General features: G+C 62.2%; 54 protein-coding genes and 1 pseudogene (2 of these 55 running past the window's edge). 29 read left to right on the forward strand and 26 right to left on the reverse strand.

Annotated features, from left to right (window positions below):
* From J7302_RS00215 to J7302_RS00235, 5 genes are all read left to right on the forward strand, one after another.
* On the forward strand, positions 1-745 hold the final stretch of the coding sequence (locus J7302_RS00215) for an aldehyde dehydrogenase family protein (protein WP_215368513.1). Its footprint begins 764 nt before the window's first position; only the last 745 of its 1,509 coding nucleotides appear in the window; its start codon lies off the left edge, out of view; the stop codon is at positions 743-745.
* Positions 746-844: 99 nt separating this feature from the next.
* Positions 845-1,018 carry a hypothetical protein gene (locus J7302_RS00220; protein ID WP_215368516.1) on the forward strand — a complete coding sequence of 58 codons (174 nt, stop codon included), beginning with the start codon at positions 845-847 and terminating at the stop codon, positions 1,016-1,018.
* Positions 1,019-1,021: 3 nt separating this feature from the next.
* Entirely contained in the window at positions 1,022-2,503 is a 1,482-nt protein-coding gene (locus J7302_RS00225) for a purine-cytosine permease family protein (RefSeq protein ID WP_215368517.1), read from the forward strand.
* Positions 2,496-4,181 carry a choline dehydrogenase gene (gene betA, locus J7302_RS00230; RefSeq protein ID WP_215368518.1) on the forward strand — a complete coding sequence of 562 codons (1,686 nt, stop codon included), beginning with the start codon at positions 2,496-2,498 and terminating at the stop codon, positions 4,179-4,181. The genes J7302_RS00225 and betA overlap by 8 nt, the downstream gene beginning before the upstream one ends.
* A gap of 164 nt (positions 4,182-4,345) precedes the next feature.
* Entirely contained in the window at positions 4,346-5,338 is a 993-nt protein-coding gene (locus J7302_RS00235; RefSeq protein WP_215368527.1) for an alpha/beta fold hydrolase, read from the forward strand.
* A 226-nt stretch (positions 5,339-5,564) separates the two neighbouring features.
* On the opposite strand, the gene glpD is transcribed toward J7302_RS00235, so the two are convergent.
* Both glpD and J7302_RS00245 read right to left on the reverse strand, forming a co-directional pair.
* A complete protein-coding gene (glpD, locus tag J7302_RS00240) occupies positions 5,565-7,100 on the reverse strand; it encodes a glycerol-3-phosphate dehydrogenase (protein ID WP_215368529.1) in 1,536 nt (511 codons plus the stop codon).
* Between the two features lie 137 nt (positions 7,101-7,237).
* Positions 7,238-7,996 carry a DeoR/GlpR family DNA-binding transcription regulator gene (locus J7302_RS00245; protein ID WP_215368531.1) on the reverse strand — a complete coding sequence of 253 codons (759 nt, stop codon included), beginning with the start codon at positions 7,994-7,996 and terminating at the stop codon, positions 7,238-7,240.
* Between the two features lie 115 nt (positions 7,997-8,111).
* Here J7302_RS00245 and ybaK point away from each other — a divergent pair, with 115 nt between their 5' ends.
* From ybaK to J7302_RS00260, 3 genes are all read left to right on the forward strand, one after another.
* On the forward strand, positions 8,112-8,582 hold the full coding sequence (ybaK, locus tag J7302_RS00250) for a Cys-tRNA(Pro) deacylase (RefSeq protein WP_215368538.1): 471 nt from the start codon (positions 8,112-8,114) through the stop codon (positions 8,580-8,582).
* Between the two features lie 28 nt (positions 8,583-8,610).
* Positions 8,611-10,098 (forward strand): glycerol kinase GlpK, encoded by a 1,488-nt coding sequence (glpK, locus tag J7302_RS00255; RefSeq protein ID WP_215368539.1) that lies wholly within the window; start codon positions 8,611-8,613, stop codon positions 10,096-10,098.
* A 254-nt stretch (positions 10,099-10,352) separates the two neighbouring features.
* A complete protein-coding gene (locus tag J7302_RS00260) occupies positions 10,353-11,135 on the forward strand; it encodes a PhzF family phenazine biosynthesis protein (protein WP_215368540.1) in 783 nt (260 codons plus the stop codon).
* 49 nt (positions 11,136-11,184) lie between these two features.
* Here J7302_RS00260 and J7302_RS00265 read toward each other — a convergent pair whose 3' ends face one another.
* On the reverse strand, positions 11,185-12,294 hold the full coding sequence (locus tag J7302_RS00265; RefSeq protein ID WP_215368541.1) for an ABC transporter ATP-binding protein: 1,110 nt from the start codon (positions 12,292-12,294) through the stop codon (positions 11,185-11,187).
* Positions 12,291-13,208, reverse strand: a complete 918-nt coding sequence (gene argF, locus J7302_RS00270) for an ornithine carbamoyltransferase (protein ID WP_215368544.1) — start codon at positions 13,206-13,208, stop codon at positions 12,291-12,293. The genes J7302_RS00265 and argF overlap by 4 nt, the downstream gene beginning before the upstream one ends.
* A gap of 587 nt (positions 13,209-13,795) precedes the next feature.
* Here argF and J7302_RS00275 point away from each other — a divergent pair.
* The 3 genes from J7302_RS00275 to grxD all read left to right on the forward strand — a co-directional run bounded on the left by J7302_RS00275 (position 13,796) and on the right by grxD (position 16,897).
* Positions 13,796-14,233 carry a hypothetical protein gene (locus J7302_RS00275; RefSeq protein ID WP_215368545.1) on the forward strand — a complete coding sequence of 146 codons (438 nt, stop codon included), beginning with the start codon at positions 13,796-13,798 and terminating at the stop codon, positions 14,231-14,233.
* 136 nt (positions 14,234-14,369) lie between these two features.
* Positions 14,370-16,478, forward strand: a complete 2,109-nt coding sequence (locus J7302_RS00280) for a molybdopterin oxidoreductase family protein (RefSeq protein ID WP_215368548.1) — start codon at positions 14,370-14,372, stop codon at positions 16,476-16,478.
* A gap of 92 nt (positions 16,479-16,570) precedes the next feature.
* Complete coding sequence (gene grxD / locus J7302_RS00285; protein ID WP_215368550.1) at positions 16,571-16,897, forward strand: Grx4 family monothiol glutaredoxin; 327 nt, start codon at positions 16,571-16,573, stop codon at positions 16,895-16,897.
* Positions 16,898-17,026: 129 nt separating this feature from the next.
* Here the strand turns inward: grxD and bfr are convergent, their stop codons facing one another.
* Positions 17,027-17,497 carry a bacterioferritin gene (gene bfr / locus J7302_RS00290; RefSeq protein WP_215368552.1) on the reverse strand — a complete coding sequence of 157 codons (471 nt, stop codon included), beginning with the start codon at positions 17,495-17,497 and terminating at the stop codon, positions 17,027-17,029.
* 201 nt (positions 17,498-17,698) lie between these two features.
* A complete protein-coding gene (locus J7302_RS00295) occupies positions 17,699-17,917 on the reverse strand; it encodes a bacterioferritin-associated ferredoxin (RefSeq protein ID WP_215368554.1) in 219 nt (72 codons plus the stop codon).
* Between the two features lie 282 nt (positions 17,918-18,199).
* Here J7302_RS00295 and J7302_RS00300 point away from each other — a divergent pair, with 282 nt between their 5' ends.
* A complete protein-coding gene (locus J7302_RS00300; RefSeq protein ID WP_215368556.1) occupies positions 18,200-18,802 on the forward strand; it encodes a peroxiredoxin in 603 nt (200 codons plus the stop codon).
* A gap of 130 nt (positions 18,803-18,932) precedes the next feature.
* Here the strand turns inward: J7302_RS00300 and rnt are convergent, their stop codons facing one another.
* Both rnt and pyrC read right to left on the reverse strand, forming a co-directional pair.
* Positions 18,933-19,607: a ribonuclease T gene (rnt, locus tag J7302_RS00305; protein ID WP_215368558.1), complete on the reverse strand. Its 675-nt coding sequence runs from the start codon at positions 19,605-19,607 to the stop codon at positions 18,933-18,935.
* Entirely contained in the window at positions 19,604-20,650 is a 1,047-nt protein-coding gene (gene pyrC / locus J7302_RS00310; protein ID WP_215368561.1) for a dihydroorotase, read from the reverse strand. Before pyrC ends, rnt begins: the two co-directional genes overlap by 4 nt.
* A gap of 155 nt (positions 20,651-20,805) precedes the next feature.
* Between pyrC and J7302_RS00315 the strand changes: the two genes are divergently transcribed.
* The 3 genes from J7302_RS00315 (at position 20,806) to gloA (ending at position 23,656) form a co-directional block, all read left to right on the forward strand.
* Complete coding sequence (locus J7302_RS00315; protein ID WP_215368563.1) at positions 20,806-21,789, forward strand: flagellar protein MotY; 984 nt, start codon at positions 20,806-20,808, stop codon at positions 21,787-21,789.
* 123 nt (positions 21,790-21,912) lie between these two features.
* Positions 21,913-23,130, forward strand: a complete 1,218-nt coding sequence (locus J7302_RS00320; RefSeq protein WP_215368565.1) for an argininosuccinate synthase — start codon at positions 21,913-21,915, stop codon at positions 23,128-23,130.
* A 133-nt stretch (positions 23,131-23,263) separates the two neighbouring features.
* The gene (gene gloA / locus J7302_RS00325) at positions 23,264-23,656 is read left to right on the forward strand and encodes a lactoylglutathione lyase (protein WP_215368566.1); all 393 of its coding nucleotides are present in this window, start codon (positions 23,264-23,266) and stop codon (positions 23,654-23,656) included.
* 62 nt (positions 23,657-23,718) lie between these two features.
* Here gloA and J7302_RS00330 read toward each other — a convergent pair whose 3' ends face one another.
* The 8 genes from J7302_RS00330 to metG form a co-directional block, all read right to left on the reverse strand.
* Positions 23,719-23,898, reverse strand: coding sequence for a PA3496 family putative envelope integrity protein (locus J7302_RS00330; RefSeq protein ID WP_215368567.1), 180 nt, complete (start codon positions 23,896-23,898; stop codon positions 23,719-23,721).
* A 108-nt stretch (positions 23,899-24,006) separates the two neighbouring features.
* Positions 24,007-24,645 carry an endonuclease III gene (nth, locus tag J7302_RS00335; RefSeq protein ID WP_215368569.1) on the reverse strand — a complete coding sequence of 213 codons (639 nt, stop codon included), beginning with the start codon at positions 24,643-24,645 and terminating at the stop codon, positions 24,007-24,009.
* Positions 24,642-25,208, reverse strand: a complete 567-nt coding sequence (locus J7302_RS00340; RefSeq protein WP_215368570.1) for an Rnf-Nqr domain containing protein — start codon at positions 25,206-25,208, stop codon at positions 24,642-24,644. Before J7302_RS00340 ends, nth begins: the two co-directional genes overlap by 4 nt.
* Positions 25,205-25,822 (reverse strand): RnfABCDGE type electron transport complex subunit G, encoded by a 618-nt coding sequence (locus J7302_RS00345; RefSeq protein ID WP_215368571.1) that lies wholly within the window; start codon positions 25,820-25,822, stop codon positions 25,205-25,207. The genes J7302_RS00340 and J7302_RS00345 overlap by 4 nt, the downstream gene beginning before the upstream one ends.
* Complete coding sequence (locus J7302_RS00350; RefSeq protein WP_394359061.1) at positions 25,819-26,829, reverse strand: RnfABCDGE type electron transport complex subunit D; 1,011 nt, start codon at positions 26,827-26,829, stop codon at positions 25,819-25,821. Before J7302_RS00350 ends, J7302_RS00345 begins: the two co-directional genes overlap by 4 nt.
* Before the next feature lie 32 nt (positions 26,830-26,861).
* Positions 26,862-28,220, reverse strand: a complete 1,359-nt coding sequence (gene rsxB / locus J7302_RS00355; RefSeq protein ID WP_251701798.1) for an electron transport complex subunit RsxB — start codon at positions 28,218-28,220, stop codon at positions 26,862-26,864.
* Entirely contained in the window at positions 28,217-28,771 is a 555-nt protein-coding gene (locus J7302_RS00360; RefSeq protein WP_215368572.1) for an Rnf-Nqr domain containing protein, read from the reverse strand. Before J7302_RS00360 ends, rsxB begins: the two co-directional genes overlap by 4 nt.
* 96 nt (positions 28,772-28,867) lie before the next feature.
* On the reverse strand, positions 28,868-30,910 hold the full coding sequence (metG, locus tag J7302_RS00365; protein ID WP_215368575.1) for a methionine--tRNA ligase: 2,043 nt from the start codon (positions 30,908-30,910) through the stop codon (positions 28,868-28,870).
* Between the two features lie 288 nt (positions 30,911-31,198).
* Here metG and apbC point away from each other — a divergent pair, with 288 nt between their 5' ends.
* Positions 31,199-32,293: an iron-sulfur cluster carrier protein ApbC gene (apbC, locus tag J7302_RS00370; protein ID WP_215368577.1), complete on the forward strand. Its 1,095-nt coding sequence runs from the start codon at positions 31,199-31,201 to the stop codon at positions 32,291-32,293.
* A gap of 90 nt (positions 32,294-32,383) precedes the next feature.
* Complete coding sequence (dcd, locus tag J7302_RS00375) at positions 32,384-32,950, forward strand: dCTP deaminase (protein WP_215368579.1); 567 nt, start codon at positions 32,384-32,386, stop codon at positions 32,948-32,950.
* A gap of 13 nt (positions 32,951-32,963) precedes the next feature.
* Here the strand turns inward: dcd and J7302_RS00380 are convergent, their stop codons facing one another.
* The 6 genes from J7302_RS00380 to J7302_RS00405 form a co-directional block, all read right to left on the reverse strand.
* The gene (locus J7302_RS00380; RefSeq protein ID WP_215368580.1) at positions 32,964-33,410 is read right to left on the reverse strand and encodes a hypothetical protein; all 447 of its coding nucleotides are present in this window, start codon (positions 33,408-33,410) and stop codon (positions 32,964-32,966) included.
* 250 nt (positions 33,411-33,660) lie between these two features.
* On the reverse strand, positions 33,661-34,491 hold the full coding sequence (gene nadE, locus J7302_RS00385; RefSeq protein ID WP_215368584.1) for an ammonia-dependent NAD(+) synthetase: 831 nt from the start codon (positions 34,489-34,491) through the stop codon (positions 33,661-33,663).
* 419 nt (positions 34,492-34,910) lie between these two features.
* Positions 34,911-37,451 carry a penicillin acylase family protein gene (locus tag J7302_RS00390; RefSeq protein WP_215368587.1) on the reverse strand — a complete coding sequence of 847 codons (2,541 nt, stop codon included), beginning with the start codon at positions 37,449-37,451 and terminating at the stop codon, positions 34,911-34,913.
* An 83-nt stretch (positions 37,452-37,534) separates the two neighbouring features.
* Entirely contained in the window at positions 37,535-38,185 is a 651-nt protein-coding gene (locus tag J7302_RS00395; RefSeq protein WP_215368588.1) for a glutathione binding-like protein, read from the reverse strand.
* Positions 38,186-38,260: 75 nt separating this feature from the next.
* Positions 38,261-38,449, reverse strand: a complete 189-nt coding sequence (locus J7302_RS00400) for an SEC-C metal-binding domain-containing protein (protein WP_215368589.1) — start codon at positions 38,447-38,449, stop codon at positions 38,261-38,263.
* A 7-nt stretch (positions 38,450-38,456) separates the two neighbouring features.
* Entirely contained in the window at positions 38,457-38,957 is a 501-nt protein-coding gene (locus J7302_RS00405) for an LEA type 2 family protein (RefSeq protein ID WP_215368590.1), read from the reverse strand.
* 113 nt (positions 38,958-39,070) lie between these two features.
* Between J7302_RS00405 and J7302_RS00410 the strand changes: the two genes are divergently transcribed.
* A complete protein-coding gene (locus J7302_RS00410) occupies positions 39,071-39,625 on the forward strand; it encodes a hypothetical protein (protein ID WP_215368592.1) in 555 nt (184 codons plus the stop codon).
* A 93-nt stretch (positions 39,626-39,718) separates the two neighbouring features.
* Here J7302_RS00410 and J7302_RS00415 read toward each other — a convergent pair whose 3' ends face one another.
* Both J7302_RS00415 and J7302_RS00420 read right to left on the reverse strand, forming a co-directional pair.
* Positions 39,719-40,189: a YchJ family protein gene (locus J7302_RS00415; protein WP_215368594.1), complete on the reverse strand. Its 471-nt coding sequence runs from the start codon at positions 40,187-40,189 to the stop codon at positions 39,719-39,721.
* Between the two features lie 4 nt (positions 40,190-40,193).
* Positions 40,194-40,691: a DUF6231 family protein gene (locus J7302_RS00420; RefSeq protein ID WP_215368596.1), complete on the reverse strand. Its 498-nt coding sequence runs from the start codon at positions 40,689-40,691 to the stop codon at positions 40,194-40,196.
* Between the two features lie 130 nt (positions 40,692-40,821).
* Between J7302_RS00420 and J7302_RS00425 the strand changes: the two genes are divergently transcribed.
* From J7302_RS00425 to J7302_RS00440, 4 genes are all read left to right on the forward strand, one after another.
* The gene (locus tag J7302_RS00425) at positions 40,822-41,514 is read left to right on the forward strand and encodes an OmpA family protein (protein ID WP_215368598.1); all 693 of its coding nucleotides are present in this window, start codon (positions 40,822-40,824) and stop codon (positions 41,512-41,514) included.
* Between the two features lie 98 nt (positions 41,515-41,612).
* Positions 41,613-42,341 carry an OmpA family protein gene (locus J7302_RS00430; protein ID WP_215368600.1) on the forward strand — a complete coding sequence of 243 codons (729 nt, stop codon included), beginning with the start codon at positions 41,613-41,615 and terminating at the stop codon, positions 42,339-42,341.
* A gap of 121 nt (positions 42,342-42,462) precedes the next feature.
* The gene (locus J7302_RS00435; protein ID WP_215368602.1) at positions 42,463-42,744 is read left to right on the forward strand and encodes a DUF1145 domain-containing protein; all 282 of its coding nucleotides are present in this window, start codon (positions 42,463-42,465) and stop codon (positions 42,742-42,744) included.
* On the forward strand, positions 42,737-43,498 hold the full coding sequence (locus J7302_RS00440) for a collagen-like protein (RefSeq protein ID WP_215368604.1): 762 nt from the start codon (positions 42,737-42,739) through the stop codon (positions 43,496-43,498). Before J7302_RS00435 ends, J7302_RS00440 begins: the two co-directional genes overlap by 8 nt.
* A 27-nt stretch (positions 43,499-43,525) precedes the next feature.
* On the opposite strand, the gene J7302_RS00445 is transcribed toward J7302_RS00440, so the two are convergent.
* Entirely contained in the window at positions 43,526-43,990 is a 465-nt protein-coding gene (locus J7302_RS00445; RefSeq protein ID WP_215368607.1) for a CopD family protein, read from the reverse strand.
* Positions 43,991-44,089: 99 nt separating this feature from the next.
* Here J7302_RS00445 and dinG point away from each other — a divergent pair, with 99 nt between their 5' ends.
* The 5 genes and pseudogenes from dinG to pdxH all read left to right on the forward strand — a co-directional run bounded on the left by dinG (position 44,090) and on the right by pdxH (position 51,336).
* Positions 44,090-46,234 carry an ATP-dependent DNA helicase DinG gene (dinG, locus tag J7302_RS00450; protein ID WP_215368609.1) on the forward strand — a complete coding sequence of 715 codons (2,145 nt, stop codon included), beginning with the start codon at positions 44,090-44,092 and terminating at the stop codon, positions 46,232-46,234.
* 138 nt (positions 46,235-46,372) lie between these two features.
* Positions 46,373-48,583 (forward strand): beta-galactosidase, encoded by a 2,211-nt coding sequence (locus tag J7302_RS00455; protein WP_215370686.1) that lies wholly within the window; start codon positions 46,373-46,375, stop codon positions 48,581-48,583.
* Positions 48,584-48,659: 76 nt separating this feature from the next.
* Positions 48,660-49,808, forward strand: coding sequence for a serine hydrolase domain-containing protein (locus J7302_RS00460; RefSeq protein WP_215368611.1), 1,149 nt, complete (start codon positions 48,660-48,662; stop codon positions 49,806-49,808).
* Between the two features lie 133 nt (positions 49,809-49,941).
* Positions 49,942-50,637 (forward strand): annotated as a pseudogene (locus J7302_RS00465) (OmpA family protein); the annotation flags it as partial.
* A 51-nt stretch (positions 50,638-50,688) separates the two neighbouring features.
* The gene (gene pdxH, locus J7302_RS00470; RefSeq protein WP_215368616.1) at positions 50,689-51,336 is read left to right on the forward strand and encodes a pyridoxamine 5'-phosphate oxidase; all 648 of its coding nucleotides are present in this window, start codon (positions 50,689-50,691) and stop codon (positions 51,334-51,336) included.
* A 55-nt stretch (positions 51,337-51,391) separates the two neighbouring features.
* Here the strand turns inward: pdxH and J7302_RS00475 are convergent, their stop codons facing one another.
* Entirely contained in the window at positions 51,392-51,634 is a 243-nt protein-coding gene (locus tag J7302_RS00475; protein ID WP_215368617.1) for a hypothetical protein, read from the reverse strand.
* A gap of 163 nt (positions 51,635-51,797) precedes the next feature.
* Between J7302_RS00475 and J7302_RS00480 the strand changes: the two genes are divergently transcribed.
* Both J7302_RS00480 and J7302_RS00485 read left to right on the forward strand, forming a co-directional pair.
* On the forward strand, positions 51,798-52,262 hold the full coding sequence (locus J7302_RS00480) for an outer membrane lipoprotein (RefSeq protein WP_215368619.1): 465 nt from the start codon (positions 51,798-51,800) through the stop codon (positions 52,260-52,262).
* Between the two features lie 244 nt (positions 52,263-52,506).
* Positions 52,507-55,206 carry the 5' portion of a monovalent cation/H+ antiporter subunit A gene (locus J7302_RS00485; protein ID WP_215368621.1) on the forward strand. The gene runs 96 nt beyond the window's last position, so 2,700 of the gene's 2,796 nt are visible here — the first part of the coding sequence; the start codon lies at positions 52,507-52,509; its stop codon lies off the right edge, out of view.

Here is a 55,206-nt window from a genome sequence, read left to right on the forward strand (position 1 = left end):
GGTCGGTTGCACCGTGGGCAAGGCCGCCCTGGACCAGATGAAGCGCCTGACTCTGGAACTGGGCGGCAAGTCGCCGGTCATTGTGTTTGCCGATGCTGACCTCAAAGCGGCTGCCCAGGCTGTGGCCAACGGGGTGTTCTTCAACTCCGGGCAGGTTTGCGATGCTGGCACCCGCGCCTATATCCACCGCAGCGTCTATGCCGAGTTCCTGCGTGAGCTGGCCGACTACACCGCCAGCCTGAAGATGGCGCCGGGCCTTGATGAGGACTGCTTCATCAGCCCACTGGTGTCGCGCCAGCAGCAGGAACGGGTGCAGGCCTACATCGAAACCGGCAAGTCCGAAGGTGCGGAGGTCTACTTCGGCGGAGAGGCTGTCGAGGGCCCGGGCTTCTTCGTCCAGCCGACCATCTTCGCCAACTGTCGCAATGACATGCGCATCGTCCAGGAAGAGATCTTCGGCCCGGTACTGGTGACGGCGCCGTTCGATGACGAAGAGGAAGTGGTGACGCTGGCCAACGATTCACCGTTCGGCCTCGCCGCGGCGATCTATTCCAACGATCTCGGTCGCGTACACAACCTGATTCCGCGCCTGCGCGCAGGCTCCGTGTATGTCAACGCGCACAGCACGATCGACCCGTCGATGCCCTTCGGCGGCTACAAGCAGTCGGGCTACGGCAAGGACCTCGGGTCGGAGCAGCTCGAATACCTGCTGGAAACCAAAGCGGTCTGGATCACACTGCCCTGAGGAGCAGGGCGGAAACCTGCACCGGCGCCCCGGCGTCGGTGCTCATTGGTCGGGATGCATCGAATTTCAATAACAAGAACCCTCTGAGGTGATGCCCAGATGAACAGCGAGCCCCACATTCAACGCGCGCAGGACTTGGAAAGACGCATACGTGTCTACGAGCAGATGGAGGAAAGCCATGACTGGCCGGGGGCGTTGAACGCCGTCGACTACACCGCAATGACCCTGATGACGCTGGTACTGGTCATCGGCTTCTATGTCTGGGGGTACTGAGCCATGGCCAATCACGAACCCGTCAACCACGCGCTGGAAGCGGAGCGGGGCGATACGCCTCTGCTGCCCTCGGAGCGGATGTGGGGCTTCTGGGAGTTCACCTACGCCAACTCGGCCCTGGCCATCGCCACCTGGGCGTTCCTCATCGGTGGCGCGACGGCTCTGTTCGTCGGACCCAAGGAGGGGATCGCTGCGATCGTCATCGGCAACATCCTCGGCGTGCTGCTGGCGACTTTCTCCACCTGCGTGCCGTGCGGCAAGTACGGGACGGAACAGTTCACTTTCCTGCGCAGCATGTTCGGTGGCAACGGCAGCCGCCTGGTCTATGTGCTGGCGGTGGTGTTCCTGACGATGGGCTGGCTGGCGGTGCTGGGGCTGATGTTCGGCCGTTCCATCGATGGGCTCACCGGGCTGCTTTCAGAACACAAGACCGATCCCAATGGCTGGATCGTGCTGGCTTCGGGCTTCTTCGCGATCCTGCTGACCGGCATAGTCGTGGCCAAAGGGCCGACTTCCATCAAGGTGTTCAACACCATCGTCGCGCCGGCGCTGATCGTGATCATGGGTGTGATGCTCTACATGATCCTCAGCAAGCATTCCTTCGCCGAGCTGATGGCGCTGCCTGCCCTGGATGCGCCCTTCGATGACAAGCGCGTCAACTTCATGATCGCCGTCGAGGTGAACATGGCGGCGGGTTTCTCCTGGTGGCCCTACATCGGCAACCTGGCGCGTCTGTCGAAGAACCAGCGTACGGCGTTCTGGCCGAACATCATTGGCATCTTCGCTGCGGCTTCCCTGGGTGAAGTAGTGGGCCTGCTGGCGGCATCCGCACTCGGCGATAGCGACCCAACGGTGTGGATGACGCACATCGGTGGCCTGACTTTCGGGGTGATCGCCCTGGGCTTCGTGGCCTTCGCCAACGTCACCAGCATGATCAACATCCTCTACACCTCCATCGTCGGCCTGCGCCAACTCGCCGGTCGGAAGCTGCGGGAGATGAGCTGGGAACTGCTGGTGGTGCTGTTCTGCATTACGCCGATGGCGATCGTGCTGTTCGCGCCGGGCATCTATGACGGGTTCTTCATCTTCCTGGTCTGGACCTCCGCGCTGAATAGCGCCCTGGCCGGCATCGGCATCGCGGACTACTTCTTCCTGCGTCGCCAGCGCCTGAACCTGCGCCACCTGTATGCGTCGGAAGGGGTTTCCCCGTTCCGCTTCTGGAAGGGTTTCAACCCCATCGCCCTGGTGGCGCTGGTGGCGGGCTTCGCCATCTACGTGGTGGTGTTCAACCCGCAGACCCTGGCCAATACCACCTTCTTCACCTTCGCCACTGCTTCACTGCCTTCTTGCCTGCTGGCGGGCCTGATCCACTACGGCCTGACCCGTGCCCTGGCAAGACAACTGGGCTGGGGAGCGTACCCAAAGCGTGATGACAGCAAGACCGAGGCACTGGGCCTCAATGCAAAGGGCTACAGCAATGAATAAGCGCTACGACTACATCATCATCGGTGCCGGTTCGGCCGGCTGTGTACTGGCCAGCCGTCTGACCGAGGATGCCGGCACCTCCGTTCTGGTCCTGGAGTTCGGCGGCAGCGACCGCAGCGTGCTGATCCAGATGCCCAGTGCCTTTTCGATCCCCATGAACACCAAGAAGTACAACTGGCGCTACGAAACCACGGCTGAACCCCATCTCGATGGCCGCCGCCTGCATTGCCCTCGTGGCAAGGTGCTCGGCGGTTCCTCGTCGATCAACGGTCTGGTCTACATCCGCGGCCACGCCTACGACTTCGATGAGTGGGAGTCGCTGGGGGCCAAGGGCTGGGGCTACCGGAACTGTTTGCCGTATTTCAAACGTGCCGAGAACTACAAGTTCGGCGGCGATGACTACCGCGGCGCGGACGGCCCGCTCAGCACCAATAACGGCAACAACATGCAGAACCCGCTATACGGCGCCTGGGTGGAAGCCGGCGCACAGGCTGGCTACATCAAGACCGACGATTGCAACGGTCATATGCAGGAAGGCTTCGGTGCCATGCACATGACGGTGAAGGACGGCGTGCGCTGGTCCACCGCTAATGCCTACCTGCGCCCGGCCATGCAGCGGCCGAACCTGACTGTGGTGACCCACGCCATGACCCGGCGCATCCTCCTCGACGGCAAACGGACCGTTGGTGTCGAGTATGACTGCGGTGGCCAGACTCACACCGTGTACTGCAACCGCGAGGTCCTGGTGTCGTCCGGGCCGATCGGCTCGCCGCACTTGCTGCAACGCTCCGGCATCGGCCCGGCGGCGGTCCTGAAAAAGGCCGGGATCGAGGTCAAGCACGACCTGCCGGGCGTGGGCGAGAATCTGCAGGATCACTCGGAAATCTACATCCAGTACGAATGCAAGGAGCCGGTGACCCTGAACAGCAAGATGGGTCTGTTCGCCAAGGCACTGATCGGCCTGCGCTGGCTGCTGTTCAAGGACGGCCTGGGCGCCAGCAACCATTTCGAGGCGGGTGGGTTCATCCGTTCAGAGAAGGGCCTGCGTTGGCCGGACATCCAGTTCCACTTCCTCCCTGCGGCGATGCGCTACGACGGTGACAAGCCGTTCAAGGGACATGGCTTCATGGTGCTGACCGGCCCGAACAAGCCGAAGAGTCGCGGTCATGTGCATGCGTTGTCGGCCGATCCCTACGAGCATCCGGAGATCCGCTTCAACTACCTGGAGAGCGAGGAAGATCGCGAGGGCTTCCGCCGCTGCGTGCGTCTGACCCGGGAGATCATCGGCCAGCCGGCCATGGACCGTTACCGTGGCGTAGAGCTGGCGCCCGGGCCGCAGGTGCAGACAGACGAGGAAATTGACGCCTTTGTCCGCGCCAACATGGAAAGCACCATGCATCCATGCGGCTCCTGCCGCATGGGGGAGGACGATATGGCGGTGGTCGACTCGGAGCTGCGTGTTCGGGGGCTGCAAGGCCTGCGGGTCATCGATTCGTCGGTGTTCCCCACCGAGCCCAACGGCAACCTCAACGCACCCACCATCATGCTGGCGGAGCGCGCCTCGGACCTGGTCCGTGGACGCCGCACGCTGCAGCCGGAGGATGTGCCCGTCGGTCTTGCGGCCAACTGGGAACACTCGCAGCGGACCAGCGCACCCAAGCGCCAGGTCGGAGTCTGAACCGTACCGGAAGGGCGCCGGCCAATCCTGGTACGGCCCCTTCCGTTGACCTCTGATGACCGTTCGGCACCCTTCATCAAACTGTCACGGAACTGTGTCAGTGCGAGCGCAAGGAATTCATCAGAATCGCACTCTACTGGGGTTTTGCGTTCTGGATTTCCGACATGCGTGTGCTGATCCTGCTCGTCGCGCTCATTTGCGGCCTGCCTTCCTTTGCGTCTGCTCGATGCGACGTGACCACTCCGACCGAGATCGTCGTCCTGGGCGAAGTGCGCCTGGCCTACCAGAGTGTGGGTAGCGCCCGGGACCCCGCGCTGCTGATGATCATGGGGCTGGGTGGCCAGCTGATCCATTGGCCCGATGAGGTGCTGGAGCGGCTCTGCGAGAGCGGCTTCCGGGTGATCCGTTTCGACAATCGCGACGTGGGGCTGTCGGCCTGGACCGGTTCGCCACCAGCGGCGAACCTGGCCTACGAAGTGCTGCGCTATCGCCTAGGCCTGCCAGTTGCTGCGCCTTACGGGCTGCGCGACATGGCCCGTGACTCCTTGCGCCTGCTGGATGCGCTGGGTATCGAGCAGGCGCATGTGCTGGGTGCCAGCATGGGCGGCATGATTGCCCAGCACGTGGCTGACCTTGCGCCGGAGCGCGTGCTCAGCCTGACCTTGGTGATGACCAGTTCCGGCGCCCAGGGCCTGCCGGCGCCAAGCCCGGCATTGTTGGAGCTACTGGCACGGCGCGAAGCACCGAACCGCGAGGTGGCCATCGAACAGCAGGCCGACCTGCTCGCCGCCCTTGGCAGCCCCGACGTGAGCGACGACCGTGTTTCACTGCGAGAGCAGGCCGCGCGTTCCTACGACCGGGCCTTCAACCCGGAAGGGGTGCAGCGGCAGTTGTTGGCCATCCTCGCCGAACCCAGCCGGGTAGAGTTGCTCAACCGCCTCAAGGTGCCGACCCTGGTCGTGCACGGAACTTCCGACCCGCTGCTGCCGGTGATGCATGGCGTGCATGTGGCGGCGCATATCAAGGGCTCGGAGCTGAAGCTGATTCCGGGCCTGGCGCACCGCTTTCAGGATGCGTTCAAGGAGCCTTTGCTGTCAGCTGTGCTGCCCCACCTGATGGCTCATCGTCAGCTTGATGGGCACTGGGCGCGGCTTTGAAAGGGCCGGATCAACGGCGCTGACCTTTATGAATGAATTCGCACCCACAACAAGCGGATTCCCAATTTGCTCGGATTGCTCTCTCTCCCTCTGGGAGAGGGCTGGGGCGAGGGAAGGCGGATTGACCTACGGTTCGTCAGTCCGATGGATCACGCTTCACCGATCCACCATCGTGGTTCGACTCAGCGCTTGCGGTTGATGTGAAAAGCGATGGCGACCGGTGCTCTCAGGCCGCATCCGCCCGCGGTCGACGCGGGTACTCATCGTTCAGGTACTGCGCCAGCCGCGCCTTCTGCCCGGCAGTCATGACCAGGCCGAGTTTGGTACGCCGCCAAAGGATGTCGTCGGCGCTGACGGCCCATTCTTCCTGACACAGGTAATCCACTTCGCGGGCATAAAGACCTGCTCCCAGATGCTCGCCGAGGTCCGCCTGTTCGTGAGCCCCGAGGAGCAGTTGCCAGGATCGGCTGCCATAGAGGCTGGCCCAGCGACGGAGGAGGCTGGTGGGTAGCCAGCCGAAGCGGGTGCCGAGGGCTTCGACCAGGGCGGCTCGGCTCTCCATGTTTTCCCCGCCAGGCAGGGGCGCCGTTTCCGTCCAGGGGGGCGTGGCATCTGGGAAGTAGGGCGCAAGCTGCAGTAACACGGCCTCGGCCAGCTTGCGGTAGGTGGTGAGCTTGCCGCCAAACACCGAAAGCAGCGGTGCTTCGCCTGGATGGACCGAAAGTGCCAGGGTGTAGTCGCGGGTCACCGCTGACGGGTCTGCGGACTCATCGTCACACAATGGCCGAACGCCCGAGTAGCTGTGGAGGATGTCGCGCTCGCTCAGTTGTTGCTTGAAGTGACGGTTGACCACATCCAGCAGGTAGTGGGTTTCCTCCGGTGTGATGGCCACCTTGGCCGGGTCGCCCCGGTATTCCCGGTCGGTGGTGCCGATCAGGGTGAAACGCTCCAGATAGGGGATGGCGAAGACAATGCGCCGGTCCTCGTTTTGCAGGATGTAGGCCTCTTCGCCGTCATGCAGGCGCGGCACCACGATGTGGCTGCCCTGGATCAGTCGAATGCCGTAGGGCGCTTTTTGCCTGAGGTCGTCCTCGATGAAACGGGTGACCCAGGGACCTGCGGCATTGACCAGGGCGTGCGCGCGGATGGACAGCAGGCTGCCGTCGGCGCGCTCCAGATGGATATGCCAGAGACCCTTGCTGCGCCGGGCGCTGATGCAACGGGTTCGGGTGTGGATGTGCGCGCCATGCTCCCGTGCGGCCATGGCGTTGAGTACCACCAGCCGCGCATCGTCGACCCAGCAGTCGGAGTACTCGAAGCCCCGACTGATATTGGCGTGCAAGGGGCTGCCGGCACCGAATCGCAAGGCTCGGGAGGCTGGCAATTTCCTGCGTTTGCCAAGGTGGTCATAAAGGAACAGGCCGACGCGGATCATCCAGGCTGGCCGCAGGTGTGGGCGGTGCGGAAGCACGAAGCGCAATGGTTTGACGATATGCGGTGCCTTGGCCATCAGTACTTCGCGTTCGGCCAGGGCCTCGCGTACCAGGCGAAATTCGTGGTGCTCCAAATAGCGAAGCCCACCATGGATCAGTTTGCTGCTGGCGGAAGAGGTGTGTTCGGCGAGGTCGTGCTGTTCGCAAAGGAATACCGACAGCCCACGACCCGCAGCATCGGCGGCGATGCCGACACCATTGATGCCACCGCCCACAATGGCCAGGTCATAGACTTCAGCAATGGGCGAAAAGGAGTGATTGTGGTTCATGGCGCGACACCGAGTCGGAAATGAACGTTCAATGTTCGTTTCCGAAAAAAGACTAGCCGAGCTCTCATGTCTTGACCAGCCCGCTGTACCCGTCGACGCCGGACGGTCATGAAAGATTCATCGGTGGTGAGCCCGTGTCAGACTCGCTCGAGCTGGACCTTGTTCTCTGCCATCAGGCGAGCCAGGGCAGGGGAGGGGTGGTGGTCGGTGAACAAGCGATCCACCAGCGAAATGGGGCCCAGGCGCACGACGGCGTTGCGCCCGAACTTGCTGGAGTCAGCAGCAAGGAACACCTGGCGAGCGTTGTCGATGATGGCCTGGGAGACGCGCACCTCCTGGTAGTCAAAGTCCAGCAGACTGCCGTCTTCATCGATGCCACTGATGCCGACCAGCGCGTAATCCACCTTGAACTGTTGGATGAAGTCCACGGCGGCTTGGCCGACGATCCCCCCGTCGCTGCGTACCGTGCCGCCGGCTACCAACACCTCGAAGTCCGACTTGTCACTGAGTTGGGCGGCCACATGCAGGTTGTTGGTGATGACCTTGAGGCCCTTGTGGCCCAGCAGCGCCCGGGCGATGGCCTCGGTGGTGGTGCCGATGTTGATGAACAGCGAAGCGTGGTCGGGGATATGGGCGGCCACAGCTTCGGCGATGCGCTGCTTCTCTTCGCGCATTTGTCCGGCACGCATTACGTAGGCGGTGTTCTGGATGCTCGAGGCTTCGCTTGCCGCCCCACCGTGGGTGCGACGCAGCAGGCCGCGTTCGGCCAACTGGTTGATATCGCGGCGGATGGTCTGTGGCGTCACGGCGAACGCTTGGACCAGTTCGTCGATGCTGACGTAGCCTCGATCACGGGCCAGGTCGAGGATATCTTGCTGGCGTGGGCCAAGGTTCATACGCTCTCCCGGTTCTCGCTCTGGCTGGCTGCGCGGCATTATAGCGATGGGCTGTGAAGCCACCGATTTTCCGCTAAGGTACGTCAAATCTGTAGCAGGATTTTCACAATCGAACATGACTCCCGCCATCGATCTGCTGAAGAAAGCCAAGGCTGAGCACAAGGTGCACAGTTATACCCATGACCCCAAGGCCCCGTCCTATGGACTGGAGGCTGCGGAAAAGCTCAACCTCGACCCGGCGCGGGTATTCAAGACCCTGCTTGCCGCCACCGAGAAAGGCGAGTTGCTGGTCGCTGTAGTGCCGGTGGCCGGGAGCCTGGACCTCAAGGCGCTGGCCCATGCCGCCGGTGCGAAGAAAGCCGAGATGGCCGACCCTAACCAGGCACAGCGCACCACCGGTTACCTGGTGGGTGGCATCAGCCCGCTGGGGCAGAAAAAGCGCCTGCGGACCTTCATCGACGTTTCCGCCAAGCAGTTTCCGAGCATTCATGTCAGCGCCGGCCGACGCGGCCTGGAACTGGAACTCAGTTCAGAGACCCTGGCGATCTACACCCAGGGCCAGTTCGCCGCCATCGGCCGCGAATGACTCACCCCTCATAACTAGGAAGGTCTCCATGGCCCATTACCTGCTCGCCATCGACCAGGGCACCACCAGCAGCCGCGCCATCGTTTTCAGCGCCCAGGGCCTGCCGGTGGCACGTGCCCAGCAGGAGTTCAAGCAGTACTTCCCGAAGGATGGCTGGGTGGAGCATGACGGTGAGGAAATCTGGTTGACTACCCTCAAGGTCTGTCGCGAGGCCATTGAGCAGAGCGGGTTGAACCCCGCCGATATCGCCGCTATCGGAATCACCAACCAACGCGAGACCACCCTCGTATGGGATGCCGTGACCGGCACGCCGATCCATCCGGCCATCGTCTGGCAGGACCGCCGAACGGCGGATTACTGCACGGAGCTCAAGGCTGCCGGGCATGAAGCGGACGTCGCTGCGAGGACCGGATTGCTCATCGACCCCTACTTTTCCGCCACCAAGCTGCGTTGGGTATTGCAGAATGTGCCCGGTGCCCGCGAGCGCGCCGAGCGCGGCGAGCTGCGTTTCGGCACAGTGGACTCCTTCCTGCTCTGGCGCCTGACCGGCGGCAACGTGCATCGCACTGATGCCACCAACGCGTCGCGTACGTTGCTGTTCAATATCCACAGCCAGGAGTGGGACCTAGAGTTGCTGCGACTCTTCGAGATTCCCGTCAGCCTGATGCCGGAAGTGCTGGACTGCGCCGCCGAGTTCGGCCACACGGATCCGGCGCTGCTCGGTGCCAGCATCCCGGTGCGGGGCATGGCGGGCGACCAGCAGGCCGCACTGATAGGCCAGGCATGCTTCGAAGCGGGTATGGTGAAGAGCACCTACGGCACCGGCTGTTTCATGATTCAGAACACCGGCGAAAGGCCTGTGGCCTCGCGTAACCGCTTGCTGACCACCGTCGGCTACCGCCTGGACGGCAAGGTCACCTACGCGGTGGAGGGCAGCATCTTCGTCGCTGGGGCTGCGGTGCAGTGGTTGCGCGACGGGATCAAACTGATCAGCCATGCCCGTGACAGCGAGGCCCTGGCCGAGCAGACCGGTGATGCCTGCGGCGTCTACCTGGTGCCGGCCTTCACCGGCCTCGGTGCGCCCTACTGGGACCCGCGCGCACGGGGCGCCATTTTCGGCCTGACCCGTGATACCGGCATCAAGGAAATCGTCACCGCAGGCTTGCAGTCGGTCTGCTATCAGACCCGCGATCTGCTTGAAGCGATGCGCCAGGATGGCGCCGCCGCGCCCAGCGCCCTGCGCGTGGATGGGGGCATGGTGGAGAACAACTGGGTCATGCAGTTTCTCGCGGACATCCTCGGGGTCTCGGTCGAGCGTCCGGAAGTGACCGAAACCACTGCCTTGGGTGTGGCCTACCTCGCAGGGTTACAAGCCGGTCTCTACCAAGACCTGGACGAAGTTGCTGGCCATTGGCATCGGCAGCACCGATTCTCGCCACGCATGGCGGACACCCATCGGCAGAAGCTCTACGATGGCTGGCTGGATGCCGTGCAGCGAGTGCGCAGCGGCGGTTGAGGGTGAAGCGATGGACCGGGCGACGAGCAGTGGCTGTCGGGCAGAGGTGTTTCCGGGAAGCCGCCCTCTGGCTGGCGCTGGGCACCTCTACCGAAGTGCCCGTCTCGCGGCGTTGTTCGAGGCGGGCTTGAAATGCAGGCAGCAGTCAGGCCGGCTGGACTAAGCTGTTTTGCTCGGAAAAGGCACAGACTGTACGGCAGCTGGCCGGGCATGCTCTGACATGATTGGCCGCACACTATCGAGGAGCTGTGACCATGAAGCTCGAATTTCATCAGATCGACGCGTTTACCCAGCGCCCCTTTGCCGGCAACCCGGCCGTGGTCTATCGCCTGGACGCTTGGCTGGACGATGCGCTGATGCAGCGAATCGCCGCCGAACACAACCTTTCCGAAACCGCCTTCCTGGTCAAGGAAGGCGCCGTGTGGCGAATCCGCTGGTTCACCCCGAAAGCCGAGGTGCCACTCTGTGGTCACGCTACCCTGGCCAGCGCCCACGCGTTGTTCGAGGTGTACCAGGAGCCGGGCGAGCGCCTGGAGTTCATCAGCAAGTCGGGCGAGCTGCGGGTTAGCCGTGAGGAGGAGGGGCGTCTGGCCCTGGATTTCCCTGCGCAGGTGCCTCATCCCGTCGCGGTGACCGTAGAGCTGGAGCATGCGCTGGGCATGGCACCGGTGGCAGCCCTTGGCGCCAACCTGCTGATGGTGGTGCTGGAATCGGAACAGGCTGTGCGTGAATGCACGCCGGATTTCAAGGCCTTGTCGAAGTTGCCCTGGCAGGGCGTGATCGTGACAGCGGCGGGTATGAAGCACGATTTCGTGTCGCGCTTCTTTGCACCTGTGATCGGCATTGACGAAGATCCGGTGACGGGCGCAGCCCATTGCAGCCTGATCCCCTACTGGGCCGAGCGCCTGGGCAAACGCCTGCTGCGTGCGGAGCAGTGCTCGGCACGCGGCGGAGAACTCTGGTGCCGTCTGGATGATGAACGGGTGAGCATTGCCGGTCACTCGGTGCTGGTGGCCAGTGGTCGACTCTGGATCTAGCCGAAGTGGAGTGGGAGACCGGGGCCGCACTGATGCGGCCCTGTGCGTTTCAGACCGCGCTGCTGAAGCGACGGACGCCGGATTCCGAGGGTGAGAAGTGTGCGGCAACGCTGCCTGGCGCGGGAAACACCACCAGATGGTCAGCGGCTACGCGAATGCCAACGTCCTGGCCCGGCAGGTGGTCGGCATGACTGGGGAAGATCGCTTCCAGTTGGCTGCCGGTCGGTAGCTGCAGACGATACAGGGTCGCAGCGCCCAGGAATGTCTTGCCGATGATGCGTGCCTTCAGCTCGCTTTCAGGGGCCGGCACGATATCGTCCGGGCGGAGCAACACGTCCACGGCACAGCCTTGCGGCAGCGTGTAGGCACGGTTACCGCGGATCACCCCAAGTTCGGTTTGCACCGCATCCGCTGAGACCAGTTGGCCGCGAATGAAGTAGCCCTGGCCGACAAAGCTGGCGACAAAGGGCGTGAGCGGCTCGTGGTAAAGGTTGAATGGCGTATCCCATTGCTCGAGGCGGCCGGCGTTGAACACGCCGACATGGTCGCTGACGGCGAAGGCTTCTTCCTGGTCGTGGGTGACCAAAATGGCACTGGTGCCGCGGGCCTTGAGGATGTCACGCACCTCATGGCTCAGCCGCCGACGCAGTTCGCCGTCGAGGTTGGAGAAGGGCTCGTCGAGCAGCAGCAAACGGGGCTCCGGGGCCAGGGCTCGGGCCAGCGAGACACGCTGCTGCTGGCCGCCGGACAATTCGTGCGGATAGCGCTGGGCCAATTGATGCAGTTTCACCAGCTCGAGCAATTCCCCGACCTGTTTGTCGCAATTCGGCTGCTTTCGAATGCCAAACGCAACGTTCTCGGCCACTGTCAGGTGAGGGAATAGGGCATAGTCCTGGAACACCATGCCGATTCGACGCTTTTCCGGCGCAAGGGTGAACCCCGCGCGCGAGATGATTTGGTCGGCGAGCTGGATCTCGCCTTCCAGCACCGGCTCGAAGCCAGCGATGGCGCGCAGGGTGGTGGTTTTGCCGCAGCCTGACGGGCCAAGCAGGCAGCCGATATCGCCGGCGTTGAGGTGCAGGTTGAGTCCCTGCACCACGTGCTGTTCCTGATAGCCGCAACTGAGGTTGCGCAAACTGAGCAGCAGTTCGTGATTCATGCGCTATGGGTATGTTCGACCAGCATTTCGAGCAGGGCTTTCTGCGCATGCAGTCGGTTTTCCGCCTGGTCCCAGGCCACCGACCGAGGATCGTCCAGCAAGTCGACGCTGATTTCCTCGCCCCGATGCGCCGGCAGGCAGTGCATGAACAGCACGTCTTTGGCGGCCAGGTCGAGCAGGGCCTTGTTGACCTGGAAAGGCGCGAACAGGGCCAGGCGCTGAGCAGCTTCTTCTTCCTGGCCCATGGAGGTCCAGACGTCGGTGCTCACCAAGTGGGCTCCGGCGACGGCTTCACGCGGGTCGCGGACGACCTTGACGCGATCACCAGCCTGGGCAAGGAGGGCCGGGCTCGGATCGTAGCCTTCGGGGCAGGCGACCCGGAGCTGGAAGTCGAACTGGATGGCCGCCTCGATGTAGGTGTTGCACATATTGTTGCCATCGCCGATCCAGGCAACGGTCTTGCCCTGGATGCTGCCACGGTGCTCCAGGAAGGTCTGCATGTCCGCCAGCAACTGGCAGGGGTGCAGATCGTCAGAGAGGCCGTTGATCACCGGCACTCGGGAATGGGCGGCGAACTCGGTGAGCTTGCTGTGGGCGAAGGTGCGGATCATCACCGCATCGAGCATGCGGGACATGACGATGGCGCAGTCGCTGATCGGCTCGCCACGGCCCAGTTGAGTGTCGCGGGGCGAGAGGAAAATCGCCTGGCCGCCCAGCTGGATCATCCCGGCTTCGAACGAAAGGCGAGTCCGGGTCGAGGCCTTCTCGAAGATCATGCCCAGCACACGGCTCTTGAGGGGCTCATAGCGCACACCTCGATTGCGCAGATCTTTAAGTTCTGTGCCTCGACGAATCAGGCTGTTCAGCTCCTGGGGAGTGCAGTCCATCAGGGAGAGAAAATGCCTAGCGCTCATGGTTACTACCTTTCTTATATGCCACTGGCCGCGTGTCCTGGCCGGGTGATGCGGATAAAAGCAGACGGGACGGCGGATAAACGCCGGAACGATTTTGGGGGAAGGCGCGATCTTATAAGGAAATGTCGCACCATGCCAACAAGAGGCGCATGAGGCGCGGCTTTGCGGGGTGTTGCGGGATTTCCTGAACCGATTTCGTACCAACTTCCTGTTTCCAGCCTCTGCATTTCGGTCAAGTCCGACGTGGAGTTGAACTATTTCGCATTGGCGCAAAGCAGCATTTGTACACCGGCCCGAAGCGCCTTGGCAATCGAGTGAAATGCTGCTGATCACATAGGCGCTTATATGGGACTGACCGTGGTGGGCGAAATGGGGGGCGGCAAATCGGCTGGAAGCCCGTGGAGGTAACGAGGGGGCCGATAGAGACGTTTCCGGATGGGATTTCGGAATCCATGAACTGATGCTGCGCGGCTCGCGTTGCTAGGGTACCGCGTCCCCCAAAACCGGGCTGGTTCCGGGGACGCGGCATCCGTGCAGGGATATCCAGCGGAGCCGTCCATAAATGCAATCGATCCATGGAGATATCGATGAAGAAGTTCCTTATGCCCGCCGCCCTGGTTGCTGCAATCGCGTCCTTCACCGGCTGCAGCAGCTACAACGTCAGTCAACCGACCTCGCCGTTGAATGGCAGCGTCGAAACCGACCTGAAGGCAGATGTTACGGTGGGTGAGGCAATCACCGGTCAGTCCCAGGTGAACATCCTGTTCAGCTTCCTGCAGTTTGGCGGTGACTCCGAGTTCGCCGACGGCGTTGCCTACGGCGGCGGTGCTTCGGGTGGCCTGCCCTTCGGGCCGGATCCGATTGCCTCGGTCAAGTCCGCTGCGGCTTACAAGGCAGTGAAGTCCTCGGGAGCCGACCTGATCGTTGCACCTCGCTATGAGATCAGCGTTCAGGACTATTTCGTGTTCAAGAAAGTCAGCGCCAAGGTGACCGGTAACAAGGGCACCATCAAGTCGATCCGCTAAGGCGACAGACGAATCGGCAGGCGTGATGCCTGCCGATTCATGAAGCTGGCCCTGCTGGCGAACTACGTCAGTAGCCTCCATAGTCTTTTTCTCACGACCCGACCGGTCGTCTGGACCAAGATCACGAGGCCTGGCCATGACCAAGACCCTTCACCACCGTGCGTGCCATCTCTGCGAGGCCATCTGCGGCCTGACCATTGAGACTGAAGACCAGCCAGGCGGAAGCCGTCGCATCCTCTCCATCAAGGGGGATGCTCAGGACAGCTTCAGTCGTGGCCATATCTGCCCCAAGGCCGTGGCCCTGCAGGACATCCAGAATGACCCCGACCGCATTCGTCAGCCCATGCTCCGCGCTGGCAGCGAATGGCTGCCCATCGAGTGGGATGAGGCCTTTGCCCTGGCGGCCGAGCGCCTGGCCGATATTCAGTCGCGTCATGGCAACAACGCTGTAGCTGTCTACCAGGGCAACCCCAGCGTCCACAACTATGGGTTGATGACGCACAGTAACTATTTCCTCGGCCTCTTGAAGACGCGCAGTCGATTCTCGGCCACCTCCGTGGATCAGTTGCCCCATCACCTGACCAGCTTGCAGATGTATGGCCACGGTCTGTTGATCCCGATTCCTGACATCGACCATACCCAGTTCATGCTGATTCTGGGCGGCAATCCCTTGGCGTCCAACGGCAGCATCATGACCGTGCCCGATGTGGAAAAGCGCCTCAAGGCGCTGCAAGCACGGGGCGGCAAGCTGGTGGTGGTGGACCCGCGTCGGAGCGAGACTGCCGCGATGGCCGACCAGCACCTGTTTGTTCGGCCGGGCCAGGACGCAGCGCTGCTCTTTGGGCTGCTCAATACCCTTTTCGAGGAAAATCTGGGGCGCACCAGCCATCTGCCGACAGAGGGGCTGGAGGTGGTGCGCAAGTCCATCGCCGCGTTTACGCCCGAAGCCATGGAGCGGCGTTGCGGGATTCCAGCGCAGCAGATTCGTCAGCTGGCCCGAGAGTTTGCCGCCGCCGACAGTGCGGTCTGCTATGGCCGCATGGGTGTGTCCACCCAGGTTTTTGGCAGTCTTTGCCAGTGGCTGATCCAGTTGATCAACCTGGTGACCGGGAACCTCGACCGTGTAGGCGGGGCCTTGTGCACGGAACCCGCCGTGGATCTGGTGGCCAGCACTTCAGGAGGGCACTTCAACCGCTGGCAGAGCCGGGTATCCGGCTTGCCCGAATACGGAGGCGAGCTGCCGGTGGCGGCCCTTGCGGAAGAGATGCTGACGCCTGGCGAGGGGCAGATTCGTGCGCTGGTCACGGTCGCCGGCAACCCCGTGCTGTCCACGCCAAACGGGCGGCAGCTCGAACAGGCCCTCGACGGGTTGGAGTTCATGGTCAGCATTGACCTCTACATCAACGAAACCACGCGGTACGCCGACCTGATCCTCCCGCCGACGGCGCCGCTGGAGCACGAGCACTACGACACCACGTTCAATGTCTTCGCTGTGCGCAACGTCACCCGCTTCAATGAGGCGGTGCTGGCCAAACCGGTGGGCGCTCTTCATGACTGGGAGATATTCGTCGGACTGGCCAAGGCCTTCGCGGCGAAAACAGGGGCCGCGCTCAAGCCCACGTTAGCTCCGGAGCAGATGATCGACCTGGGGCTGCGGGCTGGTGCCTATGGCGATAGGTCCGAGCTCGGACTTTCGCTGGCGCGCTTGCGCGACTATCCACATGGGATCGACCTTGGTCCGCTGAAGGCCAACCTCGGCGGGCGGCTGAAAACAACTGCTGGCAAGGTTGAAGCAGCACCGATGATTTTCCTCGATGACCTCCAGCGCTTTTCTGCTCAGGAGATACCGAAGGAGGGCGAACTGGTCCTGATCGGACGCCGCCATGTCCGCAGCAACAACTCCTGGATGCACAACTACCACCGCCTGGTTAAGGGCAAACCGAGGCACCAGTTGCTGATGAATCCTCGGGATCTGGAGTCTCGTGGCCTGGTCGACGGACAGCGAGTGCGGGTGCGATCACGCGTTGGCACGATCGAGGTCGAGGTGGGCGCCAGCGACGACATGATGCTGGGCGTCGTCAGTCTGCCTCACGGTTGGGGCCATGCGCGGCCCGGTGTGCGCATGGCGATTGCCAGCGAACAGCCCGGGGCCAGCGCCAACGACCTGACCGACGAGCGCCAGCTGGACGCCATCTCGGGGAACGCGGCACTCAATGGCGTGCCGGTTGAAGTCGTGGCTGCGTGAGATGAGGGAAGACCGAGCGACAGGCTCGGCTTTCCGATACAATGCCGCCATCCAGCCGACTCGACAGTCGGAAAGTTCAGCTGAGGTGCCCAATGGATATCATCGAAACCATCAAAGAGCAGATCGCCAACAACACTGTCCTGCTGTACATGAAAGGCTCGCCGAATGCACCGCAGTGCGGCTTTTCCGCCCGCGCCGCGCAAGTCCTGATGGCTTGCGGTGAGAAGTTCGCCTACGTCGACATCCTGCAGAATCCGGAGATTCGTGCGAACCTGCCGAAGTACGGGAACTGGCCGACTTTCCCGCAACTGTGGGTAAGCGGTGAACTGGTTGGCGGCAGCGACATCATGACCGAGATGTTCGAGAAGGGTGAGCTGCAACAACTGATCAAGGATGCCGTGAGCCAGGCCAGCGCCTGATCCGTCCCCTGATTGAAATAGCCCCGCGAAATGCGGGGCTGTTTTTTTTGTGGGCCTGGGACGAACTGGCAAGACCGCCGTGATCAATAAGAAGCCCCGCAATAGCGGGGCTTCTTATTGGGGACTGATTCATTCGTCCATCTGGGACTGCAGGTAGTTTTCCAGGCCGACTTTCTCGATCAGGCCCAGCTGGGTTTCCAGCCAGTCGATGTGCTCTTCCTCGGACTCCAGGATCTCTTCCAGCAACTCGCGGCTGCCGTAGTCGCCGACGCTTTCGCAGTAGGCGATGGCGGCTTTCAAGTCAGGCACAGCGTGCTGTTCAAGCTTGAGGTCGCAGGTCAGCATTTCCTTGGTGTTCTCACCGACCAGGAGTTTGCCAAGGTCCTGGAGGTTGGGGAGGCCTTCGAGAAAGAGAATGCGCTTGATCAGCTTGTCCGCATGCTTCATCTCGTCGATGGACTCTTTGTACTCGTGCTCACCCAGCTTGTTCAGACCCCAGTCTTCGTACATGCGGGCGTGCAGGAAGTATTGGTTGATCGCAACAAGCTCGTTCCCGAGGATCTTGTTGAGATGTTGGATGACTTTCTTGTCGCCTTTCATGTGGAGTCCTGCCATATGGAAGTAGGGAAACCATTGGATTCTGGTAGCCGGTAGTCATCCTGTCAAATCTAAGCTATTGAAATTTAAATGAATTTGAATGTGAATAAGAACGTTTAAATTCCACATTTGACCAGTAAATAGTTGAAAAATAGGCATAAAAAAACCGGACGCCAGGTCCGGTTTTCGTGTGTGCCGTAGATGTCAGGCGACCGCATAGCTCGCTGGATAAGCGAGGGCGGCCTGGCTGCTTTGCACCTCGGCCAGAGTTTCTTTCACCACTTGCTTGGCCAGGCAGGCGCACTTGCCGCACTGAGTGCCTACTTCAAGCGTATTACGCACCTCACGATAGCTGCAGCAGCCCTCGTAGATGGCATCGCGAATTTGACCGTCAGTGACACCTAGACAGAGACAGACGTACATGGCGACTCAAGGCTCGGTAGTGATTTGATGGGAGCGATACTAATAGTAATGAGAATGATTGTCAAAACAATGATGAAAGACCCGAGTTAGACAGTGCCGAGAGGGAAATATCCGGCGGGTTTCAGGCAATGGCCGAGAAGTCGAAAGCGGTGGGCGCTGCCATAAACGGGAGTGTATGATTGCGGGTCCTTGTGTTCCCGGGTGTCATCGCGTGGCCACATTCAAGGGCCAGGCTTTGTTCCCGACCTTCAACTTATTCCTCATGACAACAGGAGACATGGAATGAGCGTACTCGTAGGCAAGCAGGCTCCGGACTTCACCGTCGCCGCGGTACTGGGCAATGGCGAAATCGTAGAGAACTTCACCCTGTCCTCGGCCATCAAGGGCAAATACGGCCTGGTGTTCTTCTACCCGCTGGACTTCACCTTCGTATGCCCGTCCGAGCTGATCGCTCTGGACCACCGCATCCCCGAGTTCCAGGCCCGTGGCGTGGAAGTGATCGGCGTGTCCATCGACTCCCACTTCACCCACAACGCCTGGCGTAACACCCCGGTGGACAAGGGCGGTATCGGCCCGGTCAAGTACACCCTGGCTGCTGACATGAAGCACGACATCGCCAAGGCCTATGACGTCGAGTCCGAAGGTGGCGTGGCTTACCGCGGTGCTTTCCTGATCGACAAGAACGGCGTGGTGCGTTCCCAGATCGTCAACGACCTGCCGCTGGGCCGTAACATGGATGAGCTGCTGCGTCTGGTCGATGCCCTGCAATTCACCGAAGAGCACGGCGAAGTTTGCCCGGCCAACTGGAAGAAAGGCGATAAAGGCATGACCGCTTCGCCGGAGGGCGTTGCCAAGTATCTGGCCGAGAACGCCAGCAGCCTGTAAGGCTCTGCGTCAATCGCCCAAGAAAAAGCCCGGCTGATGCCGGGCTTTTTCATGTCTGGGTTTTTCGTAGGAGCGAGCTTGCTCGCGAATGTTCGCCGGCAAGCGGGCCCCTACGGAGGACGCGGTGGGGTCAGTCGTAATCTTCCATCCAGCCGCCCATCTCCTTCCAACGGTTGACGATGCCGCAGAACAGCTCGGCGGTCTTCTCGGTGTCGTAACGGGCTGAGTGCGCTTCTCGGCCGTCGAACTCGATGCCGGCGGCCTGGCAGGCTTTTGCCAGGACAGTCTGGCCATAGGCAAGACCGGCCAGGGTGGCCGTGTCGAAGCTCGAGAACGGGTGGAACGGGTTGCGCTTGATGCCGGTACGCAGAACCGCTGCGTTGAGGAAGCCGAGGTCGAAACTGCTGTTGTGGCCGACCAGGATCGCCCGCTTGCAGCCGTTGGCCTTGATCGACTTGCGCAGGCCACGGAAGATTTCGGTCAGCGCGTGCTCCTCGGTTACCGCCATGCGCAGCGGATGATCCAGCTTGATACCGGTGAACTCCAGTGCCGCCTGTTCGATGTTGGCGCCTTCGAATGGCTCGACGCGGAAGAAATGCGTGTGATCCGGGTAGAGAAACCCTTGCTCATCCATCGCCACGGTAGTCGCGGCGATCTCCAGCAGGGCATCGGTGGCGGCGTTGAAGCCCCCGGTCTCGACGTCCACCACCACGGGCAGGTAGCCACGGAATCGCGCAGCCATGGGATGGCGCGGCCCGGCTGGAAAGCTGACGTCGAGTTCGTCTTCGTAGAGGTCTTCGCTCACGCTTTCTCCTCCAGCAGACGCCAACGCAGCGTCTCGCCAGCGCGCAGCGGAACTACGCTTTGCTCACCGAGGGGCAGGGTGGCGGGGGCGGTCCATTCTTCGCGAATCAGGGTGATGTGGTCGGTATTACGCGGCAAACCGTAGAAGTCGGGGCCATGCATGCTCGCAAAGGCTTCCAGTTTGTCCAGCGCGTTACGCTGCTCGAAGGCTTCGGCATAGAGCTCGATAGCCGCATAGGCGGTGTAGCAGCCGGCGCAGCCACAGGCGGCTTCCTTGGCCTGCTTGGCGTGTGGTGCCGAGTCGGTACCAAGGAAGAACTTCGTGCTGCCACTGGTGGCCGCGTCGAGGAGGGCTTCCTGGTGCACGTTGCGCTTGAGGATCGGCAAGCAGTAGAAGTGCGGGCGAATGCCCCCGACCAGCATGTGGTTGCGGTTGTACAGCAGATGATGGGCGGTGATGGTGGCCGCAACGTTGGTCGAGGCGCTATTCACGAACTGCACCGCATCGCTGGTGGTGATGTGCTCGAACACCACTTTCAGCGTCGGGAAGCGCTCGACCACGCGACGCAGATGCTCGTCGATGAACACCTTCTCACGGTCGAACACGTCGATTTCGCCACGGGTCACTTCGCCGTGCACCAGCAGGAGCATACCTACTTCGGCCATGGCTTCCAGGGCCGGGAAGATCTTGTCGATGCTGGTGACGCCGGAGTCCGAGTTGGTGGTCGCGCCCGCCGGGTAGAGCTTGGCTGCATGGATGAAGCCGGAGGCCTTGGCCGCGCGGATGTCCTCAGGGCTGGTGCGGTCGGTGAGGTAGAGCACCATCAGCGGTTCGAAGCGGCTGCCGGCGGGGCGGGCGGCAAGAATGCGCTGACGGTAAGCGTCGGCTTCTTCGGCGTTTCGAACAGGGGGCACCAGGTTGGGCATGATGATGGCGCGGCCGAAAGTGCGGGCGGCATCTGCGACGGTATGGGCCAGCACGGCACCATCACGCAGGTGGATGTGCCAGTCGTCGGGACGCAGGAGGGTCAAACGGTCGGACATGAGGGGCTTCCAGGCGGGCAGAACTCGTCGTGCATGCTACCGGAAAAGGCAGGCAGGGGCACGCCGCGCTTGCGCCGCCGGGTATTTGGGCCTCAAGTTTTGCCCGTTGGCTCCGATAGCCCTCTGGAGTGCCGATTTTCTCCGTGGAGCCCGCCGTGCGTCAGCGCTACCTCGTCCTGCTCAGCTTGCTCGCCAGCCTGCCGGCCATGGCCATTACGTTCCAGACACGCTTGGAGAAGGTGGAGTGGAAGGTTGAAGGGGACAAGTTCGAGTGCCGCCTGTCGCAGCCCATTGCGGATTTCGGGGCTGGCGAGTTCGTGCGACGCGCCGGTGAGCAGGCGACGTTCCGGCTCAAGGCCAGGGAGCGTTGGCTAGGGGTAGGCTCCGCAACCCTCCTCGCGGCCGCGGCACCCTGGCAGCCCGGGCGAGGTGATATCAATCTGGGTGTCGTCAGCGTGGGTTCCGGTGAGGTGCCGTTCAACAGCTCGCAGCAGCAGGCTGGGCGCTTGCTCACCGGTTTGCTGGATGGGCGCAGCCCCGTTGTGCGACATCGGACGCTGCAGGGCGGCGAGTCCGTTGAGGTTCGCTTGCTGCCAGTGAAGTTCAAGCAGGCCTATCAGGAATATCTCGCCTGCACGGCCAAGCTGTTGCCGGTCAACTACGACCAGATCAAACGGGCCCAGATCGGTTTCCCGGGTGGCGGCGTCGATCTCGATGCCATGGGACAGGCAAAGTTGGAGATCATCGTCGACTTCATCAAGGCAGACCCCAGCGTGAACCACATCGAAGTCGACGGGCATTCGGACAATAGTGGCAACCGCCTGACCAATCGCGACCTCTCACGGCGCCGGGCCCAGGCGGTGTCCGACTACCTGAAGGCCAATGGCATTCCTGGCGACCAGATCGTCATGCGCTTCCACGGCGAGCGTTACCCGCTAGCGTCGAACAGCAGCACGGGCAATCGTGCGAAGAACCGCCGGGTAACCATTCAGCTGTCCCGGGTGGAGGTACCCGCACAAGCGCCCGCCGCTGCTACCGAGGCCTTACCGGCACAACCTGCGGTGCCAGCCACTGATGCAGCGGCGGTGCGCGCTGGCGCAGCCCCGACTACCGTACCAACGGCTGGGGCAGGCGGCTGACTCAAGTCGCGCCCTCGACATAAACTGTCGCCTCGTCGTCATAAGCTGTCGCGCCTCTATAATTTGGCCGCCAGGGTCAGTAGAATCACGGGTTTTTCGTACAACCCCCGTGGAGTTGATGGCATGGCGGACGTAAAGAAGGTTGTCCTGGCTTATTCCGGTGGCCTGGACACCTCGGTGATCCTCAAGTGGCTGCAAGATACCTATAACTGCGAAGTGGTGACCTTCACCGCTGACCTGGGTCAGGGCGAAGAGGTCGAGCCGGCCCGCGCCAAGGCACAGGCCATGGGCGTCAAGGAAATCTACATTGACGACCTGCGCGAAGAATTCGTCCGCGATTTCGTCTACCCGATGTTCCGCGCCAACACCGTCTACGAAGGCGAGTACCTGCTGGGCACCTCCATTGCCCGTCCGCTGATCGCCAAGCGTCTGATCGAGATCGCCAACGAGACCGGCGCCGATGCCATCTCCCATGGCGCTACCGGCAAGGGTAACGACCAGGTACGTTTCGAGCTCGGCGCCTATGCGCTGAAGCCGGGCGTCAAGGTGATCGCTCCCTGGCGCGAGTGGGACCTGCTGTCCCGCGAGAAGCTCATGGACTACGCCGAAAAGCACGGTATCCCGATCGAGCGTCACGGCAAGAAAAAATCCCCGTACTCCATGGACGCCAACCTGCTGCACATCTCCTATGAAGGCGGCGTGCTGGAAGACACCTGGACCGAGCACGAAGAGGACATGTGGCGCTGGACCAAGTCTCCGGAAGCCGCGCCGAACACCCCGACCTACATCGAGCTGACCTACCGCGCCGGTGACATCGTTGCCATCGACGGCAAGGAAATGACTCCGGCTCAGGTGCTGGCCGAGCTGAACCGCATCGGTGGCGAGAACGGCGTTGGCCGCCTCGACATCGTCGAGAACCGCTATGTCGGCATGAAGTCTCGTGGCTGCTACGAGACCCCCGGCGGCACCATCATGCTCAAGGCCCACCGCGCCATCGAGTCCATCACCCTGGATCGCGAAGTCGCGCACCTGAAAGACGAGCTGATGCCGAAGTACGCCAGCCTGATCTACACCGGTTACTGGTGGAGCCCGGAGCGTCTGATGCTGCAGCAGATGATCGATGCCTCCCAGGCCAACGTGAATGGTGTGGTGCGCCTGAAGCTGTACAAGGGCAACGTCATCGTGGTTGGCCGCAAGTCCGACGACTCCCTGTTCGACGCCAACATCGCCACCTTCGAGGACGATGCCGGCGCCTACAACCAGGCCGATGCCGCGGGCTTCATCAAGCTCAACGCCCTGCGCATGCGCATTGCTGCGAACAAAGGCCGCAAGCTGTTCTGAGCTGACTGATGTAGGAGCGAGTTCCGCTCGCGAAGCTTTTGCTTTTACCCCGGTTCGCGAGCAAGCTCGTTCCTACAGGCACAACCCCGGCCACGAGCCGGGGTTTTTCTTTTAGCCAATGAGGAGAAGAACGATGAGGTTGCTGCATACCATGCTGCGTGTCGGCGATCTGGACAAATCCATCGCGTTCTATACCGAAGTACTAGGCATGACACTGTTGCGGCGCAAGGATTACCCGGACGGCCAGTTCACCCTGGCATTCGTCGGTTACGGCGATGAAGCCCACAACAGTGTGATTGAGCTGACCTACAACTGGGGCGTTGACAGCTACGAGCTGGGTACCGGTTACGGCCATATCGCCCTGGAAGTGGCGGACGTCTACAAGGCCTGCGAGGACATCCGTGCGCGCGGTGGCAAGATCACCCGCGAGCCGGGTCCGATGAAGCATGGCAGCAGCATCCTGGCCTTCGTGGAAGACCCGGACGGCTACAAGATCGAACTCCTTTCGCCGTCGCGCCAGGACTGAGCGAACTGCTCACACTGGATAAAGAAAAGCCCCGCGAAGCGGGGCTTTTTATTGTTTCTCGATTACAAGTCGAAATCGTAATCGGAGAGTTGCTTCTGCAAGCGACGTTCTTCGAGGTAGTTGTCGATGATGCGGCGCTTGGTCAGGTTGGTCTTGGCGTTTTCCACTGGGGCTTCGCCGTCTTCAGCGTCTTCCGAGACGAAGTCTTCTTCGATCTCGATTTCATCTTTGCCGGTGCTCATCAGGATCACTCCACAATACGAGGCGCTATTGGCGCACCTTATAACGGCAAAGTTGGGGGTGGTAAAAAAGATTTTTTCAATTGCCCGAAGGGTCAAATAAATAAAGATTCAATCGTCCGAGGTCTTCGTCTTGAACTCGCAAAGATCCTCGATCCGGCAGCTGCCGCAGCGGGGCTTGCGTGCCTGGCAAACGTAGCGGCCATGCAGGATCAGCCAGTGGTGTGCATCCAGCAGGAATTCTTTTGGCACAAATTTCACCAACTTCTTTTCCACCTCCAGCACGGTCTTGCCCGGAGCGATGCCGGTGCGGTTGCTGACCCGGAAGATGTGCGTGTCCACGGCCATGGCCGGTTGCCGGAATGCCGTGTTGAGCACCACGTTGGCGGTCTTGCGACCGACACCCGGCAGGGCTTCGAGGTCTTCACGGTTATCCGGCACCTGGCTGCCGTGCTTCTCGATCAGCAGGCGGCAGGTTTCGATGACGTTCTTCGCCTTGCTGTTGTAGAGGCCGATGGTCTTGATGTACTCCGACAACCCGTCGACGCCGAGGGCGTAAATGGCTTCCGGCGTGTTGGCCACCGGGTAGAGCTTCGCCGTGGCCTTGTTGACCCCGACATCGGTGGCCTGGGCGGAGAGGATTACCGCGATCAGCAGTTCGAAGGGCGTGCTGTAGGCCAATTCGGTTTGAGGGTTGGGATTGTCTTCGTGCAGGCGGCGGAAGATTTCGAGACGTTTTGCGGCGTTCATGGGCGATTGGAGTACGAAGCTGAAAGGGTGCGCCAAAGTGCGATCAGGATACCCAGCAGGATAAATCCACCGGGGGCCAAAGCGAACAGCGGAATGCCGTCGGCACCGAATTTCAATTGCCAGCCGAGGGCGACGGGCCCTAGCAGCCAGTCCAGGTGGGCGAACAATCCGGCGTGGCCGAGCACTTCGCGTAGACAGCCGAGCAGCAGCGCCAGGAGGGCGAAGATACATCCGGCGCGCAAGGTGCTGGAGGGGGCCTGCGCCAGTTGCAGACAGGGGAGTGTGAGCAGGGCCAGGAACGGGCCGAGGCTACGGTGCAATTCGAACGCCCAGGCTTGCATCAGCAGGTCGATCAGGCTGACCAGCAGGGCCGTCGTCAGCAGCACACCCAGCCAGTAGGCGGGGCCGTCGAGATGGCTGCGCAGCGGAATCAGCAGTAATCCGAACAGCGCGGTCAAGGGCAGGCCGGCCAGGGCCAGGCCAAGGCCCTTGACGGCCAGGTCGCAGGCACCGACCAGCACTGCCAAACCCAACAGGCCAAAACCAGCTTGCCGGGGGCTCATGGCGTGGGCTCCTTGGTCGGGGCCAGCAGCCGATCACGATTGCGGTCGAAGAACTGCAGCGCGTGCTGGGTGGCGGTCACGACCGCGCGGGAAGTGATGGTGGCGCCGGCAATCTCGTCGAATTGGCCCTTGTCGGCCTTCACGCGCCATTCCTGGTTCGGGTAACTGGCAAGGGAGTGGCCGCTGAAACTTTCGAGCCAGCTGCTCCTGGCTGCTTCGATGCGGTCGCCGATGCCGGGCGTTTCGCGGTGGGCTAGCACTTTCACGGCCAGCAAGCGGCCATCCGGGCGAATGGCCAGCAGCAGCTGGATCGGGCCTTCGTAGCCTTTGGCGCGGGCTTTCAAAAGCACGGCGCTGGGCGAGCCTTGCCGGGTAGCAAGCCAGGCAGCAGGCGGCTCGGGACTGCCCAGCAGCTCGGCGGCTTGAATGGCAATGGGGCGGGCCAGTGGGTGGTTGTCGTAGCTGCCGGGCGGCAATAGGTCGAGCAGGGCGCGCTCGGCGGCGGCTTGCCGCTCGGCTTCGATACGCCCACCGAGTGCCTGCTGCAGGCCGATCAGGATTGCCAGGCCGAGGATGGCGATCAGTGCTAGGTGGCCAATCTGCCGGGCGCTCATGGCTGTGCCCCAACGGTGCGCGAGGTGGTGCGCTCGAGCAGCGGCACCAGCAGGTTCATCAGCAGCACGGCAAAGGCCACGCCGTCCGGATAGCCGCCCCAGGTACGGATCGCATAGGCCAGCGCGCCAACGCCGATGCCGAACAGCAGGCGCGCGCGGTCTTCCGATGGGCTGGTGACAGGCTCGGTGGCGATGAAAAATGCGCCGAGCATGGTAGCCCCGGTGAACAGATGGAACAGCGGTGAGCCGTTGGAGTCGGAACCGCTGCCGTTCCAGCACAACAGGCTCAGGATGAAGAGGCTGGCGAGCGTGCCGGCGGGGATCTGCCAGCGGATGACCTTGCGCTGCAGGAGCAACAGGCCGCCTGCGAGGAAGGCGAGGTTGACCCATTCGCTGCCGCGTCCACCGACTCCGCCGAAGGCCGGGTGCCCGGCGAAGAGCTCTTCGACCGTCAAACGGTTGTTGTGCTTCAGGCTGTCCAGGGCGGTGGCTTGGCTCCAGCCGTCAACCAGGCCGCTTTCAAGGCCGAAGACATGCTGGATCGAGGCGCCCAGCCCCGGATGGTGACCCGGTACCGGCCATTGGCTCATGGCTGCGGGGAAGGCGACCAGTGCGAGCGCGCAACCGAGCATGGCCGGGTTGAAGGGGTTCTGGCCGAAGCCTCCGAACAGCGCCTTGCCGAACAGGATGGCGAAGGCGCAGGTGCAGACCGTCAGCCACCAAGGTGCATAGGGCGGTAGCGTCAATGCCAGTAGAGCGGCGCTGACCAAGGCGCTGCCCTCGGCCAGCAGCGGCTGGTTGAACAGCGATTGATCGGCCTGGACCGATTGGTGACGTAGGCGACGTACTAGCGCCTCGCAAGCCACCGCGGTGACGATGGCGATGAGCAGTTGCAACAGGCTGCCCCAGCCGAATTGCCAGAGCAGGGTCAGGAGGCCAGGAAGGCAGGCGAGCAGCACCCACTGCATGCTGGGGCGTGGGTCGAATGCCGACTTAGTCACAGCCACTCTCCGGGCTGTGCATTGGGCAAAACGCACGATCAGCGCTGTTCACTGAGCTGCCGTTCAGCGGTTGCCAGGCGTTCGCGTGCTTGGGCCAGCAATTGTTCGTCGACATCGGCCTGGCGCTCCAGTTTGCTGACCTCCGCACGGGCGTAGGCCAGCTCGGTTTTCAGCGCCCGCAATGCAGGGTCGATCGGGCGCTTTTCGATGCGCTGTAGCTGCGGTACTGGTTTTCCGCTGGCTTCTTCTGCCGTGTGCAGGGCTTGCTCCGCATCCGCCAGGGCCTGGCGCAGGGCGACCAGCTCCGGCTCGGTGGCGCCACGCTGCTCGGCACTCTTGAGTTCGGCACGGCGGCTGGCCAGGGCGATCTTGGCTTGCTTGAGGCGTGCCTCGCCTTCACTGGGCAAGGCACTGGTCGGTTGGGTGGCTTCCAGGCGTTGCTGGGCCTGGTCGACGATGCGGCGCAGTTCCTCCAATTGAGCCAACTGATCCGCGGAGGGGTCGTCGCCGTAAGCTGTCTCGGCCTTGCTCAGCTGTGCGCGGGCCATGGCGGCGGCGATTTTTGCCTGCTTGTGCTGGGCATCGTTGGTGACCGGAGCCGCCAGGGCGGCCTTGAGGGCAGCTTGCGCCTTGTCGTTGGCAGCTCGCAGTTCCGCCACCAGGGTTTCCAATTCAGCGGTGCCGTAGGCTGCCAACTGCTTTTCGGCCTTGGTGAGGGCGACCTGGGCCATGGCGGCTTCGATCTTCAGGCGCTTCTGCTGGTCGCTCAGTGTTGTGCTGGTGGCTTTCTGTGCCTTGACCCGCTCAATGGCAGCCTGCACCGGATCGGCGGGAGCTGCCGCTTGCGGGGTCTGTACCCGGACCGCTCGGTTGGCACGGGCTGCGCGCTCGGCCTGCCTGCGGGCCTCGTCTCGCTGCAGGCGTGCATTGTGGGCTTCAAAGCGGGTGCGAAACTGGTCGGCTCGCTGGCGCTGCGCCACGGCTTCCGGCTCGGCTAACGGCAGGATGTCGATGCAATCCACAGGGCAAGGCGCCACACACAGCTCGCAGCCGGTGCATTCGTCTGTGAGGATGGTATGCATCTGCTTGGCTGCGCCGACGATGGCGTCCACCGGGCAGGCCTGGATGCACTTGGTGCAACCGATGCACTCGGCCTCGCGGATGAAGGCGATCTGTGGCGGTACCGGCCCGTTGGGCGCATCCAGGGGCAATATCGGGACGTGCAGCAACTCGGCCAAAGCCTGGATCGTGGCGCTGCCGCCTGGCGGGCACTTGTTGATCGCCTCACCTTGGGCGATGCCTTCGGCGTAGGGCTTGCAACCGGGGTGGCCGCATTTCCCGCACTGGGTTTGTGGCAGCAGGGCGTCGATGCTGCGGATCAGGGCTAAGTCGTTCATGTAGTGCCGAATCCGTTGAAACCAAGGAAGGCCAGCCCCATGAGTCCAGCGCAGATCAGCAGCATGGGCGTGCCTTTGAAAGGGGCGGGCACATCGGTCTGTTCCACCTGCTCAAGCAGGTCATCGAACAGGGTGAGGGCCAGCCAGAAACCGAGGCCGCCACCGATGCCCAGGCCCAGGGCATGCCAGAAGCTGTTGGCGCTGGCCAACAGCATGGCGCCGAGGGCTGCGCCGTTGCCCAGCAGCAGCGGCCAGAGGCCGTGACTGGGCAAGGTCGGGCGTAGCTGCGCGAGCAGTCGCAGGGCCAGCCAGGCGAGCGGTGCCAGCAGTGGCAGGAAGAGGAACAGGCGCAGCGCCCCCAGCCCCAACGGCGTCAGCAACAGGCGGTCTAGCAACCAGGCCAGCGGCACGGCCGACACCAGCATGGCCGAGCTGGCCATTGCCAGGGCCTGGCTGCGCGGTTGGCGCAACGCATCGGCGCCCAGCGGCAAGCCGAGGAGCAGGTTGTTGACCAGCGCTGCGCTGAGCAGCGTGAGTATGAATTCGATCATGGCCGCGCAGGAGCAGGGGCAAGGCCTCGGGGTGAGGCAGGAGGTATGAGGGCAGTCTAGCTCGCAGGAGCGGCGAGGCCGCTCCTGCCGCTTGGCTTACTTCACGCGCTGGCCCGGCTTGGCACCACTGTCGGGGCTCAGCAGGTAGATTTCTTCGCCGCCGGGGCCGGCCGCCAGGACCATGCCTTCGGAAACGCCGAACTTCATCTTGCGCGCTGCCAGGTTGGCGACATAGAGGGTCAGGCGACCTTCCAGCTTGCTCGGGTCCGGATAGGCGCTCTTGATGCCGGAGAACACGTTGCGCTTGGCATCGCCGATGTCGAGGGTCAGGCGCAGCAGCTTGTCGGCACCTTCGACGAACTCGGCCTTCTCGATCAGGGCGATGCGCAGGTCGACGGCGGCGAAGGTATCGAAGGCGATTTCGGCGGCCAGCGGCTCCTTGGTCAGCTCGCCATTGCCCTGCACGGCGGGGGCGGTGTTCTGGGCGGCGAGGTCTTCCTTGGAGGCAGCAATCATGGCGTCGATCTTCGCGGGCTCGATACGGGTCATCAGCGGGTTGAACGGGTTCAGCTGGTGGTCGGCCAGCAGCGTCTCGTGGTCGGCCCAGGTCAGCGGGGCGACGTTGAGGAAGCCCTCGGCGGCGGCGGCCAGGCTCGGCAGCACCGGTTTGAGGAAAATCACCAGCTGGCGGAACAGGTTGACGCCGGCAGCGCAGACAGCCTGCACCTCGGCCTGCTTGCCTTCCTGCTTGGCCAGAGCCCAAGGCGCCTTGTCGGCGATCCAGGCATTGGCGCGGTCGGCCAGCGCCATGATTTCGCGCATGGCGCGGGCGAAGTCACGGTTCTCGAAGGCGTCGGCAACGCTCGGGGCGGCTGCCTTGAAGTCGGCGAACAGCTCGGGGGCGGCGTTATCGGCCACCAGCTTGCCGGCATTGCCCTTGTGGATGAACCCGGCGCATCGGCTGGCGATGTTGACCACTTTACCCACCAGGTCGGAGTTGACCTTCTGTACGAAGTCCTCGAGGTTCAGGTCGAGGTCATCGACGCCACGGCCGAGCTTGGCAGCGTAGTAGTAGCGCAGGTATTCCGGGCTCAGGTGGTCAAGGTAGGTGCGCGCCTTGATGAAGGTGCCGCGCGATTTGGACATCTTCTGGCCGTTCACGGTCAGGTAGCCGTGCACGTTCAGCGCGGTCGGCTTGCGGTAGCCGGCGCCTTCGAGCATGGCCGGCCAGAACAGGGCGTGGAAGTTGACGATGTCCTTGCCGATGAAGTGGTACAGCTCGGCGGTCGAGTTCTTGTTCCAGTAGGCGTCGAAGTCCAGCTCCGGGCGGCGTGCGCAGAGGTTCTGGAAGCTGGCCATGTAGCCGATGGGTGCATCCAGCCAGACGTAGAAGTACTTACCAGGCGCATCCGGGATCTCGAAGCCGAAGTACGGCGCATCACGGCTGATGTCCCACTCTTGCAGGCCGGCGTCCAGCCATTCGGCGATCTTGTTGGCCACCGACTCCTGCAGGGCGCCACTGCGGGTCCACTGCTTCAGCATGGCGTCGAAGTTCGGCAGCTTGAAGAAGTAGTGCAGCGACTCCTTGAGCACCGGGGTGGCGCCGGAAATCGCCGACTTCGGATTCTTCAACTCGGTGGGCGAGTATGTGGCGCCGCAGGATTCGCAATTGTCGCCGTACTGGTCTTCAGCGCCACATTTCGGGCAGGTGCCCTTGATGAAACGGTCGGCCAGGAACATCTGCTTTTCCGGGTCGAAATACTGAGTGACTGGACGGGTGCCGATGTGGCCGGCTTCACGCAGCTTGGTGTAGATGCTGCCGGAGAGGACGCGGTTCTCTTCCGAGTGGGTCGAGTAGTAGTTGTCGAAGTCCACCAGGAAGTCGGCGAAGTCGGTGGTGTGCTCGGCGCGGACGTTGTCGATCAACTGCTCGGAGCTAATGCCTTCCTTTTCGGCGCGCAGCATGATGGCGGAGCCATGGGCGTCGTCGGCGCAGACGTAAATGGCCTGGTTGCCGCGCATCTTCTGGAAGCGCACCCAGATATCGGTCTGGATGTACTCGACCATATGCCCGAGGTGGATGGACCCGTTGGCATAGGGGAGGGCGCTTGTCACAAGGATTTTGCGGGGCTCGGTCATGGTGCTCGGCTACCGGATACGGAACGAAGGGAAGTCGGCAACTATAAAGGTCCGGCGCGAATTTTTCATCCGTGCGCGTCCCAGGCGTCGGGCGGTCGGTTAGGATAGCCACCTGTTTCCAGGCGGCTTGAAACCGTCGCGAGCGAACGCAAGGCAAGGCAAAAACAACTGAGGAAGCGGAATTTACGTTTGTAAATGAGCATGCCGAGGTTGTTTTTAACGCCGCATCGCCGAGCGCAGCCGGTTTCATGCAGTCTGGTTTGCTCGGTCTTTATCTGGAGTCCCACCATGAGCACCCTTTCCCGCGCCCTGGTCGAAGCTACGCTGCGCCAGTTCACCGATCCCCATCTTGACCAGGACCCAGTCAGCGCCGGTTGCCTGCGTGAGGTCGATATCCAGGGCGGCAAGGTCCGCGTGCGCCTGGAACTGGGCTATGCCGCCGGACTGTTCAAAGCCGGCTGGGCGCAGATGCTGAAGATGTCACTGGAGAACCTCGATGGCGTCGACAGCGCCGAAGTGCAGGTGGACTGCGTGATCGGTGCGCACAAGGCTCAGGAGCAGGTGCCGGCCCTGGCCAACGTGAAGAACATCATCGCCGTCGCTTCCGGCAAGGGCGGCGTGGGCAAGTCCACCACCGCCGCGAACCTGGCCCTTGCGCTGGCCCGTGAAGGTGCACGTGTGGGCATCCTCGACGCCGATATCTATGGTCCCAGTCAGGGCATCATGTTCGGCATCCCCGAAGGCACCCGGCCCAAGGTGCGCGACCAGAAGTTCTTCGTACCTATCGAGGCCCATGGTGTCCAGGTGATGTCCATGGCTTTCCTTACCGACGACAACACGCCGGTGGTGTGGCGCGGCCCGATGGTCTCCGGTGCGTTGATCCAGCTGATCACCCAGACCGCCTGGGAAGGCCTGGACTACCTGGTGGTGGATATGCCGCCGGGCACTGGCGACATTCAACTGACCCTGGCGCAGAAAGTGCCGGTGGCCGGCGCGGTGATCGTTACCACCCCGCAGGACCTTGCCTTGCTGGACGCCAAGAAGGGCGTGGAGATGTTCCGCAAGGTGAACATCCCTGTGCTGGGTGTGGTGGAGAACATGGCGGTGCACATCTGTTCCAACTGCGGCCATGCCGAGCACCTGTTCGGTGAGGGCGGCGGCGAGAAGCTGGCCGCCCAGTATGGTGTCGAGTTGCTGGCGTCGCTGCCGCTGTCCATGGCCATCCGAATGCAGTCCGACGGCGGCAAGCCCACCACCATCGCCGACCCGGAAAGCCAGATCGCCATGATCTACCAGCAGATGGCCCGCTGTGTGGGTGCGCGGATCGCGCTTTCCGACCAGGCCGCCACTGCCATGCCGAACATCACGATCAGCGACGACTGACGGCCCGGCCATCCGGCGGGGCCTTTGCCGAGGCTTCTGCCGGACTGTAAGATTCGCCGTCAATTTTCAGCCCCTGACAGGACAGCCGCCATGAGCATCAAATCGGACAAGTGGATTCGCCGCATGGCACAGGAACACGGGATGATCGAGCCGTTCGTCGAGCGCCAGGTGCGCGGCGCGGACGAGAGCCGGGTGATTTCCTACGGGGTGTCCAGCTATGGCTACGACGTGCGTTGTGCCGACGAGTTCAAGGTGTTCACCAATATCTATTCCGCGGTGGTGGATCCGAAGAACTTCGACGAGAAGAGCTTCGTCGACATCAAGAGCGACGTCTGCATCATCCCGCCGAACTCCTTCGCCCTGGCTCGCACGGTCGAGTACTTCCGCATCCCGCGTGATGTGCTGACCATCTGCCTGGGCAAAAGCACCTATGCGCGCTGCGGCATCATCGTCAACGTCACGCCGCTGGAGCCGGAGTGGGAAGGCCACGTGACCCTGGAGTTCTCCAACACCACCAACCTGCCAGCGAAGATTTACGCCAACGAAGGCGTGGCGCAGATGCTGTTCCTGCAATCCGACGAGGCTTGTGAAGTGTCGTACAAGGATCGCGGCGGCAAATATCAGGGGCAGACCGGAGTTACGCTGCCCAAGGCGTGATGCCCCTGTAAAATCAAAAAGCCGGGCTCGATGCCCGGCTTTTTTTTTGGGTTCTTTGCGGAATCGGGGGGAGGAGCGAGTTGACGGTCGGGGAAGTGGGTAAATTGGCAATCGCCAAACATCCCAACCCCCACCCCCTGCTGATCAGTCTTGAACCCCAAACCGAGCGCTTCCCGATTTGCAGCCGCGTGCCAGACCCAACCTGTTGATCCACGAGCAGCAGCACATTCGCCAGGTGCGGGATCGTGACCTGCAGGATCAGCGCGTCCTGCTGCAACTGCCGGTGCGTCGCGTGCGGACGCGTATCCGAGCGGATCGACTGTCTGGCGCCGGCTTCCCGCCTTCCCCGGAAAGCAGCCTGCAACACCTCCTTGGCGGACTTGTCGGGCGGAGTGAATCGAAGGCGCGCGAAACCTTGTAGGAGCCAGCTTGCTGGCGAATGGCGCATGTTCGCCAGCAAGCTGGCTCCTACAGAGAGAGTACTGGCTATCCGGCTGTCAACTCGCATCTCCCCCGGATTCCGCGATGAACCTTTTTTTGCCTGTTTGTTTCCCTCACCCCCCAGCCTCTCTCCCGGAGAGAGAGGGGTTCTATCGTACCGAGTTGGGGTCTGATCTAAGCCTTGCTTCGCATAAGCCGGAAGAACTGACGGGCGTTAAGCACGACTCACTCCTCTCCGTTCAGAGGGAGGAGCTGGGGGAGCGGGCGGATCAGGGCACCAGCGGCAACATGCGCTTGTGCTGGCTGTTGTCGTAGGTGCGTACGATGGTGGCGTAAGCCTCCGGGCTGACGTCCTGGCCATGCAGGAAGGCGTCAATCTCGGCGTAGGTGACGCCATGGGCCTCCTCGTCGGGCTTGCCCGGGCGCAATTCTTCCAGGTCGGCAGTAGGCACCTTGTGCACCAGGGTGTCCGGCGCGCCCAGGTGGCGAGAGATGCTGCGCACCTGGTTTTTCACCAGGCCACTGAGGGGGGCCAGGTCGCAGGCGCCGTCGCCGAACTTGGTGAAGAAGCCCATGACCGCCTCGGCCGCGTGGTCGGTGCCGATGACCAGGCCGTTGTTGGCGTTGGCAATGGCGAACTGGGCGACCATGCGAATGCGCGCCTTGATGTTGCCGACCACGAAGTCGCGGCGGGCATCGGTCAGGTGGTTGAGGTGGGTGACCTGCTCGCTGAGGCCGAGCACGCTGTCGGCAATGTTCACCGTCTCTTCCTCATCGGCGCGGATGAAGTCCATCGCGATCTGGGCGTCGTGCTCGTCGTGCTGGACGTTGTAGGGCAGGCGCACGGCGATGAAACGGTAACCGTTGTCGCCCGTTTCTGCGCGCAGTTCCTCGACGCTTAGCTGGGCCAGGCGCCCGGCGGTGGTCGAGTCGACACCGCCGCTGATGCCCAGCACCAGGACTTTCAGGCCAGAGTTGCGCAGGCAGCCTTTAATGAAGGCCTTGCGGCGTTCGATTTCTGCTACCAGGGCGGCTTCGTCGGCGAAGGGCGGAACCACGTCCAGGGCGGTGGCGATCTCTTGCTGGCGATTGGTGCTCATGTGGGGGTCCTTGCTGGGTGACGCTGACGCGGAAACATGATTCGGATAAGCGATAAAGTGTACGTCGCGGTAATCATGGCCAGGGCAGCCGATGATGAAACGGGAGAATGCGGGAAGGGCTCGACAGGCGCAAGGGCGGCGCGCAGGCGAAAAAATAGGCGCCAGTTGGCGCCCAGGAGCAATGAGCAATGCTTAGGGTCTGAGTCCCTCGTTTCGGCAAAGTTCAATGAGTGATACAGAAAAGCCATCATTGGCTCAGGTCTGCATCCCTGGATGCGCTTGGAGGTGCGAATGAACTCGCCCAGCAGCCCTTTGCGGGAAAAAGAAAAGGCGCCCGAGGGCGCCTTGAAAGTGTGATCTATGGAGTAAGTCCACTGGATAGGATCAAAGCGACAGCGGGAAGTTCCGCCGCTATTCGATCATTTCTGTGGAGTCAGCATCAGCCGTTTGGTGCCATAGACGGAATCGAGGTTCTGCGACTGGAAGGGGAACTTCATGTAGCGCGCTTTCAGCCAGGCGTCGATACCGTCGGCATAGTGAGGGCTGGCCGGGTTGCCGGACTGGCCTGAGCTGTTCACGCCGAGCATGGGTTCCGGCTGGCCGAAGTCGACGATGATGCGCATCGCCGGGATCAGCCATGTGTCGAAGTTCTGGCCCCAGTGGTAGGCGGAAACGTTCAAGGTGCTGTGGTCGCCGCCGGCCGGATAAGGGCCACGGTCGAGGTAGCCCTTGATGGCACTGATGCTGGTGCGCTGGCTGCTGCTCATGTAGGGCGCCAGGCGGGTGCTCTCGGTGGCCCAGGTGTAGCTGTGCAGTTTGCCCCACTGCCAGGCCTTGCGGTCGGCGCCCAGACGGCCTTCGACAAAGGTCACGGCGGCCGCCAGGCTACGGGCCAGGATGGCTGCCTTGTCTTCCTTCTGCGAGGTGTTCACATCATCCCAGAATGGGCTGTCGATACGGCCTAGCAGGTGGTCGGCCTGGGCCGAGTAGGACAGGTCACCAGCCTGGATCAGGGCGCGCCAGGCTTGGCTAGTATCCGGGCCCAGTTCGTCGAGGAAGGTCTGCCGTGCGCTTTCGTGGAGGAAGGCGCTGTAGAGCGCCGCGTCGGCGGAGGTGGGGCTTAGGCGGCCGTCGAAGGCCAGCAGCCGGTCCAGCGCTTCGCGGGCTTTGGCCTGTTCTGCTGCCGGCAAGGCGGCTATGGCCGCTTTCAGAGGCTGCGCCATGCCTGGGTCCTGGAACATGGTCTTGAGCTTGGTGGCAAAGGGTGTGGTCTGGTCGTATTGCATGGCAATCATGCTTTGCCAGTCGTGCTTGCCGCCGCCAGCCAGCTCGGCGATGCGCTCAGCTCGCTCCGGGTAGTACCAGGAGCTGGACAGCTGCACGCCGTAACCCCCCTGAACGGTGCGGTGGTTGGCAGTGCCCAGCCAGCCTTGCATCGGGTCCTGGTCGTACGGGTGCAGCATGGGGTCCGCGTAGCCGTCCCAATCGTAGCGGCTGTCCCAGCCCGGGGAGGGCAGGAGGCCTCTTCCTTCGCGGCGGTTCGGGTAGCGGCCGGAAACCTGCCAGGCAATATGCTGCGCGTCGGCATAGAGGATGTTCAGGCCAACGGCGCGGATAGCGCGCGTGGCCTCGTGCGCTTGCTCGACGGATTGTGCGCGGGACAGTGCGAAAAAGGCGTCCAGCGATTGGTCCGTTTCGAATTGGCTGGTTTGCAGCGCGATGCCCAGCCCGCTTTTGACCTCCAACGGCTGCAGCGGGTGCTTGCGTTGGCCAAGTACCGAGTTGAGCAGCGGACCGTGGCGGGTCTCGTAGATGACCTCGCGTACCGGCCGCTGGCCCTTGATGAAAAAGGTTTCCACGCGCTCGACAGTGGGTTGCCATTTACCATCGGCGAGGTAGTAAAGACGATTGCCCTGGCGCTGCAATTTCTCCAGGAACAGGTCCTGGTTGTCGCCCATGACCATGGTCATGCCCCAGGCCAGTTTGCCGTTGTAGCCAGCGACGATGGCGGGTACCCCGGCAATGGACACGCCGGCGGCCTGGTATTTCGGCGAACGGATCTGCACGAAGTTCCACATCGACGGCATGGAGAGCGGCAGATGGGTGTCGTTGGCCAGGACGCTGCGGCCTGTGCGGCTCTTCTGCGGGGAGATTGCCCAATTGTTGGAGGCAGCGACGCCCAACATGTTGAGCGCGGCGATCTGCCCGGTGGTGTCGCTGACAGCGGCCAGGCCGGGGATCTGGCCATCTAGTGGCAGTCCCTTGAGCTTTTCCGCTTCCTCGAAAGGCAGCGGCTCATCCGGGTAGATCGGAGTCAGCCAGGCGAGCTTGTCGGCACCGACTTTCTGCGCCATCACCAGGGCGGCGATCTCTTCCTGCAAGTTCACAGACAGGCCAAAGTTCAGCAGGGTGAACACGAGCACGGAGTCTTCAGGCTTCCAGTAGGCCGGGCGGTAGCCGGATTCAGCCAGATCCATCGGAAGATTGTCGCGGTAGCGGAATAGGTAGGCGTTCACGCCGCGCGCATAGACCGAGAAGAACTCCTTCAGGCGAGGCGAGGCGTTCTTGTAGAGGATGTCTGCGCTCTTACGCAGGTTGACGGCGCGCATGAAACGGTCAATTTCCAGGGCGCCAGGGCCGACCATCTCCGACAGGCGCCCCTCCGCCATCAGCCGCAGCCCAGTCATTTGGCTGAGACGGTCCGATGCGTGAACGTAGCCAAGGGTGAAAAGCGCGTCGTGGAATGTGGTGGTCTCGATCAGCGGCATTCCCAGCGGGTTGCGGCGGATCGATACGCTTTGCGCCAGCCCCTTGACCGGCTGGAAGCCACTGGTTGGAGGCAGGCTGCTGGAATAGCGGCTGTCCAGCCAGGACTGGCAGCCGCTGAGCCCTATCATGGTGCCAGCAATGGCGGCGACGCAAAACCGGGAAATAAGGCGCTTGAGGGCTGGCGAAGCCATGGAACGGACTCTCCTGAGAGGGCGCAAAGGTTGAAGCGCGCTACGTTAGTGAGCCGCCCCGCGCCGCGCAAGCGCCGTCCGGCTTACTTTTTCGTGGCTGCCGGGTTCACCTGGGCGATGAGGTCGTAGGCACGTACGGTCGCAGGGCGTGCCTGAATCGCTGTGAACCAGCGCTTGAGATCGGGGAAGTCATCCAGGTTCTGCTCCTGCCACTGGTGCGGGACGATCCAGGGGTAGATCGCCATGTCGGCGATGCTGTACTGCTCACCCGCTGCGAATGGACGGTCGGCCAGGTGTTTGTCGAGCACGCCATAGAGGCGCGCGGTTTCTTTCACGTAGCGCTGGATGGCGTAGGGGATCTTCTCCGGGGCGAAGCGGTTGAAGTGGTGGTTCTGACCAGCCATCGGGCCCAGGCCACCCATCTGCCAGAACAGCCATTGCAGGCATTGCTGGCGGCCACGCAGCTCCTGCGGGATGAAGCGGCCGGTCTTCTCGGCCAGGTAAAGCAGGATGGCGCCGGACTCGAACAGGGAAATCGGTTCGCCGCCATCGATGGGCTCGTTGTCGATGATCGCCGGGATGCGGTTGTTCGGGGCGACCTCCAGAAAGTGTGGCTGGAACTGCTCGTCCTTGCCGATGTTGATCGGGTGGATACGGTAGGGCAGGCCAGTCTCTTCAAGGAACAGGGTGATCTTGTGGCCGTTGGGAGTAGTCCAGTAGTACAAATCGATCATCGATGAGGCTCCTGGTTTGTGCCATCCGAAAACGAAGAGGCCCGCACGCGGCGGGCCTGGTGAAGGTCCGGGCACTCAGGCGCCGTGGCACTTCTTGAATTTTTTCTGGCTACCGCAGGGGCAGGGGTCGTTGCGGCCCACTTCCTTCAGCGGATTGCGCACCGGTTCCTGGTGGCCGTGATTGCAGTGAGGGCCGTGTACGTGGTGATCATGGCCGTGGTCGTGGTTGCAATCGGGGCCGTGGACGTGGGGTTCTTGACTCATGAGGGTATTACTCCGGAATGTAACTGCCGGGGATTATCTCGCCATTGCGCGTCAGGTGCACGCTCTTGCCGAACATCAAGCCCGTCTTCACCTCGCCCTCGAGGCGATACTTGATGGGCTGGTCGGGCTTTTCCAGCAACTTGACGATTTGCTTCATATGGCGCCAGAGGTTGGTGCGCACAGGCACGTCGAACGTCTGGTGACCGTGGGCAGGTACGGTGAACCAGGTGCTGGACTCGCCCGAGGCGAGCTTGATGTCATTCAGATGGACCGTGTAGGCGAGGCCACGGACTGGGAGATTGACATCGTTCGGGTTGTCGATGCGAAAGCGCAGCACGAATTGTTGTTCGAGCAGTTTGGCCCTGATGACGTCGACCTTCACGAGGCGGACCTCCGGGTCCTGAAAGCTGCCAGTGACCCAGGTAGAGCAACCGCTGAGGCCCGAAAGAGAAAGGGCAAAGAATAACATTAGGCTGAGAATTCTTATCATTTGCGCCTGGTAAAGCATTGCAATACTCCAAGTGAGGCTCAAGTGTAACAAGCAACTGCTCGGCTGCAATGGGTTGTGAGCCGAAAAAAACCTGCGCCATACTGCTGAGCCATTCGGACAGGAGTGTGACTATGGGCCGTTTCGAAATCGCATTCTCCGGGCAATTGATGGCTGGAGCCCAGTTGGAGTTGGTGCAGGCCAATCTGGCCAAGCTTTTTCAAGCGGATGCCCAGCGCATTGCTCAGTTGTTCTCCGGTCGGTGCGTGATCTTGAAGAACAATCTGGACGCGGAGACGGCTGAAAAGTATCGCGCTGCCCTGGCTCGTGCTGGCGCTGTGGCTGAAGTCCGGTTGATGGTGCCCGAGATCGAAGAGGTGGAGTTGGCCCCGCCGCCCGAGCCCGAGCCCGAGCGCCCAGCGGTAGTGCCGGAGGCCGCACCTGCGCGGTTGCAGGTAACCCCTCGCGATGAATACATGGCGGCGTTCGTTGGCGTGGATGCGCCTGACTTCGGTCTGGCCCCGGTAGGGGCCGATCTGCAGGACGCCAAAGCGGCTACGCCGACGCCAAAGTTGGATCTTTCCGGGATCAGCCTGGCGCCACCGGGCAGCGACCTGGGGCAGCTGAAGGAACCACCGGCGGGGCCACCGCCGGATGTCACGTCCTTGCGGCTCGAGGAGCTGAAGTAGCAGGAGGCTCGCATCGCGTGGGCCCCTTCGGTTATCGGGCGGGCGATTCTCGAGAGTGCTACGGCGGCTGACGAGCCAGTCGAATCGCCGGAGTTACAGATAGTTGGCGCAGCACTTCTTGAACTTCTGGCCGCTTCCGCAGATACAGGGATCGTTGCGGCCGATTTTCAGCTCCACCGTCGGGTCGATGAAATACCAGCGGCTCCCAGTCTGGACGAAGGCGGAGCGCTCGCGGTGGCTGTGTTCACCGCCCTGGTCGTGCCAGCGCGCCGTGAAGGTAACGAAGGCATGTTCGGGTTGCCCGCCGATGACTTCATGGCTTTCCACTTCCAGCCCAAGCCAATCGCTCTGCAAACTCCAGGCGCGAATGGCTTCGCGATCCAGCCCTTGCTGCTGTGCCGGGAGAGTCGTGTCCACTAGGTAATCCACCAATCCCAACACATAAGCGCTGTATCGAGATCGCATGAGGGCTTCGGCACCGGCTGCAGGGTGGCCCGAGTGGTAGCGTCCACAGCAGACTTCAAGCGGATCGCCGCTGCCGCAAGGGCAGGTTGCCGTGCTCATGATCTCACCACCAGTACTTGCCAAAGTTTTCTGGATTGGCCCAGAACTGGGCGTTGAGCCAGTCCGGTACTTGCTTGTATTCGCGCAGGTCGTAGGTGAACAGTGTCAGTGTCTGCTCTCCTCGGCGGAAGCGTTCGCTAGCTTGCAGTGCAAGGGCAAAGAAGTCGGTGTCCTGCCAGCCGCAGGCCGTGAGGTCGACCAGGACGGCCAGGCGGCTTGCATTGAGGTTGCGAATGCCCCCGAGCAGTTCCAGTCCAGTGCGCTTGGGCAGATGCTCCAGGCAATCCGCCAGCAGAGCCAGGTCATAGCGCCGGGCTGATGACTCGGGCGGCAACGGCCCGGCATCTACCTGGACAACTTCGCTTTGTGGATGTGCCTGGATGAATGCCTCGAGCGCAGGCAAGGGGCTGTTGCCAACCATCAATAGATTGTCTGGAGCATAGCGTTCCAGTAGTGCCGCGAGCGCCTGCTGCGGAGTGCGCGAAGAAAAGCTGTCAGTCATCGAAAATCCTCGAACAAGGCCGCCAAGACTAGCTTGAAGGTCGCCAATGGCCTAGTGCTGGCGGTTTTCTAGGCGGGCGTCTTTACTCCCTAGTTGTCGGTATGGGCCGATTCTAAGAGGAGACTTGCTTATGAGCATTACACGGACAGCTGTACCCCTGATACTGGTGACCAGTTTGCTGACCGGTTGCGCCGGCCTGCAGAAGACCGACTGGCCCAAGTGTGCCGCCGTGGGGGGTGTAACTGGTGCAGGGCTGGGTGCAATCGAAAGTAGCACTTGGGCGGGCTGGGGCGCATTGATTGGTGCGGGCACCGCTGCGGCCTATTGCTGGGTTCACGGTGATGGCGATGAAGATGGCGATGGCGTACCTGATAGTCGCGACAAGTGCCCAGGCACCCCGCGTGGCGTGCAGGTCGATGCCGATGGCTGCCCGCCCAAGGAAGAGCCGGTGGTTGAAGCACCGCCACCCGTCGAATATGAAACCATCGTGGTCCGGGACCTGCTCTTCGAGTTCGACTCGGCCAAGCTGACTGCAGCCGATGAGGCCAAACTTGATTCCGTCGCTTCCCGCCTGAAGAGCGAAGCGCCGACAGCCAAGCTGACCGTTACCGGCCACACTGACAGCGTGGGATCTGATGCGTACAACCAGAAACTGTCGGAAAGACGTGCCCAATCGGTGACCGATTACCTGATTCGTTCAGGCGTGCCAGCAGGTAACTTCGTCAATGTGACCGGCGCGGGTGAAAGCCAGCCCGTTGCGGATAACGCCACTAAGGACGGCCGTTCCCAAAACCGTCGGGTAGAAATCCAGATCGATCGCTAGTCGCACTTGGGTAACCCCGGCACACGCCTTGTGTGCCGCGGGGCCCGGGTCTTTACTCCTCTGGTACCGGCCTTGCCGGTGGCACAGGAGATCCTGATATGAGCAACCGTATCCTTCGGGTTGCAGCACCCCTTCTTCTGGTCAGCAGTATCCTTTCTGGTTGCGCGTCCACCTCGAGCAGCGGCGATGCGGTATTGAACCAGGGGAATTGGCCCCTTTGCAGTCTCATCGGTGGATTGGCCGGCGGCGGGTTGGGCTCTATCGAGAGTTCCGCCTGGGCGGCTGGCGGGGCCGCGCTTGGCGCTATCGCTGGGGGCCTGATCTGCTATGCGCAGGATGGTGACGAGGACAGTGATGGTGTCTTCGATCGGCGTGACACCTGCCCGAATACCCCGTCCGGAAAAGCGGTTGGCCACAACGGTTGTCCTGCACCGAGCTATCCGCAGGTTGCACAGAGCGTGCCTCCCGCAGCACAAGATGAAGTCATCGTGCTGAGCGATCAGGGCGAAGTCTTGTTCGCCTTCGACTCAGCCGAGCTGACGCCGGCAGCCCAGTCGGCATTGGCCGAGGTTGCCGGGCGCCTTAGCGGTGCGAGCATGGTGAGCGTCAAGGTCGTCGGACACACTGACAACGTCGGTTCTGAGCACTACAACCAAGGGTTGTCGGAGCGCAGGGCGAAGAGTGTTGCGGGCTACCTGGCCAGTCAGGGGGTGCCTCGCGACAAGCTGAGTACCGAGGGCTCCGGCGAAAGCCAACCGGTTGCCGATAACGGTAGCGAAGAAGGACGAGCCAAGAACCGCAGGGTGGAGATTCACGTCGATCGTTGAGCGAGATGCGGGCCCCGGAACAGGGGCCCTCACCCTGCACGTGGTTTTCCGGCGGCTCTCTGGTGCGATCCGAAGCTTAGGCGTATGTTCGGAAAAAATAACAACAATGCTGGGGGGAGGCATGCGGGTATTCCTGGGGCTGGGCAAAGTGGTTGCCCTGTTGTTCTGGTTGGCTGTTATCGCCAATTTGTTCGTTCCATTCGCGGCACCATTCGACGTTCTGCTCAATGGGGCAGGTGCACTGCTTCTGCTGGTGCATCTTGGTGAGGCGTTGCTGTTCAACCCACTGCTGCAAAGGCAGGCCAGACCTTGGCTGGATCGACTGCAGTTACTCCTGTTCGGCGTTTTTCACTTGCTTGGCCTATCGCGTCGCGCGGCACAGGAGGAGCATAGCCATGCGTAACCTGTGCTTGCTGTTGGCCCTGGCCGCGCCCCTGGCGCTGGCGGAAGGACAAGTCCGGGTGGAGGCACATAACCTGCTGAAGCTACCGGCCCGCACGGGCAGCCTGGTTCTGGAGCGCGTAGACGTCGCTGATCATGCAACGTTGCTGATACCGGCGGGCATCACGCTGTTGCGTATCGAGACGTTGCGCATGGGCCAGGGTTCGCGTCTTGGAATCGCTCCCAGTGAACAGCCGCTCCGGCTCGAGGTCGTGCAGGGCGACGTGGGGGCAGGAAGCCATATCACCGCTTCCGGCCTGGCCGGAAGCATGCAGAAGGCTGCAAGCGCGGGGCGCGACCTCAGCCTGCGCCTGGAGAATGTTCAAGTCGCAGATATGACCCTGGATGTTCGAGGTGGCATCGGCGCACCTGGTTACCAGGGTTTGGCGGGGGCCGATGGTGACACTGCCGGCTGCCTCTGGGGTGAGGCCAGCAAGGGCTGGGACGGTCAGGCTGGTGGCGATGGCCAATCTGGCGGTGCCGGTGGGCGCGTTCGTCTGGAGGTGCCTCAAGCATTCCCAGTCGAAGCTCTTCGCGTACGCCTCGAAGGCGGTGCTGGTGGCGCTGCGGGTGAGGGCGGTGAAGGTGGTCGCGGCGGGGAGGGCAAGGGTTGCCTGGTCTATAAGGCCGAGGCAGCGCGGGATGGTCGCCCCGGCCAGCCGGGCCGCGCCGGGGCTCCCGGAAACAATGGCAGCCTCGACGTGGTGCGCTTCTAACGATTACGGGCGCAAGGACGCGCCTGCTCAGAAACTCGGCCGTGCGGCGACGATCGCAACCAGCATCATGCCGAGCAGAAGGTTGAACCCCACCACGCGGCGGATGCGACCGAGCACCGCGCCGCCAGCTGGCCAGTCCTGCTTCGAAACGGCAGCCCGCAGCTGCGGCAACAGCAGGGCGCTGACCCGCAGGAACAGCGCGAGCATTGCGATGTACAGGCCGATCATCATGTGCACGTAACGAGGGGCTGCCTCCAGGCTGGCATATCCCATGTGCAGCATGCCCACGCCCGAGAAGGGCAGGACCAGCACGGCGACCCAGACCCATACGAAGAAGCGGCGAAACACCTCGACCCAAAGTTTGAGTCGTGCCGGGGGCTCGAGCGTCTCGACGGCTGCAGGACGCAGGACCATCCAGGCGAAGAACATGCCGCCAACCCAGATCAGGGCAGCGAGCAGGTGTATGGCGTACAGGGCGGCGTGGGGTGTCATCCGATGATCTCCAGTCGGCGGGGAAAAGAAGGCGCGCTATCATAGCCGGCCTGTTAAAGTACTGAAAATTTATCCAGCGTTCCGGCCCCGCCATTGTCCATGCTCAGCACCGAACTCAAGTCCCAGATCCAGGGCGCCTATACCCGTTTCCTCGAAGCCAAGGGACTGAAGGCCCGCTACGGGCAACGCCTGATGATTGCCGAGGTGGCGAAAGTCCTGGGTGCCATTCCGGTCGACGAAGAGGGCCATCGCGAAGGCGAGCCAGCGGTCGTGGCGGTCGAGGCCGGCACCGGTACCGGTAAGACCGTGGCCTACAGTCTGGCGGCGATTCCTGCGGCCAAGGCGGCCGGCAAGCGGCTGGTGATCGCCACCGCCACGGTCGCCTTGCAGGAGCAGATCGTGCACAAGGACCTGCCCGATCTGATCCGCAACAGCGGCCTCAATTTCAGCTTCGCCCTGGCCAAGGGTCGCGGCCGCTATCTCTGCCTGTCGAAGCTCGACATGCTGCTGCAGGAAGGTCAGGCACAAAGCGCCACCGCCCAGTTGTTCGCGGATGAAGGCTTCAACATCGATGTCGACGAGAGAAGCCAGAAGCTCCTCAACCAGATGATCGAGCGCTTGGCGGGCAATCGCTGGGACGGCGATCGCGATTCCTGGCCGGAAGCCATCGAGGATCAGGACTGGGCGCGGGTCACCACCGATCACAGCCAGTGCACCAAGCGGCATTGCCCCAATTTCCAGCAATGCGCCTTCTATAAGGCGCGTGAAGGCATGACCAAGGTCGATGTCATCGTCACCAACCACGACATGGTCCTGGCCGACCTTGCCCTGGGCGGCGGTGCAGTTCTGCCGGACCCGCGCGAGACAATCTACGTCTTTGACGAGGGGCATCACCTGCCGGACAAGGCCATTGGCCATTTCGCCCATTTCACTCGCCTGCGCTCCACCGCCGACTGGCTGGAACAGGTGGCGAAGAACCTGACCAAGCTTCTGGCCCAGCACCCCATGCCAGGCGATTTCGGTCGTCTTGTGGAAGGCGTGCCGGAGCTCGCGCGCGAAATTCGCACCCAGCAGCAGTTCATGTTCACGGCGTGTGAGGAGCTTGCAGATTTCCGCGCCGGCGAGGATATGGAGGGGCGCGAGCGACCGCGTCATCGCTTCGAGGCGGGCGTAGTGCCCGAGCATCTCCGTGAGCTTGGGATCGAGCTGAAAAAAGGCTTCTCCCGACTCAACGACGTCTTCACCCGCTTGACCGAGTTGCTCAAGGAAGCCATGGACGGAGAGGCGAGCACAGGCATCGCCAGCCACCAGGCGGAGGAGTGGTACCCATTGTTCGGCAGCCTCTCTTCTCGTGCCCAGGGCAACTGGGAGCTGTGGACGGCCTTCACCACCGAAGACCCGGAGGACAGCCCGCCGATGGCGCGCTGGCTGACGCTGGCCGAAAGTGGAGCGTTCCATGACATCGAGGTCAACGCCAGCCCCATCCTGGCCGCAGAAACACTACGCAGGAACCTGTGGCATGTCGCTTACGGGGCACTGGTCACTTCCGCAACCTTGACCGCACTGGGCACCTTCGACCGCTTCCGCATGCGTGCTGGGCTACCCAGGAAGTCCGTCACCGCCATCGTTCCCAGCCCCTTCCACCATGCCGATGCCGGCCTGCTGCGGGTACCTGACCTCAAGGCCGACCCGCGTGACGCCGCCGCCCATACCGCGGCAATCGTGCGCGAACTGCCCGGGCTGGTGGAGGGCGCGCGCGGTACCTTGGTGCTGTTCGCCTCGCGGCGGCAGATGCAGGATGTGTTCGACGGACTCGAGCGTGACTGGCGCAAGCGCGTGCTGATCCAAGGCAACCTGTCCAAGCAGGAAACCCTCAACAAGCACAAGGTGCGGGTGGACGATGGAGAGCCCAGCGTGCTTTTCGGCCTTGCCAGCTTCGCCGAAGGCGTTGATTTGCCAGGGGCCTACTGCGAGCACGTGGTGATCGCCAAGATTCCCTTTGCGGTGCCGGACGATCCGGTGGAAGCCGCGCTGTCCGACTGGATCGAGGCTCGCGGTGGCAATCCCTTCATGGAGATCGCCGTACCGGATGCATCATTGCGCCTGGTGCAGGCTTGCGGCCGGCTGCTGCGCACCGAGTCCGATCGCGGCACCATCACGTTGCTCGACCGGCGCGTGGTTAGTCAGCGCTATGGTCGGGCGATCCTGGATGCCTTGCCGCCATTCCGTCGCGAGATCGCCTGACGCTGGGTTCACCCTTGACGTCGTGTGGCTCGATTCTGCGATGATGCGCGCGCCTGTCCGCTTCGTTTTGTCGCACTTCTGGTGACATTCGACCATTTCATGGTCTATGCACTGAATTCTCTTGGGGTAATCGGTCTGATGCTTTCGACTCCTAAACGCGCGCTACTTTTCCCCATCCTGCTGGGGCTATCGGGTGCTCCGCTGATTGCGCAAGCTGAGACCCTGTTCAATTTCGTGCGGCCTCTGGACACCGTGCAGGTCTCGACCCAGGACGCCAACCTGCCGAGCCTGACGGCGGAATCCACGCCTGAGGGCGAGATTCTTCGTCGCCTCACGTTCAATCCGGCTGAGCGCCCCAGTGTGCGCCTCACGCCACAGGGGAGCAGTTGGGACTGGTCGAACTCCGAAGCCATGAGCTTGCGCCTTCAGAGCGCACAGGATTGGGCGATTACTCTGAATGTAACGATCGAAAGCTCGGACGGTAAAGTGTTGACCACCCAGGTGGCGCTCCCGGCCGGTCCGGCGCAGACGCTTCTGGTTCCGCTTGCTGCCACCTCGCCAAACGCCCGCGGCATGCGCGCGGCACCCCCGCAGCCCTGGAGCCGGGATGGCCAACGCTGGCTGCTTGCCGCTGGTGTGTCCGGCGAGCTGGACCGCAGCAAGGTGACAGCCGTTACGCTCTCCCTGAGCCAGCCCAAAGCCGCACAAAGCATCCTGCTGGGTCGTTTCGGCACCGCGGAGGATGATCAGCAGGACGCGTTCTACGAAGGCCTTATGGATGCCTACGGACAGTTCAGTCGTGGCGATTGGCCGGAGAAGGTGAAAAGCGACGAGCAGCTCAAGACTGCCGCTGAGAAAGAGCAGAAACAGCTCGCCGACTGGATCGCCAAGCTGCCGCAGCAGGACACTTATGGCGGCCTGCTGGGCGGTGAATCGTTCGACGCCAGCGGCTTCTTCCGGACGGAAAAGCGCAACGGGCGCTGGTACCTGGTAAGCCCGGAAGGTCATCCGTTCTTCTCACTCGGCGTCAACGCCGTCACGCTCGGGCAGAGTCAGACCTATGTCGAAGGCCGCGAGTCGATGTTCAAGGCTCTGCCCAAAGAGGGAGAGGCATTGGCCGCTTATCTGGGCCAGGGCGACAATCGTGACGAAACCGGGGCTAATCAGGGCAGAGCCTTTAATCATGGGCGCTGGTTCGATTTCTACGGTGCCAACCTGGAGCGCACATACGGTGCGAAAGACATGCAACGCTGGGTCGGGCAGAGCATCGATCGCCTGAAAGCCTGGGGATTCAATACGCTGGGTAACTGGAGCGAGCCCGATTTCAGTGTCAGCAAGCGCATGCCATATACCCTGCCACTGTCGATCCAGGGTGACTTCGCGGTCATCAAGACCGGCCTCGACTGGTGGGGCGGCATGCCTGACCCATTCGATCCGCGCTTTGCCATGGCGGCCGAACGTACCATTGCCATTACCGCGCGCGACCATCGCGACGACCCTTGGCTGCTCGGCTACTTCGCCGATAACGAGCTGGCCTGGGGTGGTCACAGTGATGATCCCAAGGTTCGCTATGCGTTGGCGTATGGCACCCTGCGCCTGACCACCGACGTTCCGGCCAAGCGTGCGTTCCTCAAGCTACTGCGTGACAAGTACCGCAACCAGCAGGGCCTCTCCAAGGCCTGGGGTATCGATCTGCAGGCCTGGGAGCTGATGGAGGACCCAGGATTCGAACCTCCGCTGCCCAATCCCGAGCATCCGGCGATCGAGGAAGACTTCAAGCGCTTCCAGCGCTACTTTGCCGACGCCTACTTCAAGACCATTGCAGATTCGCTGAAGTGGCACTCCCCCAATCACCTCATGCTGGGTGGTCGCTTTGCGGCCACGGTGCCGGAGGCTTTGGAGTCGTGCGCGCAGTACTGCGACGTGATCAGCTTCAACCGGTATAGCCCTGAGCCGCAGCAAGGGCTGGACATGGACCTGTTGCGCCAGTTGGACAAGCCAGTCCTGATCAGCGAGTTCCATTTCGGCTCGCGGGATCGCGGCCCGTTCTGGGGGGGAGTGGCTGAAGTCTACAAGGAAGAGGAGCGTGGCCCGGCTTACGCCAATTTCGTTAAGAAGGCTGCGCAAGAGCCGCTGATCGTTGGCGCTCACTGGTTCCAGTATCTCGACCAGCCTGCGACTGGCCGCTTGCTCGATGGAGAAAATGGCCACCTTGGCCTGGTTGCAATTACCGATCGCCCCTGGCAGGGCTTTGTTGGTGCGGTACGCAAGGCGAACCTTGAACTGGCTGGCGTCATCGCGTCCCCTGCGGAGAAAGCCAAGAACGCCGAGCCTGAGCATAAACGCTAGCCAGACTTCGGCATAGTTAACACGGGGCGGCGAGGCTGAAACAATTCCGCCCTTTACTTCAAACAGGAGCATGCCGGTGCAGATCCAGGGATATTTCGACTTGCGCTTCGAAGCGGCGAAGAAAGCTTTTGCCGCCTTGTTCGATGACCCGCAGGAGCGCGGCGCAGCCCTTTGCGTACAAGTGGGTGGCGAGACCGTCCTCGATCTCTGGGCCGGTATTTCCGACAAGGACGGTCAGCAGGCCTGGGACAGCGACACCATCCTGAACCTGTTCTCCTGTACCAAGACCTTCACTGCGGTAACGCTCCTGCAGTTGGTCGGTGAGGGCAAGGTCGACCTCGACGCTCCAGTGGCGCGCTACTGGCCTGAGTTCGCGGCTGCCGGCAAGGCCCGTATCACGGTGCGCCAATTGCTTTGCCATCGGGCCGGGTTGCCCGCCATCCGCGCCGCGTTGCCAGCCGAAGCGCTCTACGACTGGTCGACCATGGTTGAGGCGCTGGCCAACGAGGAACCCTGGTGGACGCCAGGCGAGGCCCATGGCTATGCGCCTATTACCTACGGCTGGCTGGTGGGGGAGATCCTCCGCCGTGTCGACGGTTGTAGTCCGGGTGAGTCCATCGTTGCCCGAGTGGTCAAACCCCTGGGGCTGGATTTCCACGTGGGCCTGGCTGACAGTGAGTTTCACCGGGTTGCACATATCGCCAGGGCGAAGGGCAATCTTGGTGATGCGGCGGCGCAACGACTGCTCAAGTGCATGATGACCGATCCAACGTCCCTCAGTACGCGGGCCTTCACCAATCCTCCGTCGATCATGACCAGCACCAACAAGCCGGAGTGGCGCCGCATGCAACAGCCTGCGGCCAATGGGCATGGCAATGCCCGCAGCCTGGCTGGCTTCTATGCCGGTTTGCTGGACGGACAGTTGCTCGACTCGGAGCTGCTTGGCGAACTGACCCGTGAGCACAGCCGGGGGGAGGATCTGACGTTGCTGACACAAACGCGTTTCGGCTTGGGCTGCATGTTGGAGCAGGAAAATGTGCCCAATGCCAGTTACGGGCTTGGTCGTTACGCCTTCGGCCATCCAGGTGCCGGTGGTTCGACAGGGTTTGCCGACCCCGAGCGCGACCTGGCGTTCGGCTTCGTCACCAACACGCTCGGCCCCTATGTGCTGATGGACCCGCGTGCCCAGAAATTGGCGGCTGTAGTGAAGGCTTGCCTGGAGTGAGCCACTCGTCAGTCCGCTGGATTTTTCCTAGGCGGATGAATAGGTTGCGGCCAAAATTTAAGTACTGGTGTGAAATTGAAGTGCCACCATTCCTGGCCGGCGCGTGACACCCTGTAAATACGGTATTTCGACGATGAAAGTGCTCAAGACCTCCACCTTGCTCCTCTGTTTCGCAGTCTCCGGCTGCAGCATGCTCGACCACGACAAGGAGAGTGCACCGGCCAAGTCCGAGAAAATTGCCAGCGGTAGTTCGTGGTGGCCGTTCGGCAGTAGTGACAAGGCCAAGGCGCCGAAAGCCGCCAAGGTAGACGTGAAAATGACCCAGGCCTGGCTTGATCAGTACGAGCCGCGTCTGCATGAGGCCGTCAAGGGCAGCAAGTTCGAAGTCGAGCGTCGCGACAACACCCTGGTTGTCACCGCTCCAGTGGATGGCTCATTCAACCCGGACCGCCCCAGCATGCTGCTGCCGATCACTTTGGGTCCGCTGACCCGCGTCGCCAAGCTGGTCGAGGGGGATGCGAAGACCGCCGTGCTCGTGCTGGGCCATGCTGACAGCTCTGGCAAGGATGACGTCAATCGCAAGCTCAGCCAGGAACGTGCCCAGGCCATTGCGGCCATCTTCCGTCTGAGCGGGTTTGAGCGGGATCGACTGTACCTGAAGGGGTTGGGGTCGGATATGCCGCGCGCTGCCAACGACAGCCAGCAGGGCCGAGCCCTGAATCGCCGCGTGGAGATTCTCCTTACGCCCCAGGAAACCCTGGTTGCCTTGATCGCCAAGTACAGCAAGCCGGTCCTGCCAGCGAAGGTGGTTGCGGCAGATCAAACCAAATGAGTCGGCCTTGGGTAAGCTAGGGGCTTTCCGTTAACAGGATCGCCGACTATGACCCAGACCCTGGCCGACATGCGCCGTGATTACACCCGCGACGGGCTCAGCGAGGAGATAGCCCCCGCCGAGCCCTTCAGCCTGTTCCAGACCTGGTTTTCCGACGCAGTGAGGACCGAGCAACTGCCGGTCGAGCCCAATGCCATGACGCTGGCCACGGTCGATCCCTCGGGCCGCCCCCATTGCCGGGTTCTGCTGCTCAAGGGGCTGGATGAGCGCGGCTTCACCTTCTTTACTAATTACGACAGTGACAAGGGCCAGCAGTTGGCGGCAAACCCCTATGCCGCGATGACCTTTTTCTGGCCCGCCCTTGAGCGCCAGGTGCGCATCGAAGGGCAAGTGGAGCGGGTTACGCCTGCCGAGTCGGACTCTTATTTCCAGGTGCGCCCTCTGGGTAGCCGCTTGGGCGCTTGGGCTTCACCGCAAAGCCAGGTGATCGCCGATCGTGGTGAGTTGGAGTCGCTGCTGGCGGACACCGAGCGCCGTTTCCTTGACCAGGCTCCGCACTGTCCACCGCATTGGGGAGGATATCGCTTGTTGGCCGAACGCATCGAATTCTGGCAGGGCCGGCCAAGCCGCCTTCATGACCGCCTGAACTACCGCCTCCAGCACGGGGCGTGGATCCGGGAACGACTCGCTCCCTGAACTACCGCCCCCATCTCGTTGCCCGGAGCAGGGCAGTATGAGCGAGGTGGCTGGTTCAGCTGTCCGATCGAGCATATTGCTCCGCCGCCTGGCGGAGCCAGGCGGGCAGTTGGCGGCGCTTGATGCCGCGGGCCCGTGCACTGGCCAGCTGTTCCAGCATGTAGGTCTGTTTGGCTTTGTCCCCTTCGGCGAGCGACAAGGCCAGGTCGCGATCCATCCAGCGTTTGATGCGAACGTAGATCCACCAGTGAAAGTACAGACCTGCGGCGGTAGTCACGACGATGATGAAGTAATCCATAGGCTAACCTTTGAAATTGCAGGGACGGATGCGCCCAATTCTGCTCGGTGAATCAGGAAGCTGTCTGTTTCCTGAATGAACTCGAAGTTAATGGGCGGCTCTGGTGACAGCTACACTTGAGCAGAGTCTAATGGACAAGAACTCAATCCTTGGAGGAAATGCTATGCGTAAACCCGTTCTGCTGGTGGCCTCGTTGACGGCAGTGGCACTGGCGTTGGGCGGCTGTCAGTCGAGCCTGACCGGCGACACCTATTCGCGCGACGAGGCCCGTCAGGTGCAGACCGTGCGCATGGGCACCATTCAGGCACTGCGTCCAGTGAAGATTGAGGGCACCAAGACGCCCATCGGTGCAGGGGCGGGTGCTGTGGCAGGAGGCATCGGCGGTAGCACTATCGGTCATGGTCGTGGAAGCGCAGTAGCTGCGGTGATCGGCGCAGTTGCCGGTGGCCTGATTGGCGCCGCTGCGGAAGAGGGTGTGACCCGGACCCAGGGCGTGGAAGTCACCGTGCGCGAGGACGATGGCTCGATGCGTGCCTACGTGCAGGAAGTCCAGCCCAACGAAGTCTTTCGGGTTGGCGAGCGCGTGCGCATCTTGACGGTCAACGGCACGAGCCGAGTCAGCCACTGACAACATGGCCGCCCCAATGGGGCGGCTCATTCGCTCGTCTGCACTTTCCTTCATTTCTACCTTCCCTTGGAGTACGACTCATGCAGTTCGGCCTCCAAGGGTGGCGTGCTTTCGCCTGGCTCTGCCAGCTTTTGAAATAATTCAATTTATTGAGCTTGATCGATAGTAATGGATAATCGCCAGGATTCTGTCCTGCCATCTGTCCTGCCTTGGTGAGGATGGCGTTGACCTTGGGGAGTAATGGATGCTGTTGGCGCTTATCGTTGCGCTGCCCTTTCTAGGGGCTCTTCTTCCACCATTGGCCGAGCGTCATGGCCGTACGCTGTGCGCCGCTGTCGCTGCTCTGGCACCACTGGCCGGCCTGATCCTGCTGCTGACCCAGGCAGGGGTCGTGTTCTCTGGGGCTACCCTCAAGTTGATGCTGCCCTGGCTGCCGGGTTTTGGCCTTGGTTTCAACCTGCGTCTGGATGGCCTCGGTTTCCTGTTTGCGTTGCTGATTCTCGGGATTGGCCTGCTGGTCATCCTCTACGCACGTTATTACCTGTCCAAGCAGGAGCCAATGGGGCGTTTCTTCGCATTCCTGCTGCTGTTCATGGGGGCGATGCTGGGTGTCGTGCTCTCGGAGAACCTGCTGCTGATGCTGGTGTTCTGGGAGCTGACCAGCCTGTCGTCGTTCCTGCTAATCGGCTTCTGGGGGCAGCGTTCCGATGCACGCAAAGGCGCTCGCATGGCGCTGGCGGTCACAGGCGGCGGCGGCTTGGCGCTGCTTGCCGGCATCCTGCTGATCGGCCAGATCGTGGGTAGTTACGAGCTGACTGAGGTGCTCGCTTCGGGGGAACTGATTCGTGCCCATGCGTTTTACCCGGTCGCGCTGATGCTGGTGCTGCTGGGAGTCTTCACCAAGTCAGCGCAGTTTCCTTTCCACTTCTGGCTACCCCACGCGATGGCCGCACCCACGCCGGTGTCGGCGTACCTCCACTCGGCAACCATGGTCAAGGCAGGCGTGTTCCTGCTGGCGCGCCTGTACCCGGCACTGGCGGGTTCTGACCTGTGGTTTTATTTCGTCAGCCTGACTGGCCTGGCAACCTTGCTGATCGGCGCAGGAATGGCGCTGTTCCAGCATGACCTCAAAGGGCTGCTCGCCTACTCGACCATCAGCCATCTCGGCCTGATCACGCTGCTGTTCGGCCTCGACTCGCAGCTGTCCAACGTCGCCGCGGTGTTCCATATCATCAACCATGCCACGTTCAAGGCATCTCTTTTCATGGCCGCCGGGATCATCGACCACGAGACCGGCAGCCGAGACATGCGCTTGGTCAACGGCATGTGGAAGTACTTGCCACACACGGCCGTCCTGGCCATGGTCGCGTCCTTGGCGATGGCTGGTGTGCCGTTGCTCAATGGTTTTCTGAGCAAGGAGATGTTCTTCGGCGAAACCTTGCAGCAGCACCTTCTGGGCAGTTTCAGTTGGGTGGTGCCGGCGACGGCGACCCTTGCCGGGGTATTCTCAGTGGCTTATTCGCTGCGCTTCGTCCACGACGTATTCTTCAATGGCGAGCCGGTAGCCCTGCCGAAATTTCCGCCCCACGAGCCGCCGCGCTATATGAAAGTGCCGGTCGAGATCCTGGTGTTCCTCTGCCTGTTGGTCGGGATGTTGCCGGGCTACACTGTCGCGCCTCTGCTAGCGGCTGCCGCTTCGGCCAGCCTAGGCGGCGAGTTGCCCGAATACAGTCTGTCCATCTGGCATGGATTCAATCTGCCGCTGGCGATGAGTGTGGTGGCGCTGGTTGGCGGTGTGCTGGTCTACGTGCTGCGCCAGCCCCTGTTCCGTTGGTATGTGGGCCTACCGGATATCGATGCCAAGCTGGTTTTCGAGCGACAGGTGCAGCGCGTAGTAGCGGTGGCGTCGTGGGTGACCGAGCGCCTGGAGAACGGTTCGCTTCAGCGCTATCTGGCCTGGCTCCTGGGCAGCGCCCTGCTGTTGGTAGCCGCGGCGTTGGCACCCTTGGAGCAACTCACCGGCAGCCGCAGCCTGACGACGGTAGACGGCATTACCGGACTCGGTCTGGTGATGCTGGGGGCCAGTGGCGTGATCACGGCGATCTACCATCGCCAACGACTGACGGCCTTGTTGATCCTCAGTGTGGCCGGGTTGCTGGTGGCCCTGACCTTCGCCCGGTTCTCTGCGCCTGACCTTGCCCTCACTCAGTTGGTGGTTGAGGTAGTGACCATCGTCCTGCTGATGCTGGCGCTCTACTACTTGCCGTCGCGCACGCCGGAAGAGAGCTCGAGTCTGCGGGGCTTGCGCGATTTCGTGCTGGCCGGCGGCGTGGGCGTGATGGTGGCGCTGCTAGCGTTCGCCGTATTGACCCGGCCTTACTCGGGCATCGCTGATTTCTTCCTCGCCAACAGCTTGTCCGGTGGTGGCGGAACCAACGTGGTGAACGTGATCCTGGTCGATTTCCGCGGCTTCGACACCTTGGGCGAAATCACAGTGCTGGCGATTGCCGGGGTTGGCATCTACGCCATGCTGTCCGGTTTCCAGTTGCAGAACCCCACCTGCGATCCCCTGGGGCGCAACTGGGCCCATGCCAAGCACCCGCTGATCCTCGAGACCTTATCCCGCTTGTTGTTGCCGCTAGCGCTGCTGATTTCCGTGTTCATCTTCCTACGTGGCCACAACCAGCCTGGCGGGGGCTTCATTGCCGGGTTGATCACGTCGGTAGCATTGATCCTGCAGTACATCGCCAGTGGCGTGGCCTGGGTGGAGCAGCGCCGCCCCCTCAACTACCAGCGCATGGCGGGTGCCGGCATCACCGTCGCTGGTTTGACTGGCCTCGGGAGCTGGTACTTCGGTCGTCCGTTCCTGACGTCTGCTTTCGGCCACTTCGAACTGTCCTTGGTGGGGGAGTTCGAGTTGGCGACGGCTATGTTGTTTGACCTC

The organism is Metapseudomonas boanensis (assembly GCF_018704125.1).
GTDB classification, from domain to species: domain Bacteria; phylum Pseudomonadota; class Gammaproteobacteria; order Pseudomonadales; family Pseudomonadaceae; genus Metapseudomonas; species Metapseudomonas boanensis.

What these genes read in the sequence shown, in the direction of transcription:
- grxD (WP_215368550.1), top strand. Translation starts at nt 16,571, where the DNA reads ATGGATATCATCGAAACCATCAAAGAGCAGATCGCCAACAACACTGTC.
- dcd (WP_215368579.1), top strand. Translation starts at nt 32,384, where the DNA reads ATGAGCATCAAATCGGACAAGTGGATTCGCCGCATGGCACAGGAACAC.
- J7302_RS00225 (WP_215368517.1), top strand. Translation starts at nt 1,022, where the DNA reads ATGGCCAATCACGAACCCGTCAACCACGCGCTGGAAGCGGAGCGGGGC.
- J7302_RS00300 (WP_215368556.1), top strand. Translation starts at nt 18,200, where the DNA reads ATGAGCGTACTCGTAGGCAAGCAGGCTCCGGACTTCACCGTCGCCGCG.
- J7302_RS00445 (WP_215368607.1), bottom strand. Translation starts at nt 43,990, where the DNA reads ATGACACCCCACGCCGCCCTGTACGCCATACACCTGCTCGCTGCCCTG.
- J7302_RS00340 (WP_215368570.1), bottom strand. Translation starts at nt 25,208, where the DNA reads ATGAGCCCCCGGCAAGCTGGTTTTGGCCTGTTGGGTTTGGCAGTGCTG.
- argF (WP_215368544.1), bottom strand. Translation starts at nt 13,208, where the DNA reads ATGAGCGCTAGGCATTTTCTCTCCCTGATGGACTGCACTCCCCAGGAG.
- pdxH (WP_215368616.1), top strand. Translation starts at nt 50,689, where the DNA reads ATGACCCAGACCCTGGCCGACATGCGCCGTGATTACACCCGCGACGGG.
- glpD (WP_215368529.1), bottom strand. Translation starts at nt 7,100, where the DNA reads ATGAACCACAATCACTCCTTTTCGCCCATTGCTGAAGTCTATGACCTG.
- J7302_RS00415 (WP_215368594.1), bottom strand. Translation starts at nt 40,189, where the DNA reads ATGAGCACGGCAACCTGCCCTTGCGGCAGCGGCGATCCGCTTGAAGTC.
- J7302_RS00280 (WP_215368548.1), top strand. Translation starts at nt 14,370, where the DNA reads ATGACCAAGACCCTTCACCACCGTGCGTGCCATCTCTGCGAGGCCATC.
- J7302_RS00360 (WP_215368572.1), bottom strand. Translation starts at nt 28,771, where the DNA reads ATGATCGAATTCATACTCACGCTGCTCAGCGCAGCGCTGGTCAACAAC.
- J7302_RS00245 (WP_215368531.1), bottom strand. Translation starts at nt 7,996, where the DNA reads ATGAACCTTGGCCCACGCCAGCAAGATATCCTCGACCTGGCCCGTGAT.
- J7302_RS00220 (WP_215368516.1), top strand. Translation starts at nt 845, where the DNA reads ATGAACAGCGAGCCCCACATTCAACGCGCGCAGGACTTGGAAAGACGC.
- gloA (WP_215368566.1), top strand. Translation starts at nt 23,264, where the DNA reads ATGAGGTTGCTGCATACCATGCTGCGTGTCGGCGATCTGGACAAATCC.
- J7302_RS00420 (WP_215368596.1), bottom strand. Translation starts at nt 40,691, where the DNA reads ATGACTGACAGCTTTTCTTCGCGCACTCCGCAGCAGGCGCTCGCGGCA.
- J7302_RS00405 (WP_215368590.1), bottom strand. Translation starts at nt 38,957, where the DNA reads ATGCTTTACCAGGCGCAAATGATAAGAATTCTCAGCCTAATGTTATTC.
- J7302_RS00425 (WP_215368598.1), top strand. Translation starts at nt 40,822, where the DNA reads ATGAGCATTACACGGACAGCTGTACCCCTGATACTGGTGACCAGTTTG.
- betA (WP_215368518.1), top strand. Translation starts at nt 2,496, where the DNA reads ATGAATAAGCGCTACGACTACATCATCATCGGTGCCGGTTCGGCCGGC.
- J7302_RS00410 (WP_215368592.1), top strand. Translation starts at nt 39,071, where the DNA reads ATGGGCCGTTTCGAAATCGCATTCTCCGGGCAATTGATGGCTGGAGCC.
- metG (WP_215368575.1), bottom strand. Translation starts at nt 30,910, where the DNA reads ATGACCGAGCCCCGCAAAATCCTTGTGACAAGCGCCCTCCCCTATGCC.
- ybaK (WP_215368538.1), top strand. Translation starts at nt 8,112, where the DNA reads ATGACTCCCGCCATCGATCTGCTGAAGAAAGCCAAGGCTGAGCACAAG.
- J7302_RS00430 (WP_215368600.1), top strand. Translation starts at nt 41,613, where the DNA reads ATGAGCAACCGTATCCTTCGGGTTGCAGCACCCCTTCTTCTGGTCAGC.
- rsxB (WP_251701798.1), bottom strand. Translation starts at nt 28,220, where the DNA reads ATGAACGACTTAGCCCTGATCCGCAGCATCGACGCCCTGCTGCCACAA.
- nadE (WP_215368584.1), bottom strand. Translation starts at nt 34,491, where the DNA reads ATGAGCACCAATCGCCAGCAAGAGATCGCCACCGCCCTGGACGTGGTT.
- nth (WP_215368569.1), bottom strand. Translation starts at nt 24,645, where the DNA reads ATGAACGCCGCAAAACGTCTCGAAATCTTCCGCCGCCTGCACGAAGAC.
- J7302_RS00475 (WP_215368617.1), bottom strand. Translation starts at nt 51,634, where the DNA reads ATGGATTACTTCATCATCGTCGTGACTACCGCCGCAGGTCTGTACTTT.
- J7302_RS00395 (WP_215368588.1), bottom strand. Translation starts at nt 38,185, where the DNA reads ATGATCGATTTGTACTACTGGACTACTCCCAACGGCCACAAGATCACC.
- J7302_RS00390 (WP_215368587.1), bottom strand. Translation starts at nt 37,451, where the DNA reads ATGGCTTCGCCAGCCCTCAAGCGCCTTATTTCCCGGTTTTGCGTCGCC.
- glpK (WP_215368539.1), top strand. Translation starts at nt 8,611, where the DNA reads ATGGCCCATTACCTGCTCGCCATCGACCAGGGCACCACCAGCAGCCGC.
- J7302_RS00320 (WP_215368565.1), top strand. Translation starts at nt 21,913, where the DNA reads ATGGCGGACGTAAAGAAGGTTGTCCTGGCTTATTCCGGTGGCCTGGAC.
- J7302_RS00265 (WP_215368541.1), bottom strand. Translation starts at nt 12,294, where the DNA reads ATGAATCACGAACTGCTGCTCAGTTTGCGCAACCTCAGTTGCGGCTAT.
- J7302_RS00260 (WP_215368540.1), top strand. Translation starts at nt 10,353, where the DNA reads ATGAAGCTCGAATTTCATCAGATCGACGCGTTTACCCAGCGCCCCTTT.
- J7302_RS00455 (WP_215370686.1), top strand. Translation starts at nt 46,373, where the DNA reads ATGCTTTCGACTCCTAAACGCGCGCTACTTTTCCCCATCCTGCTGGGG.
- J7302_RS00400 (WP_215368589.1), bottom strand. Translation starts at nt 38,449, where the DNA reads ATGAGTCAAGAACCCCACGTCCACGGCCCCGATTGCAACCACGACCAC.
- dinG (WP_215368609.1), top strand. Translation starts at nt 44,090, where the DNA reads ATGCTCAGCACCGAACTCAAGTCCCAGATCCAGGGCGCCTATACCCGT.
- J7302_RS00440 (WP_215368604.1), top strand. Translation starts at nt 42,737, where the DNA reads ATGCGTAACCTGTGCTTGCTGTTGGCCCTGGCCGCGCCCCTGGCGCTG.
- J7302_RS00345 (WP_215368571.1), bottom strand. Translation starts at nt 25,822, where the DNA reads ATGAGCGCCCGGCAGATTGGCCACCTAGCACTGATCGCCATCCTCGGC.
- J7302_RS00275 (WP_215368545.1), top strand. Translation starts at nt 13,796, where the DNA reads ATGAAGAAGTTCCTTATGCCCGCCGCCCTGGTTGCTGCAATCGCGTCC.
- pyrC (WP_215368561.1), bottom strand. Translation starts at nt 20,650, where the DNA reads ATGTCCGACCGTTTGACCCTCCTGCGTCCCGACGACTGGCACATCCAC.
- apbC (WP_215368577.1), top strand. Translation starts at nt 31,199, where the DNA reads ATGAGCACCCTTTCCCGCGCCCTGGTCGAAGCTACGCTGCGCCAGTTC.
- J7302_RS00330 (WP_215368567.1), bottom strand. Translation starts at nt 23,898, where the DNA reads ATGAGCACCGGCAAAGATGAAATCGAGATCGAAGAAGACTTCGTCTCG.
- J7302_RS00435 (WP_215368602.1), top strand. Translation starts at nt 42,463, where the DNA reads ATGCGGGTATTCCTGGGGCTGGGCAAAGTGGTTGCCCTGTTGTTCTGG.
- J7302_RS00295 (WP_215368554.1), bottom strand. Translation starts at nt 17,917, where the DNA reads ATGTACGTCTGTCTCTGTCTAGGTGTCACTGACGGTCAAATTCGCGAT.
- J7302_RS00480 (WP_215368619.1), top strand. Translation starts at nt 51,798, where the DNA reads ATGCGTAAACCCGTTCTGCTGGTGGCCTCGTTGACGGCAGTGGCACTG.
- bfr (WP_215368552.1), bottom strand. Translation starts at nt 17,497, where the DNA reads ATGAAAGGCGACAAGAAAGTCATCCAACATCTCAACAAGATCCTCGGG.
- J7302_RS00235 (WP_215368527.1), top strand. Translation starts at nt 4,346, where the DNA reads ATGCGTGTGCTGATCCTGCTCGTCGCGCTCATTTGCGGCCTGCCTTCC.